Origin of the sequence: Pseudomonas sp. IT-P4, from assembly GCF_949767755.1 — a bacterium.
GTDB classification, from domain to species: domain Bacteria; phylum Pseudomonadota; class Gammaproteobacteria; order Pseudomonadales; family Pseudomonadaceae; genus Aquipseudomonas; species Aquipseudomonas monachiensis.
The window spans coordinates 1-57,671 of the sequence record NZ_CATKPX010000026.1; the positions used below are offsets into that span (position 1 = coordinate 1).

Genomic DNA, 57,671 nt, shown 5'->3' on the forward strand with positions numbered 1-57,671 from the left:
TCCTTTCGGCTTCGATGAACTGAAGCAGCCTGCTGTCGAAAACTGCGTAACTCTTTGTTTATCAAGGAGTTTTCCGTTTCGACTGCGCCGGAAGTGGGGCGAATTATAGACTTCTAAAACTCGCCGTCAACCCCCTATTTCAGCTTTATTCGGATTTGAGCGTAATACGCGCAAATGCCTTCTTGCCTGCCTGACAAACATGGGTCGCGCCCAGTGCATATATAAAGGTGCGATCGACAACCTCGCCATCTATACGTACACCACCAGAACCAAGCAGATCTCGAGCCACAGCCGAGTTCTTGACCAGCCCCGCCTTATTAAGGACGGCAGCGATCGGCATATCCTCGGCAGCAGTCAATTCGATTTCCGGCAAATCATCCGGCAGCTCGCCATCCTTCATGCGGTTACCGGCGGCACGGTGGGCATTGGCCGCAGCCTCCTCACCATGGAAGCGCGCAACGATCTCTTCAGCCAGCTTGATCTTGATGTCGCGCGGGTTGGCACCCGCCTCCACATCAGCGCGGAACGCATTGATCTCATCCATGGAGCGGAAGCTGAGCAACTCGAAGTAGCGCCACATCAGCGCATCCGGAATGGAGACCAGCTTGCCGTACATCACTCCCGGCGCTTCCTGGATACCGACGTAGTTGCCCAGGGACTTGGACATCTTCTTCACGCCATCCAGACCTTCAAGCAGCGGCATGGTCAAAATGCACTGGGCTTCCTGACCATAACCACGCTGCAGCTCACGCCCCATCAGCAAGTTGAACTTCTGATCGGTGCCGCCGAGCTCCACGTCCGCACGCAGAGCTACCGAGTCGTACCCCTGAACCAGCGGATAAAGGAACTCATGGATGGCGATTGGCTGATTGGTTGTGTAGCGCTTGTCGAAGTCATCGCGCTCGAGCATGCGAGCCACGGTGTACTGCGAAGTCAGGCGAATGAAGTCGGCCGGCCCCATCTGATCCATCCAGGTGGAGTTGAATGCCACTTCGGTTTTTGCCGGATCGAGAATCTTGAACACTTGAGTCTTGTAGGTCTCGGCATTCTCTAGGACCTGCTCGCGAGTGAGCGGCGGGCGCGTGGCACTCTTGCCACTCGGATCGCCGATCATCCCGGTGAAGTCACCAATCAGGAAGATCACCTGATGCCCCAGATCCTGGAACTGGCGCAGCTTATTAATAAGCACGGTGTGACCCAGGTGCAGGTCCGGAGCCGTTGGATCGAAGCCCGCCTTAATACGTAGCGGCTGGCCACGCTTGAGCTTTTCAATCAGCTCGGACTCGACCAACAGTTCTTCCGCACCACGTTTGATCAGCGCTAGCTGCTCTTCAACCGACTTCATAACAGACCCGCAAGGCTCAGATTCAAAGGGAACCAACCATACAAGATCGCGCGTCAAATACAAGGTTTGCCCGGCGCACGGAAGCCAATCCATAGACAGAACGTCTGCGGACTTGCTTCAGAGATGATTTGGTTATATTTTATACAGTTATTTCATCTTCATCATGTCATTCATCTTTTCCAATTCATCTTTTTCAAAGTCAAAACCACTTATGACCACAGAATCGTCTAAAGCGCCGCCGCTTTACCCGAAGACCCACTTGCTTGCCGCAAGTGGCATCGCCGCCCTTCTCAGTCTGGCGCTCCTGGTATTCCCTTCCAGCGATGTCGAAGCCAAAAAGACAACCCTGAGTCTTGAACTGGAAAGCCCTGCTGAACAACTGACACAAGATCAAGACGCTGCTGACGCCGTTCAAGCCACAAATGAACCAGCAACCTCCCCCTTCGCGCAGATCGACAACAGCGCCGAAGACACTCAGGAAACCGCTCAGGCCGAACCTGCACCTGCACCTGCACCTGCGCCAGTCGTCGAAGAAAAGAAGCCGGCAAGCCACAGGGAAGTGATCGTCACCAAGGGTGACACCCTCTCTACACTGTTCGAGAAGGTCGGCCTCCCGGCCACTTCAGTGCATGACGTGCTGGCCAGCGACAAGCAGGCCAAGCAGTTCAGCCAGCTCAAGCACGGGCAAAAACTCGAGTTCGAACTGAGCCCTGACGGCCAGTTGACCAACCTGCACAGCAAGCTCAACGACCTCGAAAGCATCAGCCTGACCAAGAACGACAAGGGCTACACCTTCAACCGCATTACCGCGAAACCGACCGTGCGCTCTGCCTATGTACACGGCGTGATCAACAGCTCGCTGTCGCAGTCCGCAGCCCGGGCCGGCCTGTCTCACAGCCTGACCATGGACATGGCCAGTGTGTTTGGCTACGACGTGGACTTCGCCCAGGATATTCGCCAGGGCGACGAGTTCGACGTGATCTACGAACAAAAAGTCGTCAACGGCAAGGCCGTCGGCACTGGCCCGATCCTGTCGGCGCGCTTCACCAACCGCGGCAAGACCTACACCGCCGTGCGCTACACCAACAAACAAGGCAACAGCAGCTACTACACCGCTGACGGTAACAGCATGCGCAAGGCGTTCATCCGCACACCGGTGGACTTCGCCCGCATCAGCTCGAAATTTTCCATGGGCCGCAAACACCCGATCCTGAACAAGATCCGCGCCCACAAAGGCGTTGACTACGCAGCACCGCGCGGTACCCCGATCAAAGCTGCCGGTGATGGCAAGGTCCTGCTGGCCGGCCGCCGTGGTGGCTACGGCAATACCGTGGTCCTCCAGCACGGCAACACCTACACCACGCTCTACGGCCACATGCAAGGCTTCGCCAAAGGCGTGAAGACTGGCGGCACGGTGAAACAGGGCCAGGTGATTGGCTATATCGGCACCACCGGTCTCTCCACCGGGCCACACCTGCACTACGAGTTCCAGGTCAACGGTGTACACGTCGATCCGCTGGGCCAGAAACTGCCAATGGCCGATCCGATTGCCAAGGCTGAACGCGCACGCTTCCTCGCCCAAAGCCAGCCACTGATGGCGCGCATGGAACAGGAAAAAGCCACTCTGCTGGCTTCGAGCAAGCGCTAGGCCATGGCGCTCTATATAGGTGTGATGTCCGGTACCAGCCTTGATGGCCTGGATATCGCACTGATCGAGCAAGCCCCGGCGATCAGACTGATCGCCTCCCACTACATCCCGATGCCCGACTCCCTGCGCGCCGAGCTGCTCGGTTTGTGCGCCAGCGGCCCGGACGAAATCGCTCGCTCCGCCATCGCCCAGCAGAACTGGGTGAAACTGGCAGCCCAAGGGATTCATGCCGTACTCGCCCAACAGCAACTGAAGCCTGACGACATTCGTGCGATTGGCAGTCATGGCCAGACCATCCGCCATGAACCGGCACGCGGCTTCACTGTGCAGATCGGCAACCCGGCCCTGCTGACCGAGCTGACCGGTATCACCGTGGTCAGCGACTTTCGCAGCCGCGATGTCGCTGCCGGCGGACAAGGCGCACCACTGGTTCCCGCTTTTCACGAAGCCTTGTTTGAAGAGCAGACCGGCAATCGCGCAGTGCTGAACGTTGGCGGCTTCAGCAACCTCAGCCTTATCGAGCCCGGCAAGCCGGTCGCCGGTTTCGACTGTGGCCCGGGCAATGTGCTGCTGGATGCCTGGATTCACCAACAACGCGGCGACCACTTTGACCGTGACGGCCAATGGGCTGCCAGCGGCAAGGTAGAACCGGTGCTATTGAATGCCCTGCTCAGCGATCCGTTCTTTTTGACCAAAGGCCCGAAGAGTACCGGCCGGGAAGTGTTCAACCTGCCATGGCTGACACGGCATCTGGCACAACTGCCAGCCTTCGCCACCGAAGATGTTCAGGCGACGCTGCTTGAGCTGACCGCGCTGACCATCATCGAATCACTGCAAAGCGCCCAGCAAGACACGCAAGAACTGCTGGTCTGCGGCGGAGGCGCTCACAACACCACTTTGATGACGCGCCTGGCCAGCCTGCTGCCAAACGCCAGCGTCAGCAGCACCGCCACTTACGGCGTGGACCCCGACTGGGTCGAAGCCATGGCCTTCGCATGGCTGGCTCATTGCTGTCTCGAAGGCATCGCAGCCAACCGTCCGAGCGTCACCGGTGCCCGCGGCTTGCGCGTACTGGGTGCCATCTATCCCGCATAAATCCTCCACACAGCAAAACGCCGCAAGGCCCTGAGGCCGTGCGGCGTTCTGTGAAACTGGTGCGCTGATCAGATCGAGAACGAAGAACCGCAGCCACAGGTGGTGGTCGCATTCGGGTTCTTGATGACGAAACGCGAACCTTCCAGACCTTCCTGGTAGTCCACCTCGGCACCTGCCAGGTACTGGAAACTCATCGGATCGACAACCAGACTCACACCTTCGCGCTCGACGATGGTGTCGTCATCGGCCACTTCTTCATCGAAGGTGAAGCCGTACTGAAAACCTGAACAACCGCCGCCCGTAACGAATACGCGCAGCTTCAAGCGATCATTCCCCTCTTCATCGACCAGGCTCTTCACCTTGTGCGCGGCACCGTGGGTGAATTGCAAAGCCGTGGGGGTGAAGGATTCGACGCTCATGCTGACTATCTCCCGGCGTTACGCCGTCATATTGCGTGATGACGCGCATTATCCGCTTCTCCTAGAAAAGCGGTCAACTATTGTTATGGTATATCAACCAATCCAATCGCCGGCCCGGAATGCAAAAAGGCCCGTCTGACGGGCCTTTTGCTGTACGCCATAAAGCTTATGGCAGCATGCCGGCGTGGGACAGGCCCAGACGCTCATCCAGCCCGAACAGAATGTTCATGTTCTGCACCGCCTGACCCGAAGCGCCTTTGACCAGGTTGTCGATCACCGACAGCACAACCACCAGATCGCCATCCTGCGGGCGATGCACCGCGATACGGCAGACGTTGGCACCCCGTACGCTACGAGTCTCCGGATGGCTGCCGGCCGGCATCACATCGACGAACGGTTCGTTGGCATAACGCTTTTCAAACAACGCCTGCAGGTCCACCGAGCGATCAACAACGGTTGCGTAGAGCGTGGAGTGAATGCCACGAATCATCGGGGTCAGGTGCGGAACGAAGGTCAGGCCGACGTCCTTGCCTGCTGCGCGACGCAGCCCCTGGCGAATCTCCGGCAGGTGGCGGTGACCCTTGACCGCATAAGCCTTCATGCTTTCCGACGTTTCGGAGTACAGCGAGCCTACGGAAGCACCACGACCGGCACCGCTGACGCCGGACTTGCAGTCAGCAATCAGATGCGCGGCATCGGCCAGACCGGCTTCGAGCAATGGCAGGAAACCCAATTGCGTTGCAGTCGGGTAGCAGCCCGGCACGGCAATCAGGCGCGCCTTCTTGATCTGCTCGCGATTGACTTCCGGCAAGCCGTAGACCGCCTCGTCCAGCAACTCCGGTGCACCGTGCGGCTGGCCGTACCACTTGGCCCATTCATCCGCGTCTTGCAGACGGAAGTCGGCCGACAGGTCGATGACCTTGGTCCCGGCCGCCAGCAGTTCACCCGCCAAGGCATGGGCAACACCGTGCGGCGTGGCGAAGAACACCACATCGCAGGCACCCAGGGTCTTGATGTCCGGAACGCTGAACGCCAGGCCGTCGTAATGGCCTCGCAGGTTCGGGTACATGTCGGCCACGGCCAGGCCAGCCTCGGATCGGGAAGTGATGACAACCACCTCAGCTTGCGGATGTTGCGCCAACAGACGCAGCAGTTCGACACCGGTGTAACCCGTGCCGCCGACGATACCGACCTTGACCATAAACCTGCCCTCAACGAACCCACTGGAAAGCCGTCGATAATAGGGGCCGCGCGCCCCTGCGACAACCGTCAAGGTGACGTGCGGACGCTCACGAGTCCCGTCTCGGGCATACGTTCAAGTTTTGGCGAGTGGATTTTGTTGCCAGACAAGGCGCCGCGACGAGTCATAGCCCGCTATGGCGAGGAGCGGCAACGCAGTATGGCGACAAAAGACACCGTCAAAATTGAACAGTTATGTCCGAGACAGGACTCTTTCTCTACTATTCGGGTTACCGTGAATTGGGGAATAACTAAAAATGCTCTATCTGTGGCTCAAAGCGTTTCATATCGTCAGCGTCGTGTGCTGGTTTGCCGGCCTGTTCTACCTGCCACGGCTGTTCGTTTATCACGCACAAAGTGAAGACACGATCAGCAAGGAACGCTTCAGCATCATGGAGCGCAAGCTGTACCGGGGCATCATGGGCCCGGCGATGATCGCCACGCTGATTTTCGGCGGCTGGCTCATCTACCTCAACCCAGGCATCTTCAGCCAGGGTGGCTGGATACACGCCAAACTGACCCTGGTCGTATTGCTGATCGGCTACCACCACATGTGCGGCGCCCAGGTAAAACGTTTTGCCCGTGGCGAGAACACCCGCAGCCATGTCTTTTATCGCTGGTTCAATGAAGTGCCGGTTCTGATATTGCTGGCTATCGTAATTCTGGTCGTCGTTCGGCCGTTCTAAATCCACCAGGCACAACTTACCGGGGTACTTCCAATGTCGCTGCCCGCTCTGCTCGAAGAACGTTTGCGTCTGCCCGTGGTGGCGGCGCCGATGTTCCTGATTTCCAATCCGCAATTGGTACTCGCCTGCTGTCGCCAGGGCGTGGTCGGCAGCTTCCCGGCGCTGAACCAGCGCGAAAGCAGCGGTTTCAAAGCCTGGCTGGAAGAAATCGAAGCCGGGCTGGCGACAATGGAAAACCCCGCGCCTTATGCCGTGAACCTGATCGTCCATAACAGCAATCCTCGTTTACAGGCGGATCTTGAGATCTGCGTCGAACACAAAGTGCCGATCGTGATCACCAGTCTCGGTGCCGTGAAAGAACTGGTCGACGCGGTGCACAGCTACGGCGGCCTGGTGTTCCATGATGTGACAACTCGTCGTCATGCCGAGAAAGCGGCCGAAGCCGGCGTGGATGGCTTGATCGCCGTGGCTGCCGGCGCCGGTGGACACGCCGGGACCTGGAGCCCGTTCTCGCTGATTGCCGAAATCCGCCAGTTCTTCGACAAGACCTTGTTGCTGGCCGGTTGCTTGAACCACGGCCACGAAATTCTTGCCGCTCAATTGCTCGGCGCGGATTTGGCCTACTTTGGCACACGATTTATCGGCACGACCGAAAGTCACGCGCCTGACGCCTACAAAGAAATGCTGCTGACATCCAAAGCGGCAGACATCATCCATACTCCAGCCGTGTCAGGTGTACCCGCGAGTTTCATGCGCCAGAGCCTGGAGGCCGCCGGTTTTGACATGGCCGCCTTGCAAGGCAAGGGCGAGATCAACTTCGGTTCCAAGCTCAAACCCGTGAGCGATGAGGCCAAGGCCTGGAAGACCGTTTGGTCTGCAGGCCAGGGTGTGGGAGAAATCGAAGACTTGCCGAGTGTCGAGCAGTTGATTGCACGTCTCGACGCGGAGTACCGCCAGGCCCTGGAGCATGCCGCTCAGTTGCCAAAACGCTGGCCGCGCTGACAGCAAATCTTGGCCAGTCTTGCCCGGCTGGCCCTACACTCACCCGGGCACAAGCTTCTTCTTTCAACCTCTCGCGACAAGGATGCCTCGCACATGGGCGAAAATCGTTTCAAGATCGTATTCGAAGGCGCCTTGCTACCCGGTGTCGACATCACCACGGCAAAGCTCAATCTCGCCGACTTGTTCAAAAGCGATGTCACAGCCATCGAGCGCTTGTTCGCCGGGCGTCCGGTAGCGCTCAAACGCAACCTGTCGCAAGCCGACGCCAATACCTATCTCCAGGCGCTGAGCAAAACCGGTATCGACGCCCGCATCGAAGCCGAAACGCCGATCGAACTGAACCTCGCCGACGTGCATGAGCATGCTCCGGCCAACAGCCAGGAGCCATTGGCAGACCCGCAATCCCCTTACGCGCCGCCTCGCGCGCCCGTCGGCGAAGCCGTGGCGGAATTCGCTACGCTCAAGCCATTCAGTTTCGATGGCCGTATCGGCCGCTTGCGTTACCTCGCCTGGACGCTGGTGCTGTCAACTGTGCTCTTGGCCGTTTGCGGGGTGTTTGCCTTGGTCGCCCTGGCTCTCATCGGCGCGGATTCGACCGGCGGCCTGATATTGGGCAGCTTGCTGGCCTTGATCCTGTTCGTCGGCTTTATATTCGTCAGCATCCAGATCACTGTTCAGCGCTTGCACGATGTCGGTTGGTCCGGCTGGTTGTGGCTGCTGAACCTGGTGCCGTTCGTTGGCAGTTTCTTTCCGTTCGTGATCATGGTTGTGCCGGGCAACGACACCGCGAACCGCTACGGCCCGCCGCCTCCGCCGAACAGTACTGCGGTCAAGGTATTGTCTTCGCTGTGGCTGGTGGTTATCGCGCTGGTTCTGTTCGGCTCGCTGGCCGGTGGTCTCACGGCGATACGGGAAGAATACAAAAGCGCCGCCCAGAGCAGCTACGAAAGCAGTTCGGTCACCACCGATGAAATCGAAGTCGAGGTCGAACCGGTGCCAAATTCCACCGACGATGCAGCCGAAGAGGCCCAGCCCCCTGTAGACTCTGCGAAAGAATGAACAGCGCTCCTGGCCCGTGACACCTGCGTCGCGGCGCGGAGCTGTTGCGATGGAGAACTGCATGACCCGTTACGCTCTGATCACTGGCGCCTCCAGCGGCATCGGCCTGGCAATGGCCGAAGCGCTGGCCCGGCGTGGCCGCAGCCTGATTCTGGTGGCCCGACAACGTGATCAGCTGGAAAGTATTGCGATTGAACTGACCCAGAGGTTCGGCGTGGAGGTGTTGTTCCGTGCCTGTGACCTGGGCGAACCGCTGCGCCTGTCCGGGTTCCTGCTGGAGCTGGAAGAAGGCGATCGGCAGATCGATCTGTTGGTCAATTGTGCCGGTATCGGTACATGCGGCCCGTTTCTGGCCCAGGACTGGATGACCGAGCAAGACCTGATCGAAGTGAACATCCTCGCCCTCACCCGCCTGTGCCATGCCATCGGCAACAGCATGGCCCTGCAAGGCGGCGGACAGATTCTGAATGTGGCCTCGGTGGCGGCGTTTCAACCCGGGCCGTGGATGAGCACCTATTACGCCAGCAAGGCGTATGTGCTGCACTTTTCCGAAGGATTGCGCGTCGAGCTGAAAAAATGTGCGATCAAGGTTTCGGTGCTCTGCCCCGGGCCGACCCGAACGGCATTTTTCCGTACCGCGCAACTCGACAGCGAAAAACTGACCAACAGCAAACTGCTGATGAGCCCTGAGGAAGTGGCGCTCTACACCGTGCGCGCACTGGAAAAGAACAAGGCGATCATCATTCCCGGGCGGCGCAACCGCTGGTTCGCCTTCCTGCCGCGACTCGGCTCGCGGTGGCTGACTCGCACAATCGCCGGCATGATCAACAAGGCCTACTGCCCGCGCTGATCCAACCCAAGGTAAAAGGCTGGGCGCTGGCATACACCATGAGTACACTCAGGCCAGCCAAAACAACGGAGAAAACAGCTGTGGATACTCTGTTCACCAAGATCATCAACCGGGAAATCCCGGCGAAGATCATTTACGAGGACGACCAGGTACTGGCCTTCCACGACATTGCCCCACAGGCGCCAGTACATTTCCTGGTGATCCCGAAAAAACCGGTTCGCACCTTGAACGACCTGACCGAGGACGACAAGACATTGGCCGGGCACATACTGTTCACCGCCCAGCGCCTGGCACTGGAACTGGGCTGCGAAAAAGGTTTCCGCGTCGTCATGAACTGCAATGAAGAAGGCGGGCAAACCGTCTACCACATTCATATGCACGTGCTGGGTCAGCGCCAGATGCACTGGCCGCCGGGCTGATTGCGCCAAATCCTGTGGAAGCGGTGCACTGCCGCCTCCACACAAGGCATCACAACAATGTCACAGCACCTGCATCACAATGACCCAGCGCAAACCTTCCCCGGCCGATTGGGTTAAACTGGCCGCCGAAATTCCCCCCGGAGGTCAGCATGACTACCCAACGTCACTACTCGCCGATTGACCGCCTGCTGCTGCAAGCCGATGCCGCGATGCGCACCTTGCTGCCCTTCAGCGGCCAGCCGTACCGTCCGTCGCCTGCCATCGTGCAGCCGGATGCGAAAATGAGCGACGAAGATACGCGCCACGTTGCCGGCCTGATGCGCATCAACCATACCGGCGAAGTCTGCGCCCAGGCGCTGTACCAGGGGCAGGCGCTGACCGCCAGGCTGCCGCAAGTGCGCGCTGCGATGGAGCATGCCGCCGAAGAAGAAATCGACCACCTGGTCTGGTGCGAACAACGCATCCATCAACTGGGTAGCCACACCAGCATCCTCAATCCGCTGTTCTATGGCATGTCGTTCGGGATTGGCGCAGTGGCCGGCCTGATCAGCGACAAAGTCAGCCTCGGTTTTGTTGCGGCAACGGAAGACCAGGTGTGCAAACACCTGAACGAGCATCTGGAACAATTGCCGGCCGAGGACGAAAAATCCCGGGCAATTCTTCAGCAGATGCGCATCGATGAAGAACAGCACGCCGAAAGCGCGCTGGAGGCTGGCGGCTTCCGCTTTCCGGCACCGGTGAAGTTCGGGATGAGTCTGATGGCCAAGGTGATGACAAAGAGTACTTATCGGATCTGACTCCGTTTTTTTGTAGGAGCCAGCGCCAAAATAAAAAAAGGCGACTGCCGTGAGGGAGTCGCCTTTTTGTGTTCGAAAATCTTACGCCATATTGCGCGCGTAGAAGATTTCGAGCATTTCGTGTTTCACCCGTTCGGTCACCTGGGCGCGTTGCTCAGAGGACAGGTTGCTGGTGGCGTCGCCGAACAGGTAGTTATCCAGTTCGAAGTTCTTCAGCAGCATCTTGGTGTGGAACAGGTTTTCCTGGTACACGTTCACGTCGGTCATCTGGTACGCGTCGTAAGTGTCGTCGGAGAGGTAGTTCTGGATCGAATTGATCTCGTGGTCGATGAAGTGCTTTTTGCCTTCAACGTCACGGGTGAAGCCGCGCACTCGGTAATCCACGGTCACAATGTCCGAATCGAACTGGTGAATCAGGAAGTTGAGCGCTTTAAGCGGTGAAATGACCCCGCAAGTCGACACGTCGATGTCCACACGGAAGGTTGCAATACCGCTGACCGGATGGATTTCCGGGTAGGTGTGCACCGTGATGTGGCTCTTGTCGAGGTGGGCCAGAATGATTTCGGGCAGCGGGCCCGGGGACTCTTCGATCTGACTGTCGGTCGGGGTTACCGGCTCCTCCGAGATCAGGATCGTGACGCTGGCGCCCTGCGGCTCATAGTCCTGACTGGCAATGTTCAGGATGTTGGCACCAATGATATCGACAACTTCCGTGAGGATCTGCGTCAGGCGTTTCGCGTTGTACTCTTTATTGATGTACTCGACGTAAGCCTGCTGGTCTTGCGGGGTTTCCGCGTAGCAGATGTCATAGATGTTGAAGCTCAAGGTCTTTGTCAGGTTATTGAACCCGTGGAGCTTGAGTTTGCTTTTCACCGTTAAAAACTCTCTATGTGTTTGCGGCCCGGCCGCGTGATCAAGCATGCCCGTCAGATGCGAACAACGCACCTGCGTAGGACGGTTAACACCTCTTCGCGATGGCGATTTTGGTTGTCTGTTTCGGGTTTGAGGCCTGTCGGCTGACGGGCCACTACCCTGAAAAAAGTGGCGCATTATGCAGACGTCAGCTTGTGTTCGCCAGAGTCTGCACTGCTTTTATGATAGTTGAATGTCGATTCAGCCGAGCTCGATGATCTCGTAGTCGTGGGTAATTGCCACGCCAGCCGCGCCGAGCATGATCGAGGCCGAGCAATACTTCTCGGCAGACAGTTCGATGGCACGTTTGACCTGGGCTTCTTTCAGCCCGCGGCCCTTGACCACAAAGTGCATGTGGATCTTGGTGAACACCTTTGGATCTTCGGTCGCACGCTCGGCTTCGAGGAAGGCTTCACAGCTTTCCACTGCCTGGCGGGACTTCTTGAGGATGCTGACCACATCGAAATTGCTGCAACCGCCAACACCCAGCAGCAGCATTTCCATCGGCCGGACACCCAGGTTACGTCCGCCGGCATCGGGCGGACCGTCCATGACCACGACATGACCGCTACCGGATTCGCCGAGGAACATGGCTTCGCCAGCCCATTGGATGCGTGCCTTCATCGCCAAGACTCCACTGTATAAAAAAGGGTCGCCAGCTTAGCACAGGCCCCGTGATTGACAGCGCCCGGCGTCCTGGGACATATCCCACTGCCTTGTAGGTAAATGCTCGAATATTGCAGGAAGTGTCTGTTAAGCTGACGCCAATTCTATGGCGCATAGCCAGCCTTACTCCAGCGTTCACTATTTATAAAAACCAAACATACCGTGCAGTTTTTTCGGGATACAACCATGGTTGCTATTGCCCCCAACTCCAAGATCAAGAACCTCGACAAGCTGTTGATGCATTGCCAGCGCCGCCGTTATCAGGCCAAGAGCAACATCATTTGTGCCGGCGACCGCTCGGAAACGCTGTTCTTCATCATCAAAGGCTCAGTCACCATCCTGATCGAAGATGATGACGGCCGGGAAATGATCATTTCCTACCTGAATGCCGGGGACTTTTTCGGCGAGCTGGGTCTGTTTGAGCAAGCCGGCCTGGAGCAGGAGCGCAGCGCCTGGGTGCGGGCCAAGGTTGAATGCGATGTCGCGGAAATCAGCTACGCGAAATTCCGCGAATTGTCCCTGCAGGACCCGGACATTCTTTACGTCCTTAGCGGACAAATCGCACAGCGCCTGCGCAACACCACGCGCAAGGTCGGTGACCTGGCATTCTTTGATGTAACCGGTCGAGTCGCCCGCTGCCTGCTGGAGCTGTGCAAACAGCCAGACGCCATGACGCACCCCGATGGCATGCAAATCAAGGTAACCCGTCAGGAAATCGGTCGAATTGTCGGTTGTTCACGGGAGATGGTCGGTCGCGTGCTCAAGGATCTGGAGGAACGCAACCTGGTGGACGTCAAAGGCAAGACCATGGTGGTCTTCGGTACGCGATAAGCTCGAAAACCTAGCCGCTGAACATCTGCACGAGCATCAACCGGTAGAGTTCGTCGAGGCGTGCCAGTGCATTGGGTGCCGTGAACTTCTCATGCAGCGCGATGTGGCTTTCGGCGCGCACTCGTTGCTCCAGACCGCAAGCCTCGTTGAAACGATTGACCGCGGCGACCATAGACTCTCGCTCGCTATCGATCAGCATCGCTCCGTGCACCAGTCCTACCGGACGCTGCCCACCCAGGCTCTGACGCCAGCGCTGGGCGGTGCCAACCATCTTGCGACCATCGAGGTTGACGTTGAAGCGACCATCACAGAACGCCCCCTCGATTTCGCCAAGGGACGACGTGCCGCCCAACTCATCCAGCAGCTGACAAATGGGATCGCACAAACGGTGGTAACCGGTTTCGATGCGATTCAGATCCCCTTCGCTGCGCGGCGGTGCGTAAACCAGCGCGATGTTGATCGTTGAGGCCGATTGCGGCACCGGCTCGCCACCGGTTTCACGCAACAGTACTGGCCAACCGGCCACCGCCGACACTTCACATGCAGCCTCGAAACCCGGCAAGCGGCTCAAACGGCGTGGCATGACCAGCGCCCGATCGCTCGGCTGCCAGAACAGCAGGCCGAACTCCGCGTCGCCGGAACAGACCGATGCCAGCAAGTCCTGTTCGGCTTGCAGGCCGGCTTCGATGGTGAGGGAGGTTGGCAGCGACATGGGAGGCTCCGACAGACCAGAGGTCTTCAGGGGATTTGCGGGCCTCTTCGCGGGCAAGCCCGCTCCCACAGTGGAAGCGGATTGCCTGTGAAGATGTATTCAGTCGAGGGTCGAGCCGCTGACGGGAATACCGCGCTCAGGGAAGAACAGACGCTGCAACTCGGTACCCGGGCTTTCGGCGCGCATGAACGCCTCGCCGACCAGGAATGCGTAGACGTCGCTGATTTCCATCAGTTCGACATCGGCGCGATTGAGAATGCCACTCTCGGTGATGACCAGACGATCTCGCGGAATACGCGGCAACAGGTCGAGGGTGGTTTCCAGGCTGACATCGAAGGTGTGCAGGTTGCGGTTGTTCACGCCAACCAGCGGAGTATCGAGGGTTTTCAACGCTCGCTCCAGCTCATCGCCGTCATGGACTTCCACCAGCACATCGAGGTTGACGCTTTTGGCCACGGCTGCCAGTTCAGCCATTTTCACGTCATCCAGCGCGGAGACGATCAACAGCACGCAGTCGGCACCCAAGGCCCGGGCTTCGACGATCTGGTATGGATCGATCATGAAGTCCTTGCGGATCACCGGCAGCTGGCACGCCGCACGGGCCTGCTGCAGGTACGCATCCGCGCCCTGGAAGTAGTCGATGTCGGTGAGTACCGACAGGCAGGTCGCGCCGCCCTTCTCATAGCTTCTGGCGATGTCGGCGGGAATAAAGTTCTCGCGGATCACGCCCTTGCTCGGCGAGGCTTTCTTGATTTCGGCAATGACTGCCGGCTGCTTCAGCTTGGCCTGAGCCAGCAAGGCCCTGGCAAAACCACGGGGCGCATCGGCCGCCTTGGCCAGGTTTTCCAGCTCGCAGAGGCTGACGCGAGCGCTACGCTCGGCGACTTCCTCGACCTTGCGCGCCAGAATCTTTTCCAGAACCGTCGGTACACTCATCCCTCATTCTCCACTCTGAATACCGCGGTAAACGCACCCAGCTCCTCGAGCTTTTCCCGAGCGAGGCCGGTGTGCAGCGCATCGTGCGCAAGTGCAACTCCCTCTTTCAAACTGCTGGCATGATCGGCGGCGTACAGCGCGGCACCGGCATTGAGCATGATCATCTCGGCCGCTTTCTGACCGTTCTCGGTCTTGCGCTTGCCCAGGGCATCGCGAATCAGCTCAAGTGAAGCCGCCGGGCTTTCCACCGCCAGGCCATGCAGACTCTGGCTCTTCATGCCCAGGTCTTCCGGCTCGACCCAATACTCGGTGATCTGGTCGTTTTTCAGCTCTGCCACGAAGGTCGGTGCTGCCAGGCTGAACTCGTCCAGGCCATCCTTCGAATGCACTACCAGCACATGCTTGCTGCCCAGACGCTGCAACACTTCCGCCAGCGGCCGGCACAAGGCCTGGGTGAATACGCCTACCACCTGATGCTTCACGCCGGCCGGATTCGTAAGCGGGCCGAGCATGTTGAACAAGGTCCGCAGACCCAGTTCGCGGCGCGGGCTTGCAGCGTATTTCATCGCAGAGTGATGGGTCTGGGCAAACATGAAACCAATACCAACGTTGTCAATGCAGCGCGCCACTTGCACGGGTGTCAGGTTCAGGTAGATACCGGCCGCCTCCAGCAGATCGGCACTGCCGCTCTTGCCCGAGACTGCACGGTTGCCGTGCTTGGCCACGGTGCAGCCAGCAGCGGAAACCACGAACGCAGCAGCGGTCGACACGTTGAAGATATTGGCGCCGTCGCCGCCGGTGCCCACTACATCGACCACACCGTCGAGGGTCTTGAGTTCGACCTTGTCCGCCAGTTCACGCATCACCGACACGGCACCGACGATTTCGTCGATGCTTTCGCTCTTCATGCGCATGGCCATCATGAACGCGCCAATCTGTGCGTCCGAGCATTGCCCGGTCATGATTTCGCGCATCACATCGCGCATTTCATCGGTGCTGAGGTCAAGGTGATCGACGATACGGCTCAGGGCTGTCTTGATGTTCATGAAAAGTCCTTAGCGCGTGCCGCCGGTTTGTTTGAGGAAGTTGGCGAACAGTTCATGGCCCTGTTCGGTGAGGATCGACTCAGGGTGGAACTGCACGCCTTCGATGTTCAGAGTCTTGTGACGCAGGCCCATGATCTCGTCGACCGAGCCGTCTTCGAGCTGAGTCCAGGCGGTCAGCTCCAGGCAATCTGGCAGGGTTTCGCGCTTGACGATCAAAGAATGATAGCGGGTCACCGTCAGCGGACGATTCAGGCCTTCGAATACACCCTTGTCCTCGTGAAATACCGGGCTAGTCTTACCGTGCATCACTTGACGGGCGCGCACCACATCACCGCCAAAGGCTTGGCCGATGGACTGGTGGCCGAGGCAGACGCCAAGAATCGGCAGTTTGCCGGCGAAATGCTTGATCGCTTCAATCGAGATGCCGGCTTCGGTCGGGGTGCAAGGACCGGGGGACACAACGATGCGCTCAGGGTTGAGGGCTTCGATTTCAGCGATGGTCAGTTCATCGTTGCGCACGACCTTGACCTGGGAGCCGAGCTCGCCCAGGTACTGCACAACGTTGTAGGTAAAGGAGTCGTAGTTATCGATCATCAGCAACATGGCGTATAGAACCTCTTGAACTCACTGACTTTAAAGATGGCCTTCGAATGTTTTACCCGCAGGGCGCTGCGCTTTGTCAGGTGCCGACGTAGCGCCAGCAAAGCGGCATTTCAAACAGGTAAAGAAGGCAAAGCGGTACAGGTCCGGCGAAGCCGGCAAAAGAATTCAGGCGCGCCAACGCCAGCGGGCGTGTGCCTTGATGACTTGATCCAGGAGTTTACTGATGATCAACACGGGGAAGGTCTCGTTCGTACGTCCCGGCACAGTAACTTAGCTGGGCAGAGCGCGCAATATCGCCGGAGGCACTGCCCGCGAATCTATCAAAGGCTTCGCGACAGATGGCAAAAGGCCGAAAGTTTTTGGTACTGTCGTTTTGTTCACTAAAACAATAAATAAACGGACTTGCTCATGATCAAACAGTCGTTGTTTGTACCGCTCGCAGGATGCTTGCTCGCGATCGCATGCGCCCAGGCGAACGCCGCACCCAATCCTTATACAAATTTCGTTGTCTTCGGGGACAGTCTCAACGATGCAGGGACCTTTGCCGACACAGGCGGGCCTGCCGGAGCGACACAGCGCTTCACCAACCGGACGGGACCGGTGTACCTGGATGGCAGCGGCGAAGTCCGCTCGCTCAACTCCACACAGATCCTGGGTGGGAAACTGGGGTTTTCACCGGACCAGACGGCATCTTCTACTTCAGCAGTTCGCGCCAACGAAGGCCTGCCTGATGGTAACAACTGGGCTGTAGGCGGCTACCGTACCGACCAGATTCTTGATTCGATTACCAGCATCTCCGCCACCGGCGAACGCACCCGGTCCGGCTATCTTCCATCCAATAACTTCCGTGCCGACCCGAACGCACTGTATTACCTGTCGGGCGGCGGTAACGACTTCCTGCAAGGACGCGTCACCAGCCTGCCCCAAGCCAGTGCCGCCGCCGACCGCCTGGCCGACAGCGTGCAGACCCTGCAAACCGCTGGCGCCAGATACGTCATGGTCTGGTTGCTGCCCGATATCGGCTTTACCCCGGCGTTCAACGGCACCCCGCTGCAAGCGTTCACATCTCAACTCAGCGCCCAGTTCAACACTGAACTGGTAAGCCGACTGCAAAATATCAATGCCGAAGTCATCCCGCTGAACATTCCGGTACTGCTCAAAGAGACGTTCGCCAACCCGGCACAGTTTGGCCTGGCCACCGACCAGAACCTCATCACCACCTGCTTCAGCGGCAACGGTTGTACCGAGAATGCCCGCTACGGCATCAACAGCGCCACGCCGGACCCGACCAAGCTGATCTACAACGACTCGGTGCACCCCACCGAAGCCGGGCAACGCCTGATCGCCGATTACGCCTATTCCCTGCTGGCCGCACCATGGGAGCTGACCCTGCTGCCGGAAATGGCCCAGGGCACCGTGCGCGCGCATCAGGATGAGTTGCGCAACCAGTGGCTGGCCGATTGGGAAAACTGGCAAGGCGTCGGCCAATGGCGAGCCATTGTTTCCGCCGGCGGACAGCATCAGGACTTTGACGGTCAGGACAGCGTGGCAAGCGCCGACGGCAACGGAGCCAACCTGAACATCGGCGGCAGCTATCGTCTCGACGATGCCTGGCGTGTTGGTCTGGTGGCCGGTTTCTATAACCAGGAACTCGAAGCCGGCAACAACGACTCCGACTACAAGCTCAACACTTACCTGGGCACGGCATTCGCCCAGTACCAGCAAAACCGTGTGTGGGCCGACGTGGCGCTGACGGCCGGGCATCTGGATTACGACAGCCTCAAGCGCAAATTCCAGCTGGGCGTCAACGAACGCGGCGAAAAAGGCGATACCAGCGGCTACGTCGAAGCCTTCAGCGCACGCGTGGGCTACGACATTGCGCAACAAGCCAGCAGTCCTTGGCACCTGTCGCCGTTTGTCAGCGCCGACTTCGCCAAGGTACAAGTCGATGGTTACTCGGAGGACGGAAACAATTCCACGGCGCTGACCTTCGCCGATCAGGAGCGTATTTCCCGGCGCCTGGGCGCTGGCCTGCAGGGTAAATACCAGATCACCCCGCAAACCCAGGTGTTCGGCGAAGCGGCAATCGAGCGTGAGTACAACGACGATACCCAGGACGTGGACATCAACCTCAACAGCCTGCCAAACAACCAGTTCACGCTGGAAGGCTACACCCCGCAAAGTCACTTGCAACATGTGAACCTGGGGGTGAGCCACAACCTCACCAAGGACCTGGCACTGCGCGCCAGCTACAACATCCGCAAGGACGACGACTTCACCCAACAGGGCATCAATGTAGGTGTTGCGCTGGACTTCTGATGTGCAACCAATAAAAAACGCGGAGCCCTCACAGGCGCCGCGTTTTTTTGGCGATGAAATCATTGTGGGTTTTTTCGCAAACTCAGGCGTTCGGTGTTTGTTCCGCCAGGGCAACGGCGCGGAACATCGCGCGGCGCTTGTTCAGGGTTTCTTCCCATTCCAGCGCCGGCACCGAGTCGGCAACGATGCCGCCACCGGCCTGCACATGCAGCTCGCCGTTCTTGATCACCGCCGTGCGGATCGCAATGGCGGTGTCCATGTTGCCGTTCCAGGCGAAGTAACCGACCGCACCGCCGTAGACGCCACGTTTGACCGGCTCGAGTTCGTCGATGATTTCCATCGCGCGAATCTTCGGTGCGCCGGACAAGGTGCCCGCCGGCAGAATCGCCCGCAGTGCATCCATGGCCGTCAGCCCGGCTTTCAGTTGCCCGGTGACATTGGACACGATATGCATCACGTTGGAGTAACGCTCGATGACCATCTTCTCAGTCAGTTTCACCGAGCCGATTTCCGAAACGCGACCGGTGTCGTTACGCCCCAGGTCGATCAGCATCAAATGCTCGGCGATTTCCTTGTCGTCCGACAGCAGGTCTTTTTCCAGCGCCAGGTCAGCCTCTTCGTTGGCGCCCCGCGGACGGGTGCCGGCAATCGGGCGCACGGTGATCAGGTTGTCTTCGACCCGCACCAGCACTTCCGGCGAACTGCCAACGACGTGGAAGTCGCCGAAGTTGAAGAAGTACATGTAAGGCGTCGGGTTGAAGCAGCGCAGTGCGCGATACAGATCGATGGGGGCGGCCTTGAAGTCGATCGACATGCGCTGGGACGGCACGACCTGCATGCAGTCACCGGCCAGGATGTATTCCTTGATGGTGTCGACGGCTTTTTCGTAATCGTTCTGGGTGAAGCTGGAGCGAAACACCGGGTCAGCCGATTGTTGCTTGCTGAAGTCCAGGCCACGGCGCGGGGTGATCGGCTGGCGGAGTTTTTCCAGCAGTTCTTCCAGGCGCGCGCGACCTTGTTCAAAGGCGTCTTCCTGCGCAGGGTCGGCCAGGACGATAGCGTGCATCTTGCCGGCCAGGTTGTCGAACACCACCACGGCGTCGGACACCATCAGCAGAATGTCCGGTACGCCCAGCGGGTCCGGGTTCGGGCATTTGCCCAAGCGCTTCTCCACATAACGCACGCAGTCATAACCGAAGTAACCCACCAGGCCACCGTTGAAACGCGGCAGGCCGGCAATGGTCGGCACGTTGTAGCGCGCCTTGAAGGCTTCGACGAAGGCCAGCGGATCTTCCACGTCGTGGCTTTCGGTCTCGACGCCATCGACGGTCACGCTGACGTGATGATCATGAACCCGCAGCACGGTTCGGCACGGCAGGCCGATGATCGAGTAACGCCCCCATTTCTCGCCGCCCTGTACGGACTCCAGCAAGTAGGAATTGGGCTCGTCGGCCAGCTTCAGGTAGATCGACAGCGGCGTATCGAAGTCGGCCAGGGTTTCGCAGGCAAGCGGGATGCGGTTGTAGCCGGCAGCGGCCAAGCGCAGGAATTCTTCGCGGATCATGAGGTGCCTCGTGGCTTGAGGGTCGAACAGTCAGGTATGCAAACGCGCCGGAAACCGGCCAGGATAAAGTCAGGCGCGCCAACGCCAGCGGGCCAGGGCCTTCATGACTTTCATCCAGAGTTTGCGAGTGACCACCACGATGGCGTTTCCAGAAGGGGGTTTGACAGCGTCGGCCAACGTTATCTCAGCGGCCGGATCCAGGCAACCGGGAATTAGCTTGCGCAGGTCGTCGATCACCAGTGCCGGCGATTCTTCCGCGATCGTCCGACCGTGGTTATAGCCGTAGCTCAGGGCCACGCACTTGACCCCCGCCGCTTTCGCCGCCAGCACATCGCTGCGCGAATCGCCGACGAACAAAGACTGCGAAGCCGGAATGTTGGCCATTTTCATCACGAAAAACAGTGCGGCCGGATCGGGCTTTTTTTGTGGCAGGGTGTCGCCGCCGATAATCCAGCGGAAATAACGGCCGATTTTCATCTGATCCAGCAGCGGCGCGACGAAACGCTCCGGCTTGTTGGTGATCAGCGCCATCTCGACGCCCTGCTTTTGCAGCCATTTGAGGGTGTCGCGCACGCCGGGGTAAACCACGGTCAACTCATGGCTCTCGCCATAAGCCTGCATGAAATGCTCCAGCGCCCGTTCGGCTTCGTGGTCATCGACCGCCGAATGATCGATAGCGCCAGCCAGCGCACGACGCACCAGTACCGGCGCGCCGTTGCCGACCCATTCGCGTACCGCTTCCAGACCGGCGGGCTTGCGACCGAGTTTGAGCAGCATCTTGTCCACAGCCACTGCCAGGTCCGGGACCGAGTCGATCAAGGTACCGTCCAGATCGAACATCACCAGCCGCGGCAGTTGCCCCGGGAACAACTGCTCAAATCCACTCATGGGCGAGCCAGCGCCAGTTCGGAACGCATCTTCTCGATGACTTCCTGATAGTTCGGCGCATTGAAGATGGCCGAGCCGGCGACGAAGGTGTCAGCGCCAGCCGCGGCGATTTCGCGAATGTTGTTCACGTTCACGCCGCCGTCGATTTCCAGGCGGATGTCACGGCCCGACGCATCGATCAGTGCCCGCGCTTCGCGCAGTTTGTCGAGGGTGCCGGGGATGAACTTCTGCCCGCCGAAGCCCGGGTTGACGCTCATCAGCAGGATCATGTCGACCTTGTCCATCACGTACTTGAGCACGTCCAGCGGGGTCGCCGGGTTGAACACCAGGCCCGACTTGCAGCCGCCTTCGCGGATCAGTTGCAGGGAGCGGTCGACGTGCTGGCTCGCTTCCGGGTGGAAGGTGATGTAGGTCGCGCCGGCTTCGATGAAGTCGCCCACGATGCGGTCCACCGGGCTGACCATCAGGTGCGCGTCGATCGGCGCGGTCACGCCGTACTTGCGCAGTGCCGCGCAGACCATCGGGCCGATGGTCAGGTTCGGTACGTAATGATTGTCCATGACATCGAAGTGCACGAAGTCGGCGCCGGCGGCCAGGACGTTGTCCACTTCTTCACCCAGGCGGGCGAAGTCGGCGGAGAGAATCGACGGAGCAATTACGAAGGGCTGCATGACGCACCTTTTCTGAGCAGAATCACGATGGCGCGCATTGTATACCTCATGCTTTGAAGCGCGCACCGTGAGCGCGATGATTGGACCTTGCCATCATCCATCGACGGCTGGGGTCCTAGTACGCCGCGCGATAGATCTTTTCGATATCGACGGCACTCAACTTACGCGGATTGTTGCGCATCAAGCGCTCGATCCCCGCTGCTTCCACGGCCATGGAAGGAATGGCGTCCTCGGGCACACCGAAACTACGCAGGCCCTGGGGAATTTCCACCGCGGCACACAGTTCGGTCATGGCTTGCACGGCTTTGTCAGCCGCTTCGTTGATGCTCAAGCGAGCGGTCTTCACGCCCATGGCCTCGGCGATATCCTGCATGCGTTCGATACAGGCCATCTTGTTCCAGGTCATGACATGGGGCAGTAGCAAGGCATTACTGACCCCATGGGCAATGTTGAAGCGCCCGCCCAGCGGATACGCCAGCGCGTGCACCGCGCCAACCCCGGCATTGCCGAACGCCATGCCGGCCATCAGGCTGGCAGTGGCCATGTCTTCCCGGGCTTGCAGGTTCGACGGATTGGCATACGCCTTGGGCAAAGCCTTGGCGATCAACTTGATGGCGCCGATGGCCAGGGCATCGGTAATCGGCGAGGCGTTGACCGACAGATAGGACTCGATGGCATGCACCAGCGCATCGACGCCGCTGGCCGCCGTGACGCTGCGCGGACAGGTCAGGGTCATTTGCGGACTGACCAGCGCCACATCCGGCAACAGATAGTCGCTGACAATGCCCTTCTTCAGTTGCGCGACCTTGTCGGAAAGGATGGCGACGTTGGTCACCTCCGAGCCGGTGCCGGCGGTGGTCGGGATGGCGATCAGCGGCGGGCCTTTGCGCGGGACCTGATCGATGCCGAACAGATCCGCCAGCGCACCGTGGTACCCGGCGTAGGCCGCCACGCTCTTGGCAATGTCGATGGCACTACCACCACCGAGGCCGATCAAGCCGTCATGCCCACCGTCGCGATAGGCCTGCATGCAATCTTCGACGATGGCTATTTCCGGGTCCGGCAGCACCCGGTCGAAAATCTCGTAACTGCGTTCGCCCAGCTGCGCCAGTGCCAGCTCTACCGTGCCGGACTTGACCAGGGCGGCGTCGGTGACGATCAGCGGGTTGTCGATGTCCAGACGCGTAAGCTCGGCAGACAGCTGCTCGATGGCACCTGCGCCGGTGATCAATTTGTGAGCGATTTTGAAAGAGGAAAGACTCATGTGCGCAGCCTCTTATAGGTAAGGGAGCTGGGCACAATAGTAGCTGGGGATTGCGGGTTGTCTTCTATTCAGGCGGTGAATGACCCAGGTTTCCGGGAACACCAAAAATCACTGTGGGAGCGGGCTTGCTCGCGAAGGCGGTGTGTCATTCAACCAATACATCAGCTGACACTCCGCTTTCGCGAGCAAGTCGGATCGCCGCACCGCCGCTCCCACATTTTTACCGGGTTCGGCTTCAGACCTGCGCAGTACGCAGTTTCTCGCTACGCCCTCGCAGCCATTCCAGGGTCAGCAGCAGGATCACCGAGAAAGCAATCAGCAGCGTCGCGGCGGCGGCGATGGTCGGGCTGAGGTTTTCGCGGATGCCGCTGAACATCTGCCGTGGCAGGGTCGCTTGTTCGGGGCCGGCGAGGAACAGCGTCACCACCACCTCATCGAACGACGTCGCAAAGGCAAACAGCGCCCCGGAGATCACGCCCGGCGCAATCAGCGGCAAGGTCACCCGGCGGAACGTGGTCAGCGGCGAAGCACCCAGGCTCGCGGCGGCCCGCACCAGGTTATGGTTGAACCCCTGCAAGGTCGCCGACACGGTAATGATCACGAACGGCACACCCAACACCGCATGCACCACGATCAGCGAGAAGAAGCTGTTACCCAATCCCAACGGAGCAAAGAACAGGTAACTGGCCACACCGATGATCACCACCGGCACCACCATCGGTGAAATCACCAGAGCCATTACCAGCGCCTTGCCGGGGAAGTCGCCCCGGGTCAGGCCGATCGCCGCCAGCGTACCGAAGACCATGGCCAGCACCGTGGCTGCCGGGGCGACGATGATGCTGTTCTTCAGGGCGCGCATCCATTCCGCCGAGGCGAAGAAATCGTGATACCACTGCAATGAGAAGCCCTGCAGCGGGTACACCAGGAAGCTGCCGGAGTTGAACGACAGTGGAATGATCACCAGCACCGGCAGGATCAGGAACAACAGAATCAAGCCGCAGAGAATCCGCAAGCTGTAGAACCACACCCGTTCGATGGGCGACATATAAGGACTCAGCATTTCGTTCTCCCCTTAGCTCAGGCGCAGGCGGCTTGCGCCTACCAGCCAGCTGTAAATCAGATAAAGCACGACCGTCGCGAGCAACAGCAGCCCACCGAGTGCGGTCGCCATGCCCCAGTTGATGCTGGTGTTGGTGTAGAAGGCGACGAAGTAGCTGACCATCTGGTCGTTCGGGCTGCCCAACAATGCCGGGGTGATGTAGTAGCCGATGGCGAGGATGAACACCAACAGGCAACCGGCGCCGACACCGGCATAGGTCTGCGGGAAATACACCCGCCAGAAGCTGGCGAACGGATGGCAGCCGAGGGAAATCGCGGCGCGCATGTAGGTCGGCGAGATCCCTTTCATCACGCTGTAGATCGGCAGGATCATGAACGGCAGCAGGATGTGCACCATGGAGATGTAGACACCGACGCGGTTGAACACCAGCTCGATCGGCTTATCGATAATGCCCATGGCCATCAGGCCGCTGTTGATCAGGCCACCCGATTGCAGCAACACGATCCACGCCGCGACCCGTACCAGGATCGAAGTCCAGAATGGCAGCAGCACCAGGATCATCAGCAGGTTGCTCTGACGCGACGGCAGGTTCGCCAGCAGGTAAGCCAGTGGATACGCCAGCACCAGGCAGATCACGGTGATGACCAGGCCCATCCAGAAGGTACGGGCGAAGATGTCGAGGTAGATCGCCTGATCCGGGGTGGCCGGGGCGATTTCGCCGAGGTCGTCGATGCGGTGATCGACGGCCGCCAGCAGATAATACGGGGTGATGCTGCTGGTGTTGCGACGTACCGCTTGCCAGTAGGCCGGGTCGCCCCAACGCTCATCGAGACCTTCCAGCGCTTCTTTATAAGAAGCCGGCTCGGTTGCGAGCGGCAAGGCGCGGGCGGTTTTGGTCAGCAGGCTGCGGTAGCCGGCCAGTTCCATGTTCAGGCGTTTGGACAGATCACCCAGGGTCTGATTCTTGCGAGCCTCGGCGAGGTCTTCGGCCGCTGCTTTGTAAACCGGTTCAGCGGGCAGGCCGCGGCCGTCCCAACTGGCGATGGCGGTCACGGTGCGCGGCATGCCGCCGACCACTTCCGGGTTGCCAACGCTTTTGTAGAGCAGCGCCACGATCGGCACCAGGAACACCAGCAACAGAAACAGCACCAGTGGCGCGATCAACGCCTGGGCCTTCCAGCGATTGACCCGCTCGGCGTGCTTGAGCCGCTGCTTCAAGGTGGGGCTGGTGCCCTCGTTCAGGGGAACGGCGATAGCCATGACGTACTCCGGGAATCTTTGAATGGGCGGCACCACCCACGGTGATGCCGCATTACATCAACACTCATGAAACACGCCAGTCCCTGTAGGAGCTGGCGCAGCCTGCGATCTTTTGGCGTATTCAAGACCGCTGAAGAGCAAGATCAAAAGATCGCAGCCTTCGGCAGCTCCTACTTGGCAGCCCAGGCGTTGAAGCGCTGTTCCAGTTGCTCGCCGTTGTCAGCCCAGAAACTGACGTCGATCTGCACCTGGTTGGCGATGTTTTCCGGGGTGGTCGGCATGTCTTTCAGGACATCCTTGGCCAGCAGCGGTACGGCCTGGGTGTTGGCCGGGCCGTAGGCGATGTTTTCCGAGTAGGTCTTCTGCTGCTGCGGCATTACCGAGAAGGCGATGAACTTCTTCGCCGCTTCAGCGCGCTTGGCATCCAGACCTTTTGGAATGGCCCATGCGTCGAAGTCGTAGATGCCGCCGTTCCACACGACTTTCAGGTTGCTTTCTTTCTGCACGGCAGCGATACGGCCGTTGTAGGCCGAGCTCATGACCACGTCACCCGAGGCGAGGTATTGCGGCGGTTGTGCGCCGGCTTCCCACCACTGGATGTTTGGCTTGAGCTCATCGAGCTTCTTGAACGCGCGGTCCTGACCGTCCTTGCCGGCCAGCACTTTGTAGACGTCTTTGGGCGCAACGCCGTCGGCCATCAGTGCGAATTCCAGGGTGTACTTGGCGCCTTTACGCAGGCCACGCTTGCCCGGGAACTGCTTGGTGTCCCAGAAATCCACCCAACTGGTCGGTGCGGTTTTCAGCTTGTCGGCGTTGTACGCCAGCACGGTCGACCACACGAAGAAACCTACGCCGCAAGGCTGGATGGCGCCCTTGACGTAGTCTTCGGTCTTGCCGAACAACTTCGGATCAAGCTGCTCGAACATGTCTTCGTCGCAACCACGGGACAGCTCCGGCGACTCAACCTCTACCAGATCCCAGGACACGCTCTTGGTGTCGACCATGGCCTTGACCTTGGCCATTTCGCCGTTGTACTCGCCGGCCACGATCTTGCCGTTGCCTGCCGCTTCCCACGGTGCGTAGAAGGCTTTGACCTGAGCCGCCTTGTTCGCGCCGCCAAAGGACACCACGGTCAGGTCCGGGCCGGCCGCCATTGCGTGTGCCGCGCCCATCATGCCCAGTGCCAAAGCGGTGAATTTCAGGGATCTCAACATTTATTGTTCTCTCCACGTGCAGGGTTGGTGTTGGTGTTGCCGGGGCGATCAATGCGCCTCTAGAAGTGGGTCGAGCGCGCGAACGTGTTCGACCTGCCAGCCAAGCGGTACCACGTCGCCGACGGCGAGCGAGGGATCTAGCTCGGCAATCGGCTGTTTCACGAAGAAGTCGGTCTTGCCGCAGACTTCCATGCGAACCCGGACGTGGTCGCCCAGATAGATGAATTCCTCGACTCGCCCGGAGAAGCGGTTGACGCATTGGTCGCTGGAGCCATTGAGGCTCACTCGCTCCGGACGAATGGACAGGGTCACCGGCTCGCCGGTCTGGCCGACGTTGACCGCCAAGGCCTCTACCTTCTCACCCCGCCCGAGCTCGACAATGCAACGGTCGCCGGTCTGGCTGTGCAGGCGGCCATTGAGACGGTTGTTCTCGCCGATGAAGTTGGCGACGAAGGTGTTCTTCGGCTCTTCATAGAGGGTGCGCGGCGGCGCGATCTGCTGGATTTCACCCTGGTGGAACACCGCCACACGGTCGGACATGGTCAAGGCTTCGCCCTGATCGTGGGTCACGTAGACCACGGTGACACCCAGGCGCTGGTGCAGGTGCTTGATCTCCATCTGCATGTGTTCACGCAGTTGTTTATCGAGTGCGCCGAGGGGTTCGTCCATCAGCACCAGTTGCGGCTCGAACACCAGCGCGCGGGCCAATGCCACACGCTGTTGCTGACCACCGGAAAGCTGCGCCGGGTAGCGCTGGGCGAAGGCATCGAGCTGGACCATGCTCAGCACGCGCTTGACCCGGGCACTGACGTCGCTCTTGTTCATGCCGCGTACGGTCAGCGGGAACGCCAGGTTCTCGGCCACCGTCATGTGCGGGAACAATGCGTAGTTCTGGAACACCATGCCGATGTCGCGCTTGTGCGGCGGCACGTTATTGATGGCGCGCCCGCCCAACAGGATTTCGCCCGCGGTCGGCGTTTCGAAGCCGGCGAGCATCATCAGGCTGGTGGTCTTGCCGGAACCGGACGGTCCGAGCAATGTGAGGAATTCGCCTTTGCGAATGTCCAGGTTGAGGTCCTTGACGATCAGGTTCTCGCCGTCGTAGCTCTTCTGCACTCCACGAAAGCTGACCAGAACATCATTGGCCCCTGCGCTTGAATCGACCTGGCTCATACCCACACCTTTGTTATTGATGACTGCTGTGGGACTAAGCCTAGTGGACGCTGGGGACCGCGCAAATCGGGGGGCAAGAGAGATTGGCCTCAGCCGGATGGAAGGTTGGGGGTAGGGATTGCCCTACAAGGATGGCGCGTTTGGGCAAATGTAGTGGCAAGGGGTCAGCTATAAGCCACAAGAACAAGCCCATGCGATATCTGGAGCTGTCGTAAATGGATATGCCACCACTGGACCACACTGAATTTCGGTGTGTTTTAGAGGAGCTTGTGTTCCATCGCGTACTTCACCAGTTCCGCCAGCGAGGTGATGTTGAGCTTCTGCATCAGCCGCGCCTTGTGGGTGCTGATGGTCTTGCTGCTCAGCGCCAGTTGCTGGGCGATGTCATTGACGTTGGCGCCCTGGGCCAGGCGTTCGAACACGGAGAATTCGCGCTCGGAGAGCAACGAGTGCAATGGACGCGAGTCGGTAAGACCGACTTCGAAAACCATGCGATCGGCCAGTTCCGGGTCGATATAACGCCCGCCTGACGCCACTTTACGAATGGCCGTCAGCAAGAGCGCCGGGTCGCTGTCCTTGGTCGCATAACCCGCAGCGCCCACCTTCAACGCCCGGGCGGCCATTTGCGCTTCGTCATGCATCGACAGCACCAGGATCGCGGGTGGATTGTTCAGGGCGCGAATCCGCGGAATCGCTTCCAGGCCGTTGACGCCCGGCATGGAGATATCCAGCAACACCACTTCGCAGGGCACATGACGCAAGGTGTCGAGCAACTGCTCACCATTGCTCGCCTCCCCCACTACCAGCAAGTCCTTGGCCAGGCCGATCAACTGCTTGATGCCTTCGCGGACAATGGTGTGGTCTTCGGCTACCAGTACACGGATCACGTTCTTCTCCAGGGTCAAGATCTATCGCGAGCGTTCCGACGATGACGTCAGAGCAAACAATAGATAAACATCAGGCTGCATCCAGCGGCACTCGCACACTCAGAGTCGTGCCTTCACCCGGCTCACTCTCAAGCGACAACTCACCGCCCATGATCAACACCCGCTCGCGCATGCCGACCACCCCAAAGGATGTCGGCCTGCCAGCTGCGGCGACAAATCCTACGCCATCATCGCTGACCGTCAGACACAACTCGTCGCCTTCCAGCGCCAGTGTCAATTCAACAGTATGCGCCTGGGCGTGCCGCATGACATTGGTCAGCGCTTCCTGAAGGATCCTGAACAAACCGATTGCCTTCGCATCGCTGAGCACCGGCAAGTTGTCCGGCACCTGCACCAGACACGGGATCTGCGTGCGCGCCTCGAATCGACGGGCCTGCCACTCAATGGCCGAGGCGATGCCCGCGTCGAGAATCGGCGGTCGCAATGCCGTGGCCACATCACGAACCAGCTGAAACAACTGAGCGATCAAGCGCTTCATGCTGTTCAAGCGCTCGTTCAGACCCGGATCAAGCTGCGCGTAAGCCAGTTCGCACATGGACGTTTCCAGCTTCAACACGGTGAGCATCTGACCCAACTCGTCGTGAACTTCCCGGGCAATGCGCGCCTTTTCTTCTTCGCGCACGCTTTCCAGGTGTGCGGACAACTCACGCAACTGCTCCCGGGAGCTGGCCAGCTCAAGCTCGATGCGCTTGCTTTCGCTGATGTCCCAGACGATTCCGTCCCAGACATAGGCACCGTCATCCAGCCGGCGGGTGATGGCCTTGATTTCCGCCCAGCGCTGCTCGCCCTGACGCGTGAGGATTCGCCCCTGCCACGACCAGTCGCTGTCGGTATCCAGCGCATGATCCTGGGTCTGGTGATAGCTGGCCTTGTCATCCGGATGCACCAGGCTGCGCAGGCCTTTATCGCGATGCGCCAGCGTGGCCGGCGAGTAACCCACCAGGCTTTCGCTGCCTTCACTGATGTAGGCAAAGTCGATCTGACCGGTCACCGGCGCCCGCTCCAGGCGGAAAACCAGCCCCGGAACGTTGGCGGCGATGCCTTGCAGGCGCGCCTCGCTTTCCTGCAAGGCCGCCAGGGCGCGACGCCTCTCGGTGACATCGTTGAGGTAAACCACCAGGTATTCGCCATCGCGAAAGCGCAGAAAACTCAACGAGACATCGGCCGGCAGGATGCTGCCATCGGCCCGCACGCAATTGGATTCAAAGCTTTGCGGGCCGTCTTCACTGGCCCGGGCGCGCTTCCACAGGTTCAGCCAACGGTCCATGTGCAGGCCAGGCTCGAAATCGATCAGGGGCCGATCGATGATCCCGCCGGCCGGATAGCCCAGCATGCTCTCCGCCGCGCGGTTGGCGTAGCGCACATGGCTGTCCCAGTTGACCCAGAGGATACCGACGGTGCTCTGATCGATGGAAAACTGGGTGAGCCGCAGGGCCTCTTCGCTGGCGGCGCGCAAGGCAATGTCTTCCTGCGCGGCCAGCAGACGCTGCTCCAGGTGGTGCTGCTGGCGACGCTGCCAGACCACAATGGCCATGCAACTGGACGCCAGCACGGCCAGCAGAAGGCAGAGGTTTTGCCAAAATCCCGGCGACTCGGTGAGCCGCGGATACTTGGGTTGCAGCCATTGATTGTGCAGTTGCTCCAGATCCTTGGCCGGGATCGCCCGCAATGCACTTTCGACGATGCCCGCCAGTTCCGGTTTGTCGCGCCGCGTGGCCACCCGCAGCAGTTGCGGCAGGCCGACATCCCCCACCACCACCAACCCGGCGAACTCCGTCTCGACCGACAAGCGTCCCAGTTGCGCCTCATCGATCACCGCATAAGTTGCCTGCTGGCCAACCAGTAATTGCAATGCCTGGCGCTCCATCGGTACACCTTGCAGATTCAGGTGCGGGTAGTTGCCACGCAGGTAATCGGCGATGGCACTGGGCATGCGCACGGCGACGCGGGTCTGGCTGTCGAGTTTTTCCAACTCGACCGCGCCAGCGCTTTTCTGGTCGCTGACCACCAATTGCGGCACCCGCATGTAGGGGTCGGAAAACTGCCAGAGACGCAGCCCGCCAGGGGTCTGGGTCAGGCCCGGAGCAATGTCGATTTCGCCCTCGCGGGCCGCGGCTTCCAATTGTTCAAGGTCGGGAAAATTGCGCCAGCTCAGTTCGACATTGAGGTTTTTAGCCAACCACTTCATCAACTCGATGTTCACCCCGGACAAGCGCTGCAAGCGGCGGTCGTATTGCGCATAGGGCGCCTGCAACACCACGCCGACCCGCAACTCGCCCTGCTGCGCCAGCCAGTGCTGCTGTTTCGGGGACAGTTGGGCAACGGGCGCCGGAGGCGCGGCGGCCGCCCAGCCCATCAAGGGAAGCCACAAACAGCCGATAACCCACAGGCAGCGAAAACGCATCATTGAACTCTCACACCCTGACAAATACAGACCAACCCATTAGGCTGCCGGAACATCTTCTGGCCTGGAATATCCGATGCCCCCTGTCTACCGCCTGGCACTGCCAGCATTGTGCCTGTCGCTGATCCTGCCTTGCGCTTTTTCCGTCAAGGCGGCCGACCCGGCGCCCGCCGCGGAGGAAAAAACCGCCGAAGAAAAACCACTCGAACGTCAGCCGCTGCCTGAGCGTAGTCAGGAAGAAGCGACTGCACTTGAGCGAAAGATCCCGGCTCAGGAACAGCAACAACTGCAAGCAGGCACCGACACGTTTCTGGCCTTGTGGAAACCGGCCAATACCGCCGAACCCAAAGGCGCGGTGATTATCATCCCCGGCGCCGGCGAAACCGTTGACTGGCCGCAAGCAGTAGGCCCTTTGCGGCGCAAATTGCCGGATGCCGAGTGGAGCAGCCTGAGTATCACCTTGCCAGACCTGCAAAGCGATGCCATTGCGCCACGAATCGTCGAAGCAGCGCCGACACCCAAACCCGCCGAAACCGGCAGTAAAGACTCGACCACCGCGGCCCCTATCGAACAGGTGGCCGGTGGCGAGGCCGATGTGGCCGACAAGCCCTTCGCCGAAACCACCGAGGAACAGTCCAAGGCAGATGCCGAGCGGATCTTTGCCCGAATCGATGCCGCGATCGCTTTCGCCGAACAGCAAAGCGCCCGCAGCATCGTGGTGTTGGGGCATGGTTCGGGCGCCTATTGGGCCGCGCGCTACCTGAGCGAAAAGCAGCCATCGCAGGTCGAAAAACTGCTGATGGTTGCCGCCCGGACACCTGTGGCGGCCACGCCCGGGCTGGCCGAGCTGACCCCGACCCTGAAACTGCCGACCGCAGATATTTTCTACAAGGACAAAGCGCTGGATCGCGATGCAGCATTGGAGCGCCTGCAGGCCAGCAAACGCCAGAAATCATCGGCATTCAGCCAGGTCGCACTCAAGGCGTTGCCGGATACCAAGGCCGAACAGGAGCAACTGTTCCGTCGGGTGCGAGGTTGGTTGAATCCGCAGAGCCCGGCGGGCTGACAGACCGAGGCGCGATCATCGCGGGCAAGCCACGCTCCCACAGGTTTTGTGCCGATCAGAAAATTGCGAACGACACAAAACCTGTGGGAGCGAGCTTGCTCGCGATAGCGGTATCACTGGCTAGCGAAAATCCCGTCGCTCCCGAATCAGCGTGTAGGCGTTATGCAGTTCACGCGTTCGTTCGGTGGCCTCACGCACCTGCGTGGCCGTCGCGCCAGTGCCGGCAATCTTGTCCGGATGATGGCGACTGAGCAGGCGCCGATAAGCACGTTTGATCTGCGCCGGCTCAGTGGTGGCCGACACCCCCAAAAGCCTCAGCGCGTCCTGATAACTGGGCACACTTTTGCCCAAGGGCCGTTTCTGCGGTTCATAATCGTGGGCCAACGCCTGCACCTGATGGGATGTCCAGCCCAACCACTTGCCCCATTGGCCGATCAATTGACGTTCACTGCTGCCGGCACGACCATCGGCCCAGACCATTCGCCAACAGGCGCGCAACACACCTTCCGCCGCATGGGGCTGGGCACTCAGGCGACGCAAATAACCGCGCAGGCGGTCGTTGCCCGACTTGCCGCGATTGAACGCGGCAATCGCACGACGCTGGGCCGACTCGGACATCTCCAGCGAGCGCATTTCCGCCCGGGCCTGTTCGATGTGCCCGGCCATCACCTGGCCGTCACACTTGGCCAGTCGCCCCAACAGGACAAACAGCAATTCATCGTTACGCAGCACTGGGCGACCGCCCAGTTTTTCCCGCAAGTGCCCCCAGCTCTGCAGGTGCAAGCGCCGGTCCAGCGCCTGCCCCAACAACGCACCGAGAATGGCCCCCGGAATACTGGCTATGGCATAGCCTGCTCCGGCTCCGATCAGAGTCCCTGGCCACAACATGTCAGCGCCTCGCTTCTATTAATGTTTCAACTTCGGCCAGACGCTCGTGAGTACCGACATCGACCCAGTCCCCCTTCAACTGCTCGCCAGTCACCTGACCGTCAGCCATGGCTTTGCGTAACAGCGGCGCGAGCTTGAAGGCCCCGGCGGTGCAACCGTCGAACAACTGCGGATGCAACACGGCGATACCGCTGTAGGTCAGGGTGCCAATCTCTGGCTGACCGTCGCGGACCTGCGTTTCGACCAGGCTGAAGTCCCCGGCCGGATGATGGGCCGGGTTACTGGCCAGCACCAGGTGCGCCAGGCCGTTGATGGGTTGATGCAGCACGCTGAAATCGTAATCGGTCCAGATGTCTCCATTGACCACGACAAACGCTTCATCCCCCAGCAACGGCAACGCGCGGAAAATCCCGCCGCCGGTTTCCAGGGGCTCACCTTCGGCCGAGTACTGAATGCTCACGCCATAACGCGAACCATCGCCCAGATAGTCTTCGATCTGCTGACCGAGCCAGGCGTGATTGATCACGATGTCGGTGAACCCGGCGGCTGCCAGCGCTCGCAGGTGATACTCGATCAGCGGCACGCCGCCTGCACGCACCAGCGGTTTTGGCGTGGTCAGGGTCAGCGGGCGCATGCGCTCGCCTTTACCCGCGGCCAGAATCATTGCCTTCATGCTTTCACTCCGGCACGCAGACTGGCCAGCAGCACATCCAGTTCGGCCAGCTCAGGGCGACGAGCGATCACTGCTTCTATGTACGCAAAGAAACGTGGCACGTCACCCAGATAGCGCGGTTTACCGTCGCGATGACAGATGCGCGCGAAAATGCCGATGACTTTCAGGTGACGTTGCACGCCCATCAAGTCGCTGGCACGCAGGAAGTCCTCGAAGTCGGGCTGAACCGCAATCCCGAGGGCGCCCGCCTGCTGCCAGTAGCTTTCGAGCCAGCCGTGCACGCGCTCCTCGGGCCAGCTGAGGAATGCATCCTTGAACAGGCAGGTCACGTCGTAGGTCACCGGGCCATACACCGCATCCTGGAAATCCAGCACGCCGGGATTGGGTTCGCTGAGCATCAGGTTGCGCGGCATGTAGTCGCGATGCACCAGGACTTTCGGTTGAGCCAGGGCGCTGTCGATCAACAGTTCGCTGACCTGCTGCCAGAGCACTTGTTGTGCCGCGTCAAATTCGATGCCCAGTTCGCGCTTCACGTACCACTCGGGGAACAGTTCCAGCTCGCGACGCAGCAAGGCCACGTCATAGCTCGGCAAAGGCGCAACCATTGGCAACTGCTGGAAAGCCAGCAACGCCTGCAGGGCATCCTTGAACAAATTGTCGGCGTTTTCGCTGTCGATGACGTCCAGATAGGTCTTGTTGCCCAGGTCATTGAGCAAAAGAAAACCGCGCTCGAGGTCTTCGGCATAAATTTTCGGCACATTTATTCCGGATTTCGCCAGCAAAAAAGCGATATCCACGAAGGGTTTGCAGTTTTCCTGGGGCGGCGGCGCGTCCATCACAATGAAACTTTTGCCATCGCCTTGCCAACGGAAATACCGCCGAAAACTCGCGTCACTGCTGGCTGCAGTCAACGTGGCCGGGGGTACGACGCCCCAGCCCTGCTCGGCAAAAAGGGTCGCCAATTGTTCATCGAGCCAAACTTTCAGGTGTTGCAAGCGTACATCTTGATCAGGCATTGCAAGGGTCTCCGACGGCGCTAGCCGTCAAGCGGGTCATGCTTTATTATCCAGCATCTTTTTCAGACCATCGAGAGGCGTGCGGCCCACACCGCGGGCAGATGGCACGCAGGAAGCCCGGACTAATAAGATGGCATTGAAATCCCCCGCGTTTCGTAAAAAATTTCCGTTGTTGGTTACCGGCAGTTTGCTGGCGCTGCAACCCCTTGCCACTTCCTACGTGGTCGCCGCGGAACAGTATGACTGCTCAGTCTCTGCTTCGGGTTCCTGGGACTGTGCGCCAAAGACGCCGGCGGCTGCATTGCCACCGCGTCCCGTCCATGACGGCAGCGCAGTTTCGGCCACCGGCGGAGCTCCGGCCGAGAACGGTTCCAGCGAAGACGCCGGCGCCAAGCCGGTGCTGGTCACCGAATCCAAAGGCCGTGGCCTGAAGTCGCGTAGCGCAGACTACAGTCACCTCGACTGGGTTCCCCGCGAGCAGCTCACCGCCGCACAATTGGCCGAAACCGGTCCTTATTGCTCTGGTTCCTATATCGAACCGATTCGTCCTGGCATGGATGACAAGACCAATAAAAGTGACGCTCCAACCTTTATCGGCGCAAAAGCCTCCCGCTATAAGCAGGATGAGCAAGTCGCGACCCTGGCCGGCGACGTTGTCATGCGCCAGGGCAGCATGCAGGTCGAAGCAGACGAAGCCAACCTTTACCAGGCCGAGAGCCGTGGCGACCTGAACGGCAACGTGCGCATTCGCGACAACGGCGCCCTGATCGTCGGCGACCACGCCGACGTACAGCTCGACACTGGCGAAGCCAAGGTCGACAACGCCGAATACGTGATGCACAAATCCCGCATCCGCGGTAATGCGCTGTACGCCAAACGTGCCGAGAACGCGATCATCCGCCTCAAGGATGGTACGTACACCACGTGCGAACCGAACAGCAACGCCTGGCAGCTCAAGGGCAACAACATCACCCTGAACCCGGCCACCGGCTTCGGTACCGCGACCAACGTGACGCTGCGGGTCAAGGACATTCCGATCCTGTACACGCCGTACATCTATTTCCCGATCGACGACCGTCGCCAGTCCGGCTTCCTGCCGCCGACCATCGGCACCGGCAGCGATACCGGCTTCATGCTGGTCACCCCGTATTACTTCAACCTGGCGCCGAACTACGATGCCACGTTGTACCCGCGCTACATGGAAAAGCACGGCTTGTTGATGGAAGGCGAATTCCGCTACCTGACCAAGTCCAGCGAAGGCCAGTTCGGTGCGGCGTACCTCAACGACGAAAGCAACGAACGCGACAAGCAGAGCGACGCCGAAAAAACCCGCTACATGTACAACTGGCAGCACAAGGGCGGTCTCGACTCGCGAGTGCTCACGCAAGTCGACTACACCAAGATCAGCGATCCGTATTACTTCCAGGATCTGCAGACCGACCAGATTGGCATCAAAAGCAACGACTACGTGAACCAGCAAGGCTCCGTCACCTATCGTGGCGACAGCTATTCCGCTCGCGTGAACGCCCAGGCCTACGAACTGGCGAGCGTGTCGAACATTACGCCGTACGACCGCCTGCCGCAGCTCACCCTCGACGGCATGCTGCCTTATCATCCGGAAGGCCTGGACTTCACGTACAACACCGAACTCGTGCGGTTTGACCGGGATCTGCAGAGCGGAACATACTTTGACGAAGACGGTGTCGGCTCTCCCCGCCTCGATAACAACGTTCAAGGCCTGGCTCGTGCCAATGGCGACCGCCTGAACCTGGCGCCCGCCATCAGCTTGCCGATGAATACGACGTACGGCTTCCTGACACCGAAGCTCAAGTACCAGTACACCCAGTACCAACTGGACCTGGACAGCACTGGCAAAGGTCAGATTGCGAATCAGACCGCAGAACAGGACAAGCTCCTGGGAACGTTCGACAGCAACCAGAACCGCGGCGTACCAATCGCCAGCATCGACAGCGGCCTGTACTTCGATCGCAATACCCAGTATTTCGGCAAGAACTACCGCCAGACCCTCGAGCCGCGCCTGTTCTACCTGTACGTGCCTGAGGTCGACCAGGAAGACATCCCGGTATTCGACACCAGCGAATACACCTTCAACTATGCATCGCTGTTCCGTGACAACCGCTTCTCCGGCTCCGACCGTGTCGGCGACGAGAACAAACTGTCCCTGGGCGTGACCAGCCGCTGGATCGAAGACGACGGTTTCGAGCGTCAGCGCATCAGTGTCGGCCAGGCCTTGTACTTCAAGGACCGCGAAGTTCAGTTGCCGGGTATCGATGCAAAAACCCGTGCCGATGCCCAAGCCAGCGTTTCGCCGTACGCACTGGAATACGAATATCGCTGGAACCGCGACTGGCGTACCACCGCCGACTACAACTGGGACCCGGACAGCCGCAGCCCTCGCTCGGGCAGCGCGATGTTCCACTACCAGCCTGAAGACAATCCGAACAAGATCGTCAACTTCGGCTACCGCTATCGTAATGACCAGGTCCGTTACGACCAGAACACCGGTAAATGGACTGTGGGCGGCGGTGACTACGGCACCCCTGGCCAGCCTGGCTACGTGAAGGATTACTACAAGATCGAACAGCACGACTTCTCGGTGATCTGGCCAATCGTGCCGCAATGGAGCGTTATCAGCCGTTGGCAGTATGACTACAACCGCAACCGTACCCTGGATGCATTCGGTGGTTTCGAGTACGACAACTGCTGCTGGAAACTGCGCCTGATCAACCGTTACTTCGTTGATTACGACGAGTTCAGCCAGGAAGCACCGCAAAACGAAAAAGGCGACCATGGCGTCTTCCTCCAAATTGTTCTGAAGGGACTCGGCGGCCTTACCGGCTCCAAGGCCGAGAGCTTCCTCGACAAAGGCATTCAAGGTTATCGTGAACGTGAAGACCAAGCTTTCTGATTGTCTGCGCCCGCTGATGCTGGGCGCGCTGTTCCTGAGTACGGCGGCCAGCGCCGCCGTGCAGTCCATCGATAAAGTGGTGGCCATCGTCGACAACGACGTGGTCATGCAGAGCCAACTGGACCAACGGGTTCATGAAGTTCAAAAAACCATTGCCAAGCGCGGTTCTGCCGTGCCGCCGGCCAGCGTGCTGGAACAGCAGGTACTTGAGCGCCTGATCGTCGAAAACCTGCAATTGCAGATCGGCGAGCGCTCCGGCATCCGCATTACCGACGAAGAGTTGAACCAGGCTGTCGGCACCATTGCCCAGCGCAACAACATGTCGGTCGAGCAGTTCCGCACCGCCCTGACTCGCGACGGTCTGTCCTACGACGACGCACGCGAGCAGATTCGCCGCGAAATGGTCATCAGCCGTGTACGCCAGCGTCGGGTCGCCGAACGCATCCAGATCTCCGAGCAGGAAGTGAAGAATTTCCTGGCGTCCGACCTGGGCAAAATGCAGCTGTCTGAAGAGTTCCACCTGGCCAACATCCTGATTCCTACGCCGGAAAGCGCCAACTCCGATGCGATTCAGAGTGCAGCCAAGCAGGCCGATGCGATTTACCAGCAGCTCAAGCAAGGCGCTGACTTCGGTCAGTTGGCAATCGCCAAGTCCGCCAGCGAAACCGCACTGGAGGGTGGTGACATGGGCTGGCGTAAAGCCGCTCAATTGCCTCCGCCGTTCGATCGCCTGCTGAGCACCATGCCGGTGGGTGATGTCACCCAGCCAATGCGCACCCCGGGCGGCTTCATCATCCTGAAGGTCCTCGAAAAGCGTGGCGGCCAGACCCAGATGCGCGACGAAGTGCATGTGCGCCACATCCTGGTCAAACCGAGCCCGATCCGCGACGAAGCAAAAACCAAGGCCCTGGTTGAGTCGCTCTACAGCCGTATCGAGTCTGGCGAAGACTTCGGCGAGCTGGCGAAAAGCTACTCGGAAGACCCGGGTTCAGCCCTTAACGGCGGCGACCTGAACTGGATCGACCCGAACGCACTGGTGCCGGAATTCCGCGAAGTGATGGCCAAGACCCCGCAAGGTCAGCTGTCCAGGCCGTTCCAGACTCAGTACGGCTGGCACGTCCTGGAAGTCCTTGGCCGTCGCGCCACCGACAGCACCTCACAGGCTCGCGAGCAGCAAGCAATGACCGTTTTGCGTAACCGCAAATACGATGAAGAGCTGCAAACCTGGCTGCGTCAGATCCGTGACGAAGCGTACGTGGAAATCAAACTCCCTGGCGCCGACCAGGCAGCGCAGTGAAACCCCAACGTTTCGCGCTGACACCCGGCGAACCAGCCGGCATAGGTCCCGACCTGTGCCTGCTGCTCGCCTCGCAAGCCCAGCCTCATCCCCTGATTGCCATTACCAGCCGCGACCTGCTCATTGAGCGGGCCGCGCAGCTGGGTGTGGCTGTCGATTTGCTACCGGTCACACCGGACAACTGGCCGGATGCACCCGCGCCAGCCAACAGCCTGTATGTCTGGGATACACCGCTCAATGCCAAGGTCGTCGCCGGGCAACTGGACAAGGCCAACGCTGCCTTCGTACTGGAAACCCTGACCCGCGCCGGCCAGGGCTGCCTGGACGGACATTTCGCCGGCATGATTACCGCGCCGGTGCACAAAGGCGTCATCAACGAATCCGGCATCGCCTTTTCCGGGCACACGGAATTCCTCGCCGACCTGACCCACACCGCGCAAGTGGTGATGATGCTGGCTACACGCGGCTTGCGCGTGGCCCTGGTGACCACTCACCTGCCCCTTCGCGAGATTGCCGATGCAATCACGCCAGAGCGTCTGGAACGCGTCACGCGAATCCTGCACGCCGACCTGAAAAGCAAGTTCGGCATCGCCCGGCCACGCATCCTGGTCTGCGGGCTCAACCCCCATGCCGGCGAAGGCGGACACCTGGGCCATGAAGAAATCGATATCATCGAACCCACATTAGAGCGCCTGCGCGGCGAGGGCATGGACCTTCGTGGCCCCCTGCCCGCCGACACTCTGTTTACCCCCAAATATCTGGAGCACTGCGATGCGGTGCTGGCGATGTACCACGACCAGGGCCTGCCGGTGCTGAAGTACAAAGGCTTCGGCGCGGCAGTCAACGTGACCCTCGGCTTGCCGATCATCCGCACCTCGGTCGACCACGGCACAGCCCTGGACCTGGCCGGCAGCGGCAGGATCGACACCGGCAGCCTGCAAGTCGCCCTGGAAACCGCCTACCAGATGGCCGAGACCCGTTTATGACCGAGCACTACCAACACAAGGCGCGCAAACGCTTTGGCCAGAACTTCCTGCACGATGCCGGCGTTATCGACCGCATCCTGCGCTCCATTCATGCCAAGGCAGAAGACCGCCTGCTGGAAATCGGCCCGGGCCAGGGTGCACTGACCCAAGGCCTGCTCAGCAGCGGCGCGCAACTTGATGTGGTGGAACTGGACAAGGACCTGATCCCGATCCTCAACCAGCAGTTTGCCGGCAAGAGCAACTTCAACCTGCATCAGGGCGATGCGCTGAAGTTCGACTTCAACAGCCTGAATGCCGCGCCTGGCAGCCTGCGAGTGGTCGGCAACCTGCCGTACAACATCTCCACCCCGCTGATTTTTCACCTGCTGCACAACTCGCACCTGATTCGCGACATGCACTTCATGCTGCAAAAGGAAGTGGTCGAGCGCCTGGCTGCCGGCCCTGGTGGTGGTGACTGGGGTCGCTTGTCGATCATGGTTCAGTACCACTGCAGGGTCGAGCACCTGTTCAACGTCGGCCCTGGCGCGTTCAACCCGCCACCGAAAGTCGACTCGGCCATCGTGCGCCTGGTGCCCCACGCGGTACTGCCACACCCGGCCAAGGATCACCGCCTGCTGGAACGCGTCGTGCGCGAAGCGTTCAACCAGCGCCGCAAAACCCTGCGCAACACCCTCAAGCTGTTGCTGAGCAATGCTGAAATCGAAGCCGCCGGTGTCGATGGCAGCCTGCGTCCCGAGCAACTCGACCTGGCCGCGTTCGTGCGCCTGGCTGACAAGCTCAGCGAACAAAAGCCTGCCGCAGACTGACAAGCGATGAGCGCTATCGGGTAGGACGCCACTCTGGTCTACTACCCGATACTTGGCCTAGACTGAACCCCAACAGCTACGCCCCGCGTCCCGCTTCGTTTTTAAGGCCCCTTGCATGTCCGATCCTCGCTATCAGGTCGACGTCAGCGTCGTCACTCGCTATCTGGCAGAACAATCGCAACCCGAGCACGACCGCTTTGCCTTCGCCTACACCATCACCGTGCAAAACAATGGTGAAATGCCCGCCAAACTGCTTTCACGGCACTGGGTCATCACCGATGGTGACGGGCATGTCGAAGAAGTGCGCGGCGCAGGCGTCGTCGGCCAGCAACCGTTGATCGACCCCGGCAAGAGCCACACCTACAGCAGCGGCACGGTCATGACCACCAAGGTCGGCACCATGCAAGGCACCTATCAGATGTTGTCCGACGACGGCAAACACTTCGATGCCATCATCGCGCCCTTCCGCCTGGCGGTGCCCGGAGCCTTGCACTGATGGCAACGTACGCTGTCGGTGACCTGCAAGGCTGTCTTCAAGCCCTGCAATGCCTGCTCAAACAAGTGGCGTTCGACCCACAACGGGATCGCCTGTGGCTGGTGGGCGACCTGGTCAACCGCGGCCCGCAGTCGCTGGAAACCTTGCGCTTCCTCTACAGCATTCGCGAATCGCTGGTGTGCGTGCTCGGCAACCATGACCTGCACCTGCTGGCGGCCGGACGCAATATCGAGCGACTGAAAAAGGCCGATACCCTGCGCGAGATCATTGAAGCGCCCGATAGCGCCGAACTGCTGGAATGGCTGCGCCAGCAAAAGCTCATGCACTACGACGAACAGCGCAACCTTGCACTGGTCCATGCCGGCATTCCACCGCAGTGGTCGCTGCGCAAAGCCTTGAAGTGTGCCGCCGAGGTCGAGACCGCCTTGCGCGACGACAACCTGTTGCCGCCCTACCTCGATGGCATGTACGGCAACGATCCGGCGAAATGGGACAACGACCTCAAAGGCGTGACGCGCCTGCGGGTGATCACCAACTATTTCACGCGCATGCGCTTTTGCACCGCCGAAGGCAAACTCGACCTCAAGAGCAAGGAAGGCCTCGATACCGCACCGCCTGGCTACAAGCCCTGGTTCCAGCACAAGGAACGCAAGACCAAGGACCTGAAGATCATCTTCGGTCACTGGGCAGCGCTGGAAGGCAACGTCGAAGAGCCGGGTATTTCGGCACTCGATACAGGCTGTGTCTGGGGCGGCGCCCTGACCCTGATGAACGTCGACAGCTTTGAGCGCCTGTCCTGCAAATGCGACGAACACGGTCATGCCGTGCCGCCAGTCGCCTCATCCATTCCCCAAACATCGCCAGCCAGCGCCCCGCGCTAGACTGCCCATTCAGCCGAGCCACAGGAGCCCGCCATGAGCGAATTCAAACGTATCCCCCCGGAACAGGCCCAGGCCCTGCGCGAACAAGGCGCAGTGGTGGTCGACGTCCGCGACCCGGCCACTTTTGCCGCCCTGCACATCGCAGGCTCCAAGCACCTGGATAACCATTCCCTGCACGCTTTCATCCAGGGTGCCGACCTCGATGCACCGACCGTGGTGGTCTGCTATCACGGCAATTCCAGCCAGGGCGCAGCCGCCTACCTGATCAGCCAGGGCTTCTCCGACGTCTACAGCATGGATGGCGGATTTGAGTTGTGGCGTACGACGTATCCTGCGGAAACGGCGCAAGGCACCACTGAATAATTTTTTTGTAACGTTGCAGGCCCCGGCTCCCGCGGGCTGGCGCGGTGGCAGACGAACGGTCTGCCACAACTAATTACGTATCTCGCCTTTACCTCCCGAATTCCCAACTATCCTTAAGCCCAGGCCATCCAAAACAGGGGAGAGCCGGTACACCGGCGCACGGGTCATCGGGAGTAGCTTTCGGAGTAGTCAGCTCCGGGAGAGTTCTGGGGGGTAAACAGCAATCGCCTGTTCGGTTGCTGCCAGCATCGACTGAGTGATCCGGCGTCGGCTCCACGTATCGAGCGAGGTGACGTCATGAGTATCTTTAGCCACTTCCAACAACGCTTCGAGTCCACACGCCAGGAAGAACTCTCTCTGCAAGAGTATCTGGAACTGTGCAAAAAAGACCGTAGCGCCTACGTTTCCGCCGCCGAGCGTCTACTGCTGGCCATCGGTGAACCGGAACTGCTCGACACCTCGACCAACTCGAGACTGTCGCGCATCTTCTCCAACAAGGTCATCCGTCGCTATCCGGCCTTTGAAGACTTCCACGGGATGGAAGAATGCATCGACCAGATCGTGTCGTATTTCCGCCATGCCGCGCAGGGCCTGGAAGAGAAGAAACAGATCCTTTACCTGCTCGGCCCAGTCGGTGGCGGTAAATCGTCCCTGGCCGAGAAGCTCAAGCAACTGATGGAAAAAGTGCCCTTCTATGCCATCAAGGGCTCGCCGGTTTTCGAGTCGCCCCTGGGTCTGTTCAACTCCACTGAAGATGGAGCGATCCTGGAAGAAGACTTCGGCATTCCACGGCGCTACCTCAACACCATCATGTCGCCATGGGCGACCAAGCGCCTGGCCGAATTCGGCGGCGACATCAGCCAGTTCCGCGTGGTGAAACTCTACCCGTCGATCCTCAACCAGATCGCCGTGGCCAAGACCGAACCTGGCGACGAAAACAACCAGGACATCTCGGCGCTGGTGGGCAAGGTCGATATCCGCAAACTGGAGGAGTTCCCGCAGAATGACGCCGACGCCTACAGCTACTCGGGCGCCCTGTGCCGGGCCAACCAGGGCCTGATGGAATTCGTCGAAATGTTCAAGGCACCCATCAAGGTGCTGCACCCACTGCTGACCGCCACCCAGGAGGGCAACTACAACAGTACCGAAGGCCTCGGCGCGATTCCGTTCACCGGGATCCTGTTGGCCCACTCCAACGAATCGGAGTGGCATACCTTCCGCAATAACAAGAACAACGAAGCCTTCATCGACCGGATCTACATCGTCAAAGTGCCGTACTGCCTGCGGGTCAGTGACGAAGTCAAGATCTACGACAAGCTGCTGTTCAACAGTTCGCTGGCCAAGGCGCATTGCGCGCCGGATACCCTGAAGATGCTGGCCCAGTTCACCGTGCTCTCGCGCCTCAAGGAGCCGGAAAACTCCAACATCTACTCGAAGATGCGCGTGTACGACGGCGAGAACCTCAAGGATACCGATCCGAAAGCCAAATCGATCCAGGAATACCGCGACAATGCGGGCGTCGACGAAGGCATGAACGGTCTTTCGACCCGCTTCGCATTCAAGATCCTGTCTAAGGTGTTCAACTTCGATCCGCACGAAATCGCCGCCAACCCGGTACACCTGCTCTACGTGCTTGAACAACAGATCGAGCAGGAACAGTTCCAGGCCGAGACCCGCGAACGCTATCTGCGCTTCCTCAAGGAGTACCTGGCACCGCGCTACATCGAGTTCATCGGCAAGGAGATCCAGACCGCCTACCTCGAGTCTTACAGCGAGTACGGTCAGAACATCTTCGATCGTTATGTGCTGTACGCCGACTTCTGGATCCAGGACCAGGAGTACCGCGACCCGGAAACCGGCGAGATCCTCAACCGCGTAGCGTTGAACGAAGAACTGGAGAAAATCGAAAAACCGGCCGGCATCAGCAATCCGAAGGATTTCCGCAACGAAATCGTCAACTTCGTACTGCGCGCCCGGGCCAACAACAACGGCAAGAACCCGACCTGGCTCAGCTACGAAAAACTGCGGGTGGTCATCGAGAAGAAAATGTTCTCCAACACCGAGGACCTGCTGCCAGTCATCAGCTTCAATGCCAAGGCCAGCAAAGAGGACCAGCAGAAACACAACGACTTCGTCACACGGATGGTCGAGCGGGGCTACACCGACAAACAGGTACGACTGCTCTCCGAGTGGTACCTGCGGGTCAGAAAATCACAATAACCCGCTGCCGGTCAGACCGGTTGTCGTCAGCCAGAGACCTGTGTGCGCTTTTTCTGTTACACAGGCCTCTGGAAGGTGTTCGAAAGTCGGTAGCGAGTTCAGGCAGCATCCAAAGCGCTTGGGGGAGCGTTCAACATCCCTCGGCTCTCGGTTCGATGCTGTATCACCGCTCGCCCCTTTCAGGACAGCTTCTAAGGAGCAGTCATGAGCTATGTGATCGACCGACGTCTCAATGGCAAGAACAAGAGCACGGTGAACCGCCAGCGGTTTCTGCGGCGTTACCGTGATCACATCAAGAAGGCTGTCGAAGAGGCGGTCAGCCGGCGCTCCATTACCGATATGGAACACGGCGAACAAATCAGCATTCCCGGCCGCGACATCGACGAGCCGGTGCTTCATCACGGTCGCGGTGGCAAGCAGACGGTCGTGCACCCGGGCAACAAGGAATTCACCAGCGGCGAACATATCGCCCGCCCACCGGGAGGCGGTGGTGGCCGTGGCCCCGGCAAGGCCGGCAATTCCGGCGAAGGAATGGACGAATTCGTCTTCCAGATCACCCAGGAAGAGTTCCTCGAGTTCATGTTCGAGGACCTCGAACTACCCAATCTGGTCAAGCGTAACCTGACCGGCACCGACACCTTCAAGACCGTGCGCGCCGGGATCAGCAACGAGGGTAACCCGTCGCGGATCAACATCATTCGCACCCTGCGTTCGGCTCACGCCCGGCGTATCGCCCTGTCCGGCAGCAGCCGGGCAAAGCTGCGCGAAGCCAAGGAAGAACTTCTGCGACTCAAGCAGGAAGAACCGGACAACTTCGGCGATATTCAGAAAATCGAAGAAGAAATCGAAAAACTCAGTGCGCGCATTCATCGCATCCCGTTCCTCGACACGTTCGACCTCAAGTACAACCTGCTCATCAAGCAACCCAACCCCAGTTCCAAGGCCGTGATGTTCTGCCTGATGGACGTGTCCGGCTCGATGACCCAGGCGACCAAGGATATCGCCAAGCGCTTCTTTATCCTGCTGTACCTGTTTCTCAAGCGTAACTACGACAAGATTGACGTCGTGTTCATCCGCCACCACACCAGCGCCCGCGAAGTGGATGAAGAGGAGTTTTTCTACTCCCGTGAAACCGGCGGCACCATCGTCTCCAGCGCCTTGAAACTGATGCAGGAGATCATGGCCGAGCGTTATCCGAGCAACGAGTGGAACATCTACGCCGCCCAGGCCTCCGACGGTGACAACTGGAACGACGACTCCCCTATCTGTCGCGACATCCTGATCAACCAGATCATGCCTTTCGTGCAGTACTACACTTACGTTGAGATCACCCCGCGCGAACACCAGGCCCTGTGGTTCGAGTACGAGCGCATCGCCGAAGCCTTTTCCGACACATTTGCCCAGCAACAACTGGTCTCGGCCGGGGATATCTATCCGGTCTTCCGTGAACTCTTCCAGCGCAGGTTAGTGACATGACCGCCAAAGAGCAGAAACGCCAACCCATTTCCACCGGCTCCGAATGGACGTTCGAGCTGATTCAGGCCTACGACCGCGAAATCAGTCGTATTGCGGCCGGTTACGCACTCGATACGTATCCCAACCAGATCGAAGTGATCACCGCCGAACAGATGATGGACGCCTACGCCTCGGTCGGTATGCCGCTGGGTTATCACCACTGGTCCTACGGCAAGCACTTCCTCAGCACCGAAAAGTCCTACACCCGCGGCCAGATGGGGCTGGCCTACGAAATCGTGATCAACTCCGATCCATGCATCGCCTACCTGATGGAAGAAAACACAATCTGCATGCAGGCGCTGGTGGTGGCCCATGCCTGCTACGGGCACAACAGCTTTTTCAAAGGCAATTACCTGTTCCGCACCTGGACCGACGCCAGCTCGATCATCGATTACCTGGTGTTTGCCAAGCAGTACATCATGCAGTGCGAAGAACGCCACGGCATCGACGCGGTCGAGGACCTGCTCGACTCCTGCCATGCCCTGATGAACTATGGTGTCGACCGCTACAAACGCCCTTATCCGATCTCCGCGGAGGAAGAACGTCGCCGGCAAAAGGACCGGGAAGAACATCTACAGAAACAGATCAACGATCTGTGGCGCACCATTCCCAAGGGCGCGGACAAGTACAGCGACAAGGACAACGCGCGCTTCCCCGCCGAACCTCAGGAAAATATCCTGTACTTCATCGAAAAACACGCACCACTGCTGGAGCCATGGCAGCGGGAAATCGTGCGCATCGTGCGCAAGATCGCCCAGTATTTTTATCCACAGCGTCAGACCCAGGTGATGAACGAGGGCTGGGCCACGTTCTGGCACTACACCCTGATGAACGACCTCTACGACGAGGGCCTGGTCACCGACGGCTTCATGATGGAGTTCCTGACGTCCCACACCAGCGTGGTGTTCCAGCCTGGTTTCGACAGCCCTTACTACAGCGGCATCAACCCCTACGCCCTGGGGTTTGCCATGTACCGCGACATCCGTCGCATGTGCGAAGAACCTACGGAAGAAGATTACCGCTGGTTCCCGGACATCGCCGGTACCGACTGGCTGGCAGCCATCAAATTCGCCATGAGCAGCTTCAAGGACGAGAGCTTCATCCTGCAGTACCTGTCGCCCAAGGTGATCCGCGACCTGAAGCTGTTCAGCATTCTCGATGACGACCAGAAGGACGACCTGCTGGTGCCCGCCATTCACGACGAAGGAGGCTACCGCATCATCCGTGAAACCCTCGCGGCACAGTACAACCTGGGTAATCGCGAGCCCAACGTGCAGATCTACAGCATCGACCGGCGTGGCGACCGATCCCTGACCCTGCGTCACCAGCAGCACGACCGCAAACCACTCGGGGACTCGACTGAAGAAGTACTCAAACACCTGCACCGCCTCTGGGGCTTCGATATTCACCTGGAAACCCTGCAAGGCGATCAGGTCATGAAAACCCACCATGTGCCGCCCAGAAGCGAGCACAGCGAAGGTGATTACGGCCGCCTGGACCTGGCCGTCATCCATCTTTGATCCGGTTTGCGCCTCCGAAAGCTCGATGCAACGGTTATCCTGTCGAGCTAACGGAGGTTTTTTATGCGTATTTATAAAGTCGGCGGCGCGGTACGCGATCGCCTGCTGGGCAAACCGGTAACCGATATCGACTGGGTCGTGGTCGGCGCCACCACCGAAGAAATGCTCGCCAAGGGCTTTCGCCCGGTGGGTGCGGACTTCCCGGTGTTTCTTCACCCAAAAAGCGGTGAGGAATACGCCCTGGCCCGCACCGAGCGCAAAAGCGGGCGCGGTTACGGCGGGTTCACTTTTCACGCAAGCCCTGAAGTCACCCTCGAAGAAGACTTGATCCGTCGCGACCTGACCATCAATGCCATGGCCGAAGACGACCAGCAGAACCTGACCGACCCGTACCACGGCCAGCGCGATCTCGAAGCGCGCCTGCTTCGCCATGTTTCCCCGGCATTTGCCGAAGATCCGCTCCGGGTCCTGCGTGTTGCCCGCTTCGCGGCACGCTACGCGACGCTGGGTTTTACCGTTGCCCCGGAAACCCTGGCACTGATGCGCCAACTCAGCGAGTCAGGCGAACTTGAAGCACTGACCCCGGAACGCAGCTGGAAGGAAATTTCCCGCGCCCTGATGGAAGATCAGCCACAGGTGTTTGTGGAGGTTTTGCGCGCATGCGGCGCACTCCAGGTCCTGATGCCCGAGGTCGACGCGCTGTTTGGCGTACCGCAACCACCCGCCCATCACCCGGAAATCGATACAGGCATACATACCCTGAGCGTGTTGCAGCAAGCGGCGCGGCACAAACAGCCGTTGACCGTGCGCTGGGCCTGCCTGCTGCACGACCTGGGCAAGGGCCTGACGCCCGAGGAAGAATGGCCGCGACACATTGCCCACGAGTTCAAAGGCCTGAAGCTGATCAAAGCGATCAATGAACGCTTCAAGGTACCGAGGGACTGCCAGGAACTGGCACTGCTGGTGGGCGAGTATCACACCCATGGGCATCGCGCCCTTGAGCTGAAGCCATCAACGTTGCTGGAGGTGCTGCAAAGCTTCGACATTTACCGCCGGCCACAGCGGTTCGAGGAGTTCATCGCGGCATGTGAGATGGATGCGCGTGGGCGCGAAGGGCTGGAAGAAAGAAGTTATCCACAGGCGGATTATTTGCGCGGCGCGGCAACCGCGGCTCGTAGCGTGGCGGTTCAGCCGCTGCTGGAGAAAGGCTTCAAGGGGCCGGAACTGGGGGAGGCGATCAAGCGTGAGCGACTCAAGGCGCTGAAGGCCTACAAAGAAAAAGCCTGAACAGGATAAAAGATCGCAGCCTTCGGCAGCTCCTACAGGACGCATCAATCCTTGTAGGAGCTGCCGAAGGCTGCGATCTTTTTGCTTTACAGTAAATCAGAGGGTGTCAGCTGCCCACCACGCCATTCGAAAGCCACTGGCGCCAACACCTGATCAATCTGCGCTTCAGCCCACAAGGTCGCAAAGCCCTTGCCTGCGCCCGGGTGCACGCGATCCGGTGCTATCAACGACAACGGCCACAGAACGAACGCATTCTTCAGAATTTCTGCCCGCGGCAAGATCAGGCCGTCGAAGTTGCCCACCAGGTCACCGAACAACAACACGTCGATATCCAGTGGCAAACCTCGGCGATCCGGTGCGTAACGACCGTTATCCGCCTCGATGAATTTCAATCGTCGATCAAGTTCAATAAGCGGCAGATCGGTATACGCCGACACCACGAAATTGAAGAATGGCCCACTCTTGATGCCCACCGGCTGACTTTCGAACACCGCCGAACAGCGGATATCGACAAGAAACGCCGCCAAAGCATCGAGCCCCGCCCGCAAATGGGCTTCACGCTCGATATTGCTACCGAGCCCGAGGTACACCTGTGTCAGCGACATCCGCGCTCGATCTCCACGCCCACACCGCCGATGGCAGCCGGGACAGCGCCGGGCTTGGTCAGCTTCAGGCGCATCCAGGTGATCTTGAATTCGCTCATCAGTACTTCAACCAGCCGCTCGGCAAAGGTTTCCACCAGCTGGAATTGCGCCTGCTCGGCAAACGCCTGGATACGCGAGGAAACACTGGCGTAGTCGAGCGCCAGGGTCAGGTCATCACCGGCTGCGGCCGGGCGATTATCCCAGGCGAAGCTCAGATCAAGACGCAAGCACTGTCGGATGCCTCGTTCCCAGTCGTAGGCACCAATCACCGTGTCGACTTCCAGGCCCTCGATAAACACTCTGTCCAAGCACTTCTCTCCGCTACACGACAAGGGCGCAATGCGCCGTTAGAATCAGGGCTTCCTCGCCCGGAATAGTTAGCATGTTTTGGTTATTGGCGATCCTCGCCTACCTGCTCGGCTCTCTGTCCTTTGCCATTTTGCTCAGCCGCCTGACCGGTAACCCCGATCCGCGAATGAGTGGCTCGGGTAATGCCGGCGCCACCAACATGTTGCGCCTGGCCGGCAAGAAACTCGCCATCCTGACCCTGCTCGGCGACCTTTGCAAAGGCCTGCTGCCCGTGCTGATCGCCGGTATCGCGGGCCTTTCACTACAGGATCAGGCCTGGATCGGCGTCTATGCCGTGATCGGCCATCTGTTTCCGTTGTACTTCCGCTTTCGTGGCGGCAAGGGTGTCGCCACCGCAGCCGGCATGTTGCTGGGACTATACCCGCCCGCAGCCTTTCTGGCGGTCTGCGCCTGGCTCTTGACGTTCTACCTGACCCGCACCAGCTCCCTGGCCGCCCTCATCGCCACACCACTGACCCTGCCGCTGCTGGCCTGGCAGGAACCGGCCGCCCTGTTGCCCATGAGCGTACTCACAGGCCTGATCGTCTGGCGCCATCGCGGCAATCTACGTGACCTGTTTGCCGGGCGCGAACGGCACTTCTAGCGGCCGGACATAAGCACCGTTCATCACAATGCGGTCAACTGCTCCATCGGCCAGCGTGCCTGCACGCTGATAGCCAGGCTTTCCTGCTGACCGGCCTGCAAGCGCTGGCAACCGGCGAACGCAATCATTGCGCCATTATCGGTGCAGAACTCAGGGCGTGCATAAAACACATCGCCTTTCATGTCGCCGAGCATTTTTTCCAGGGAAGTGCGCAACGCCTTGTTGGCACTGACGCCCCCTGCTATCACCAGACGCTTCATTCCTGCCTGCTTGAGGGCACGCTTGCACTTGATGGTCAAAGTCTCCACCACGGCCTGCTGGAACGCCAGCGAGATGTCGCAACGGGCTTGCTCGCTGTCGTCCCCGGCGCTGACGCACTGCTGCCAGGTATTCAAGGCGAAGGTTTTCAAGCCGCTGAAACTGAAATCCAGGCCCGGGCGGTCGCACATAGGCCGCGGGAACACGAAACGTCCTGCAACGCCCTGCCCTGCAAGGCGAGCGATCTCCGGCCCGCCCGGATAATTGAGGCCCATCATCTTGGCTGTCTTGTCGAAAGCTTCGCCGGCGGCGTCATCCAGGGTCTCGCCCAGGAGCGTGTACTGACCGATTCCGTCGACCTGAACCAGTTGCGTATGACCACCCGACACCAACAAAGCGACGAACGGAAATTCCGGCGGTTGCGACTCCAGCATCGGCGCCAGCAAATGGCCTTCCATGTGATGCACCCCGAGGGCCGGGATGCCCCAGGCAAAGGCCAGCGCCTGGGCGCAGGAAGCCCCTACCAGCAGGGCACCGACCAGGCCAGGACCCGCGGTGTAGGCGATCGCATCGATCTCGGTCGGCACGCAGCCGGCCTCGGCCAACACCTGACGAATCAAGGGCAGCATGCGTTTGACGTGATCGCGCGAAGCCAGCTCCGGCACCACGCCACCATAAGCGCGGTGCAGGTCGATCTGACTGAACAGCGCGTCGGCCAGCAGGCCGCGCTCACTGTCATATAATGCGACACCGGTTTCGTCGCAGGAGGTTTCTAATCCCAGTACTAGCATGGGTTTGCGCCTTGTTTAGGCTGAATTCGAAGGCGCGCATAATAGTCGTCGCGTGATGCCCCGACCAGCGGTTTTCGATCAGAGGCTTTGCATTCCGAGCGATGAGGGGTTAACATCCGCAACCCTTAAAAACCGACGTCTTCAAGTGCTCTTTTGCCGCGAGGATGTTGACCCCGGTAATGAATGAAGGTAGCTCTGGATGCCAGCCGTCAAAGTAAAAGAGAACGAACCCTTCGACGTAGCTCTGCGTCGTTTCAAGCGCTCCTGCGAAAAAGCCGGTGTACTGGCTGAAGTTCGTAGCCGCGAATTTTACGAGAAGCCAACTTCTGAGCGTAAGCGCAAAGCAGCAGCCGCTGTTAAGCGTCACGCCAAGAAAGTTCAGCGCGAACAGCGCCGCGCCGTTCGTCTGTACTAATACACAGACGATCGTAGCAAGCTTCTGCCAAGCCCGGCCCTCAGCCGGGCTTATGGCATTTGCGTAAAACGCTTGATGCTTCACTGTCAAAGCCGCAGACGCGACCGAGACAAATCTGCTTCACCGCGTCAGACCTGGCTCTTTTGCCAGCGGTGCACGTCTTTTCTGACGAGCCTTTCAAGGCTACTGACGAGCACACCCACTGATTCCTCTCACGACGATCAGCCCAAGGCACCTGCTTGCGTGCCAGATGATGAGCTATCCGGGGCCTATGATTGGCCGTAGCGGATTCAGCGCAACACATTCAAACAGTCGAATACTGATTGGCATTAACGTCAGTGGATTTTCGGCAGATACACTTCCCGACAACGAATACGCAGACGACACTGATCGAGCCGCACACTTTGCGCGCCTCAAACAATGGCCGCCGTTCGGTCGCCGTACGTTACGGGATCCTTTCAGCGCAGATGACGAGAACGCCATGGCCGGGCTAATCCCCCAGAGCTTCATTGACGACCTTCTGAACCGCACCGACATCGTCGATGTGGTCAGCTCGCGCCTGCAATTGAAAAAGGCCGGCAAAAACCACACCGCCTGCTGCCCGTTCCACAAGGAAAAGACTCCGTCGTTCAGCGTCAGCCCCGACAAGCAGTTCTATTACTGCTTCGGCTGCGGCGCTGGCGGCAACGCCCTCGGCTTCATCATGGACCACGACAACCTGGATTTCGTCCAGGCCGTCGAAGAACTGGCCAAAGCCGCCGGCATGGAAATCCCCCGCGAAGAAAGCGGCCGACCGCACAAACCGCGACAGCCGACCGATTCGCCGCTGTATCCGCTACTGAGTGCAGCTGCCGATTTTTATCGCCAGGCCCTGAAAAGCCACCCATCGCGTAAAGCCGCCGTGGAATACCTGAAAGGTCGCGGGCTGACCGGCGAAATCGCCCGGGACTTCGGCCTGGGCTTTGCTCCGCCCGGCTGGGACAACCTGTTCAAGCACTTGAGCAGCGATACCCTGCAACAAAAAGCCATGATCGATGCCGGCCTGTTGATCGAAAACGCCGAAAGCGGCAAACGCTACGACCGCTTCCGCGACCGCGTGATGTTTCCGATCCGCGACAGTCGTGGGCGCGTCATCGCCTTCGGCGGCCGGGTATTGGGCGACGACAAGCCGAAGTACCTGAACTCCCCGGAAACCCCGGTTTTCCATAAAGGCCAGGAACTCTACGGCCTGTACGAAGCGCGCAAGACCAACCGCAACCTCGACGAGATCATCGTCGTCGAGGGCTACATGGACGTCATTGCCCTGGCCCAGCAAGGCCTGCGCAATGCCGTCGCAACCCTGGGCACAGCCACCAGCGAGGAACACCTCAAGCGGTTGTTTCGCGTCGTACCCAACGTGCTGTTCTGCTTCGACGGCGACCAGGCCGGCCGCAATGCAGCATGGCGGGCGCTGGAGGCGACACTTTCGAGCCTGCAGGACGGTCGTCGCGCACGCTTTCTGTTCCTGCCCGAAGGCGAGGACCCGGACACCCTGGTCCGCTCCGAAGGCACCGATGCCTTCCGCGCGCGCATCAACCAGCACGCGCAGCCACTGGCCGATTACTTCTTCCAGCAACTGACGGAGGAAGCCGACCCGCGCTCGCTTGAGGGCAAGGCTCACATGGCCACCCTCGCCGCGCCGTTGATCGACAAAGTCCCGGGCGCCAACCTGCGCATATTGATGCGTCAACGCCTGAGCGAAATCACCGGCCTGAGCGGTGAAGCGGTGAGCCAGTTGGCACAAAGCGCCCCGCAAGAAGCACCGCCCGCCTACGACCCGGGCATCGATTACGACGCGATGCCCGATTACAGCGACTATCATCAGCCGCAGGCACAGGAAATGTATGTGCCGCAGCAGGAATGGACGCCGAAGAAACCCGGTGCAGGAGGCAAGAAATGGGACAAGAAACCGTGGGACAAGAATGGCAAACGGGGCGGTGATCGTGATCAACCCCGCGCGCCACGGGTGCCCGCCGCCGTAGAACCGCCGACTCTCGCCGCCTTGCGCACGTTGCTGCATCACCCGCAACTGGCCGAAAAAGTCGAGGATGCCGGGCACTTCGCCGCCGAGGATCACACCAACACGCAATTGCTGGTGGCGCTGCTCGAAGCTGTGCAGAAGAATCCCAAGCTAAACTCAATTCAATTGATTGCGCGTTGGCACGGCACAGAACAAGGCCGCTTGCTCAAAGCCCTGGCGGAAAAGGAATGGCTGATTGATGGAGATAACCTTGAACAACAGTTTTTCGACACCATTACTAGCTTGTCAGCCCGCCAACGCGAGCGAAACCTGGAACAACTTCTGCGAAAAGCGCGTCAAAGCGAATTGACCAGCGAAGAGAAAAATCAACTGCGCGACCTCTTGAGTCGCAATGTTTCCGCATCAAACCCGACCTCAACTGGCGCGTGAGGTCATAGCTCAGGTATAATCCTCGGCTTGTTTTTTGCCCGCCAAGACCTTCAGTGGATAGGGTGTTATGTCCGGAAAAGCGCAACAGCAGTCTCGTATCAAAGAGTTGATCACACTTGGTCGTGAGCAGGGCTACCTGACTTACGCGGAGGTCAACGACCACCTGCCGGAGGATATTTCAGATCCGGAACAGGTGGAAGACATCATCCGCATGATCAATGACATGGGGATCAACGTATTCGAGGTTGCGCCAGATAAGGATTCCCTTATGCTGGCCGACGCCGATACCGACGAAGCCGCAGCCGAAGAGGCCGCTGCAGCGTTGGCTGCGGTCGAGACCGACATTGGTCGCACTACCGACCCGGTGCGCATGTACATGCGCGAAATGGGTACGGTGGAGCTCCTCACGCGTGAAGGCGAAATCGAAATCGCCAAGCGTATTGAAGAGGGCATCCGTGAGGTGATGAGCGCAATCGCGCACTTCCCCGGCACGGTTGATCATATTCTCTCCGAGTACACCCGCGTCACCACCGAAGGTGGCCGCCTGTCCGACGTCCTGAGCGGTTATATCGACCCGGACGACGGCATCGCACCGCCTGCGGCAGAAGTGCCGCCGCCGATCGACGCGAAAGCCGTTAAAGCGGATGACGACGCCGAGGACGATGACGCCGAAGCCTCCGATGACGAGGAAGAAGCCGAAAGCGGTCCGGATCCGGTCATCGCTGCACAGCGCTTCGGTGCTGTGGCCGATCAGATGGAAATCACCCGCAAGGCGCTGAAAAAGCACGGCCGCAACAACAAGGCAACGATTGCCGAGCTGTTGGCCCTGGCCGAGCTGTTCATGCCGATCAAACTGGTTCCGAAGCAATTCGAAGGCCTGGTCGAGCGTGTTCGCAGTGCCCTGGATCGCCTGCGTCAGCAAGAGCGCGCAATCATGCAGCTCTGCGTTCGTGATGCACGCATGCCGCGTGCCGACTTCCTGCGCCAGTTCCCGGGCAACGAAGTCGACGAAAGCTGGAGTGACGCCCTGGCCAAAGGCAAAGGCAAATACGCTGAAGCCATTGGTCGTCTGCAGCCGGACATCATCCGTTGCCAGCAGAAGCTGACCGCGCTGGAAACCGAAACCGGCTTGACCATCGCTGAAATCAAGGACATCAACCGTCGCATGTCGATCGGTGAGGCCAAGGCCCGCCGCGCGAAGAAAGAGATGGTTGAAGCCAACTTGCGTCTGGTGATCTCGATCGCCAAGAAGTACACCAACCGTGGTCTGCAATTCCTCGATCTGATCCAGGAAGGCAACATCGGCTTGATGAAAGCGGTGGACAAGTTCGAATACCGTCGCGGCTACAAGTTCTCGACTTATGCCACCTGGTGGATCCGTCAGGCGATCACTCGCTCGATCGCCGACCAGGCCCGCACCATCCGTATTCCGGTGCACATGATCGAGACGATCAACAAGCTCAACCGCATTTCCCGCCAGATGCTGCAGGAAATGGGTCGCGAACCGACCCCGGAAGAGCTGGGCGAACGCATGGAAATGCCTGAGGACAAGATCCGCAAGGTATTGAAGATCGCTAAAGAGCCGATCTCCATGGAAACCCCGATCGGTGATGACGAAGACTCCCATCTGGGTGACTTCATCGAAGACTCGACCATGCAGTCGCCAATCGATGTTGCAACCGTTGAGAGCCTTAAAGAAGCGACTCGCGAAGTGCTGTCCGGCCTCACTGCCCGTGAAGCCAAGGTACTGCGCATGCGCTTCGGTATCGACATGAATACCGACCACACCCTCGAAGAGGTTGGTAAGCAGTTCGACGTGACCCGTGAGCGGATTCGTCAGATCGAAGCCAAGGCGCTGCGCAAGCTGCGCCACCCGACGAGAAGCGAGCATCTGCGCTCCTTCCTCGACGAGTGATCACAAAACCCCCGGCCCAGGCCGGGGGTTTTGCTTTGTACAGATTAAATCCCCCCGCCTCCCCCCACCGCCCTGTAGCCGTCTACACTCGAAACATTCCCCCGAGCCATAACGAGACCGTTATGCCCAGACTGCCGACCGTGCTTTTTTTGCTGTCGCTGATGACCTGGACCGCAACGGCTGGCGCGCTGACTCTCACTGACGAAGAACGTAGCTGGCTGGCGGCTCACCCGGAATTGCGCCTGGGTGTCGATGCGTCGTGGCCGCCTTTCGAGTTTCGTGACGATGAGGGCCGCTACCAGGGCCTTGCCGCCGATTACATCGAGGTCATCCGCAAAAGGCTGGCAACCCGACTCACGCCCATCGAGCCGGTGAGCTGGACCGCCGTCCTGGAGCAGGCCAAGAAGGGCAAGCTAGACCTGCTGCCGGGCATCATGTCGACCCCGGAACGCCAGCAATACCTGTCGTTCACCCGCCCCTACCTGGACTTTCCGATTGTCATCCTGGCCCATGTCGGGGGCCCCCAACCACACAACCTGAAAGACCTGTACGGCCTGAAAATCGCCGTAGTGGAAAACTACGCCCCTCACGAACTGCTGCGCACCCACCATCCCGACTTGAATCTGGTAGCGATGCCCAACGTCAGTTCGGCGCTACAGGCACTGGCCACCGACGAAGTGGACGCCGTGGTAGGCGATCTGGCTTCCAGCGTCTGGAGCCTGCGCCAACTCAAGCTCGACGGGTTGTATGTCAGCGGTGAAACGCCCTATCGCTATCAACTGGCCATGGGTGTACCCCGCAACAACAAGATGCTGGTTGGCATTCTCGACAAAGTCCTGGCGGACATGAGCCCCGCTGAAATCAGCGCCATTCAGGAGCATTGGGTCGGCAACGTCCTCGATCATCGAACGTTCTGGAGCGACCTGCTGGTGTATGGCCTGCCCGGACTGCTGCTGCTGACTGTCGTACTGGCGGTGGTCATCCGCATCAACCGCCGTTTGAGCTCGGAAATCGCCCGCCGGGTCGACCTTGAACAGGAACTGCGCAGCAGCGAATACCACTACCGCGGCTTGGTGGAGAGCCTGTCGGCCATCGCTTGGGAAGCAAAAGTCACCGACTTCACCTACAGCTATGTATCGCCCCACGCCGAAGACCTTCTCGGATATCCCCTGTCCCATTGGCTGATCCCGGGCTTCTGGCGCAACATCATTCACCCCGCCGACCTGACCCGCGCCCAGACCTTCTGCGACCACGAAGTGCTGGCCGGGCGCGACC

At 59.7% G+C, this 57,671-nt stretch carries 52 protein-coding genes (1 of these 52 running past the window's edge); 27 read left to right on the forward strand and 25 right to left on the reverse strand.

Going from position 1 to position 57,671, the window contains the following annotated elements; all coding sequences use genetic code 11:
- Positions 1-145: 145 nt before the first annotated feature.
- On the reverse strand, positions 146-1,345 hold the full coding sequence (gene tyrS / locus ACM6IT_RS10375; RefSeq protein WP_056726670.1) for a tyrosine--tRNA ligase: 1,200 nt from the start codon (positions 1,343-1,345) through the stop codon (positions 146-148).
- Positions 1,346-1,556: 211 nt separating this feature from the next.
- On the opposite strand from tyrS, the gene ACM6IT_RS10380 reads away from it, so the two are divergent.
- Both ACM6IT_RS10380 and ACM6IT_RS10385 read left to right on the forward strand, forming a co-directional pair.
- Positions 1,557-2,993, forward strand: coding sequence for a peptidoglycan DD-metalloendopeptidase family protein (locus ACM6IT_RS10380; protein ID WP_056726669.1), 1,437 nt, complete (start codon positions 1,557-1,559; stop codon positions 2,991-2,993).
- 3 nt (positions 2,994-2,996) lie between these two features.
- Positions 2,997-4,088, forward strand: a complete 1,092-nt coding sequence (locus ACM6IT_RS10385; protein WP_414913376.1) for an anhydro-N-acetylmuramic acid kinase — start codon at positions 2,997-2,999, stop codon at positions 4,086-4,088.
- A 68-nt stretch (positions 4,089-4,156) separates the two neighbouring features.
- Here ACM6IT_RS10385 and erpA read toward each other — a convergent pair whose 3' ends face one another.
- Positions 4,157-4,507 (reverse strand): iron-sulfur cluster insertion protein ErpA, encoded by a 351-nt coding sequence (erpA, locus tag ACM6IT_RS10390; protein ID WP_007906865.1) that lies wholly within the window; start codon positions 4,505-4,507, stop codon positions 4,157-4,159.
- Between the two features lie 166 nt (positions 4,508-4,673).
- Positions 4,674-5,708, reverse strand: a complete 1,035-nt coding sequence (gene argC, locus ACM6IT_RS10395) for an N-acetyl-gamma-glutamyl-phosphate reductase (RefSeq protein WP_007980174.1) — start codon at positions 5,706-5,708, stop codon at positions 4,674-4,676.
- Positions 5,709-6,003: 295 nt separating this feature from the next.
- Between argC and hemJ the strand changes: the two genes are divergently transcribed.
- From hemJ to coq7, 6 genes are all read left to right on the forward strand, one after another.
- Positions 6,004-6,432 carry a protoporphyrinogen oxidase HemJ gene (hemJ, locus tag ACM6IT_RS10400; RefSeq protein WP_056726667.1) on the forward strand — a complete coding sequence of 143 codons (429 nt, stop codon included), beginning with the start codon at positions 6,004-6,006 and terminating at the stop codon, positions 6,430-6,432.
- Positions 6,433-6,465: 33 nt separating this feature from the next.
- A complete protein-coding gene (locus tag ACM6IT_RS10405; protein ID WP_056726666.1) occupies positions 6,466-7,434 on the forward strand; it encodes an NAD(P)H-dependent flavin oxidoreductase in 969 nt (322 codons plus the stop codon).
- A gap of 93 nt (positions 7,435-7,527) precedes the next feature.
- A complete protein-coding gene (locus ACM6IT_RS10410; protein ID WP_414917932.1) occupies positions 7,528-8,493 on the forward strand; it encodes a DUF805 domain-containing protein in 966 nt (321 codons plus the stop codon).
- Between the two features lie 61 nt (positions 8,494-8,554).
- Positions 8,555-9,343, forward strand: a complete 789-nt coding sequence (locus ACM6IT_RS10415) for an SDR family NAD(P)-dependent oxidoreductase (RefSeq protein ID WP_056726664.1) — start codon at positions 8,555-8,557, stop codon at positions 9,341-9,343.
- A gap of 80 nt (positions 9,344-9,423) precedes the next feature.
- Positions 9,424-9,762, forward strand: a complete 339-nt coding sequence (locus tag ACM6IT_RS10420) for a histidine triad nucleotide-binding protein (RefSeq protein WP_056726663.1) — start codon at positions 9,424-9,426, stop codon at positions 9,760-9,762.
- Positions 9,763-9,911: 149 nt separating this feature from the next.
- Positions 9,912-10,559 (forward strand): 2-polyprenyl-3-methyl-6-methoxy-1,4-benzoquinone monooxygenase, encoded by a 648-nt coding sequence (gene coq7, locus ACM6IT_RS10425; RefSeq protein WP_056726662.1) that lies wholly within the window; start codon positions 9,912-9,914, stop codon positions 10,557-10,559.
- An 81-nt stretch (positions 10,560-10,640) separates the two neighbouring features.
- Here coq7 and speD read toward each other — a convergent pair whose 3' ends face one another.
- Both speD and ACM6IT_RS10435 read right to left on the reverse strand, forming a co-directional pair.
- Entirely contained in the window at positions 10,641-11,432 is a 792-nt protein-coding gene (gene speD / locus ACM6IT_RS10430) for an adenosylmethionine decarboxylase (RefSeq protein WP_007986012.1), read from the reverse strand.
- Between the two features lie 240 nt (positions 11,433-11,672).
- Positions 11,673-12,095: an OsmC family protein gene (locus ACM6IT_RS10435; protein WP_007941657.1), complete on the reverse strand. Its 423-nt coding sequence runs from the start codon at positions 12,093-12,095 to the stop codon at positions 11,673-11,675.
- A gap of 228 nt (positions 12,096-12,323) precedes the next feature.
- Between ACM6IT_RS10435 and crp the strand changes: the two genes are divergently transcribed.
- Positions 12,324-12,968, forward strand: coding sequence for a cAMP-activated global transcriptional regulator CRP (gene crp, locus ACM6IT_RS10440; RefSeq protein ID WP_056726661.1), 645 nt, complete (start codon positions 12,324-12,326; stop codon positions 12,966-12,968).
- A 10-nt stretch (positions 12,969-12,978) separates the two neighbouring features.
- Here the strand turns inward: crp and ACM6IT_RS10445 are convergent, their stop codons facing one another.
- The 4 genes from ACM6IT_RS10445 to ACM6IT_RS10460 form a co-directional block, all read right to left on the reverse strand.
- Positions 12,979-13,680, reverse strand: coding sequence for a biotin/lipoate A/B protein ligase family protein (locus tag ACM6IT_RS10445; RefSeq protein WP_414917933.1), 702 nt, complete (start codon positions 13,678-13,680; stop codon positions 12,979-12,981).
- A gap of 99 nt (positions 13,681-13,779) precedes the next feature.
- Positions 13,780-14,616: an indole-3-glycerol phosphate synthase TrpC gene (trpC, locus tag ACM6IT_RS10450; protein WP_414917934.1), complete on the reverse strand. Its 837-nt coding sequence runs from the start codon at positions 14,614-14,616 to the stop codon at positions 13,780-13,782.
- Positions 14,613-15,662, reverse strand: a complete 1,050-nt coding sequence (gene trpD / locus ACM6IT_RS10455; protein ID WP_056726658.1) for an anthranilate phosphoribosyltransferase — start codon at positions 15,660-15,662, stop codon at positions 14,613-14,615. Before trpD ends, trpC begins: the two co-directional genes overlap by 4 nt.
- Before the next feature lie 9 nt (positions 15,663-15,671).
- Positions 15,672-16,265, reverse strand: coding sequence for an aminodeoxychorismate/anthranilate synthase component II (locus tag ACM6IT_RS10460; RefSeq protein WP_007906885.1), 594 nt, complete (start codon positions 16,263-16,265; stop codon positions 15,672-15,674).
- A gap of 408 nt (positions 16,266-16,673) precedes the next feature.
- Here ACM6IT_RS10460 and estP point away from each other — a divergent pair, with 408 nt between their 5' ends.
- Positions 16,674-18,584 (forward strand): esterase EstP, encoded by a 1,911-nt coding sequence (estP, locus tag ACM6IT_RS10465; protein ID WP_414917935.1) that lies wholly within the window; start codon positions 16,674-16,676, stop codon positions 18,582-18,584.
- An 82-nt stretch (positions 18,585-18,666) separates the two neighbouring features.
- Here the strand turns inward: estP and trpE are convergent, their stop codons facing one another.
- From trpE to ACM6IT_RS10515, 10 genes are all read right to left on the reverse strand, one after another.
- Positions 18,667-20,148: an anthranilate synthase component I gene (gene trpE / locus ACM6IT_RS10470; protein ID WP_056726656.1), complete on the reverse strand. Its 1,482-nt coding sequence runs from the start codon at positions 20,146-20,148 to the stop codon at positions 18,667-18,669.
- 69 nt (positions 20,149-20,217) lie between these two features.
- Positions 20,218-21,036 carry a phosphoglycolate phosphatase gene (locus tag ACM6IT_RS10475; protein WP_414917936.1) on the reverse strand — a complete coding sequence of 273 codons (819 nt, stop codon included), beginning with the start codon at positions 21,034-21,036 and terminating at the stop codon, positions 20,218-20,220.
- The gene (gene rpe, locus ACM6IT_RS10480; protein ID WP_008027088.1) at positions 21,033-21,707 is read right to left on the reverse strand and encodes a ribulose-phosphate 3-epimerase; all 675 of its coding nucleotides are present in this window, start codon (positions 21,705-21,707) and stop codon (positions 21,033-21,035) included. The genes ACM6IT_RS10475 and rpe overlap by 4 nt, the downstream gene beginning before the upstream one ends.
- Before the next feature lie 115 nt (positions 21,708-21,822).
- Positions 21,823-22,971, reverse strand: coding sequence for an iron-containing alcohol dehydrogenase (locus tag ACM6IT_RS10485; protein ID WP_414917937.1), 1,149 nt, complete (start codon positions 22,969-22,971; stop codon positions 21,823-21,825).
- A 235-nt stretch (positions 22,972-23,206) separates the two neighbouring features.
- Positions 23,207-24,031, reverse strand: coding sequence for an ABC transporter permease (locus ACM6IT_RS10490; protein WP_007980200.1), 825 nt, complete (start codon positions 24,029-24,031; stop codon positions 23,207-23,209).
- A 12-nt stretch (positions 24,032-24,043) separates the two neighbouring features.
- Positions 24,044-25,291 (reverse strand): ABC transporter permease, encoded by a 1,248-nt coding sequence (locus tag ACM6IT_RS10495; protein WP_095964075.1) that lies wholly within the window; start codon positions 25,289-25,291, stop codon positions 24,044-24,046.
- 170 nt (positions 25,292-25,461) lie between these two features.
- Complete coding sequence (locus tag ACM6IT_RS10500) at positions 25,462-26,505, reverse strand: ABC transporter substrate-binding protein (RefSeq protein WP_056726652.1); 1,044 nt, start codon at positions 26,503-26,505, stop codon at positions 25,462-25,464.
- Between the two features lie 48 nt (positions 26,506-26,553).
- Positions 26,554-27,678: an ABC transporter ATP-binding protein gene (locus tag ACM6IT_RS10505; RefSeq protein WP_056726651.1), complete on the reverse strand. Its 1,125-nt coding sequence runs from the start codon at positions 27,676-27,678 to the stop codon at positions 26,554-26,556.
- A 257-nt stretch (positions 27,679-27,935) separates the two neighbouring features.
- The gene (locus ACM6IT_RS10510; RefSeq protein ID WP_008051638.1) at positions 27,936-28,565 is read right to left on the reverse strand and encodes a response regulator transcription factor; all 630 of its coding nucleotides are present in this window, start codon (positions 28,563-28,565) and stop codon (positions 27,936-27,938) included.
- Positions 28,566-28,635: 70 nt separating this feature from the next.
- Positions 28,636-31,032: a PAS domain S-box protein gene (locus tag ACM6IT_RS10515; protein WP_414917938.1), complete on the reverse strand. Its 2,397-nt coding sequence runs from the start codon at positions 31,030-31,032 to the stop codon at positions 28,636-28,638.
- A 73-nt stretch (positions 31,033-31,105) separates the two neighbouring features.
- Here ACM6IT_RS10515 and ACM6IT_RS10520 point away from each other — a divergent pair, with 73 nt between their 5' ends.
- Positions 31,106-32,095, forward strand: coding sequence for an alpha/beta hydrolase family protein (locus tag ACM6IT_RS10520; protein ID WP_414917939.1), 990 nt, complete (start codon positions 31,106-31,108; stop codon positions 32,093-32,095).
- A gap of 120 nt (positions 32,096-32,215) precedes the next feature.
- Here the strand turns inward: ACM6IT_RS10520 and ACM6IT_RS10525 are convergent, their stop codons facing one another.
- From ACM6IT_RS10525 to ACM6IT_RS10535, 3 genes are read right to left on the reverse strand one after another with little or no spacing between them, the layout of a single operon-like run.
- Positions 32,216-32,983, reverse strand: coding sequence for a TerB family tellurite resistance protein (locus tag ACM6IT_RS10525; RefSeq protein ID WP_056726648.1), 768 nt, complete (start codon positions 32,981-32,983; stop codon positions 32,216-32,218).
- 1 nt (position 32,984) lies between these two features.
- Complete coding sequence (murU, locus tag ACM6IT_RS10530) at positions 32,985-33,656, reverse strand: N-acetylmuramate alpha-1-phosphate uridylyltransferase MurU (RefSeq protein WP_223541850.1); 672 nt, start codon at positions 33,654-33,656, stop codon at positions 32,985-32,987.
- Complete coding sequence (locus ACM6IT_RS10535) at positions 33,653-34,672, reverse strand: aminoglycoside phosphotransferase family protein (RefSeq protein WP_056726646.1); 1,020 nt, start codon at positions 34,670-34,672, stop codon at positions 33,653-33,655. The genes murU and ACM6IT_RS10535 overlap by 4 nt, the downstream gene beginning before the upstream one ends.
- A 130-nt stretch (positions 34,673-34,802) precedes the next feature.
- Here ACM6IT_RS10535 and ACM6IT_RS10540 point away from each other — a divergent pair, with 130 nt between their 5' ends.
- The 11 genes from ACM6IT_RS10540 (at position 34,803) to ACM6IT_RS10590 (ending at position 48,972) form a co-directional block, all read left to right on the forward strand.
- On the forward strand, positions 34,803-37,601 hold the full coding sequence (locus ACM6IT_RS10540) for an LPS-assembly protein LptD (RefSeq protein ID WP_414917940.1): 2,799 nt from the start codon (positions 34,803-34,805) through the stop codon (positions 37,599-37,601).
- Complete coding sequence (surA, locus tag ACM6IT_RS10545) at positions 37,582-38,898, forward strand: peptidylprolyl isomerase SurA (protein WP_156385820.1); 1,317 nt, start codon at positions 37,582-37,584, stop codon at positions 38,896-38,898. The genes ACM6IT_RS10540 and surA overlap by 20 nt, the downstream gene beginning before the upstream one ends.
- A complete protein-coding gene (pdxA, locus tag ACM6IT_RS10550; RefSeq protein ID WP_056726643.1) occupies positions 38,895-39,884 on the forward strand; it encodes a 4-hydroxythreonine-4-phosphate dehydrogenase PdxA in 990 nt (329 codons plus the stop codon). Before surA ends, pdxA begins: the two co-directional genes overlap by 4 nt.
- Positions 39,881-40,690: a 16S rRNA (adenine(1518)-N(6)/adenine(1519)-N(6))-dimethyltransferase RsmA gene (rsmA, locus tag ACM6IT_RS10555; protein ID WP_046039480.1), complete on the forward strand. Its 810-nt coding sequence runs from the start codon at positions 39,881-39,883 to the stop codon at positions 40,688-40,690. The genes pdxA and rsmA overlap by 4 nt, the downstream gene beginning before the upstream one ends.
- A 115-nt stretch (positions 40,691-40,805) precedes the next feature.
- Complete coding sequence (gene apaG, locus ACM6IT_RS10560) at positions 40,806-41,186, forward strand: Co2+/Mg2+ efflux protein ApaG (protein WP_007980214.1); 381 nt, start codon at positions 40,806-40,808, stop codon at positions 41,184-41,186.
- Positions 41,186-42,067 (forward strand): symmetrical bis(5'-nucleosyl)-tetraphosphatase, encoded by an 882-nt coding sequence (locus tag ACM6IT_RS10565; protein ID WP_414917941.1) that lies wholly within the window; start codon positions 41,186-41,188, stop codon positions 42,065-42,067. Before apaG ends, ACM6IT_RS10565 begins: the two co-directional genes overlap by 1 nt.
- 33 nt (positions 42,068-42,100) lie before the next feature.
- Positions 42,101-42,430 carry a thiosulfate sulfurtransferase GlpE gene (glpE, locus tag ACM6IT_RS10570; protein WP_008051614.1) on the forward strand — a complete coding sequence of 110 codons (330 nt, stop codon included), beginning with the start codon at positions 42,101-42,103 and terminating at the stop codon, positions 42,428-42,430.
- Between the two features lie 297 nt (positions 42,431-42,727).
- Complete coding sequence (locus ACM6IT_RS10575) at positions 42,728-44,650, forward strand: PrkA family serine protein kinase (protein ID WP_007980217.1); 1,923 nt, start codon at positions 42,728-42,730, stop codon at positions 44,648-44,650.
- A gap of 204 nt (positions 44,651-44,854) precedes the next feature.
- Positions 44,855-46,126: a YeaH/YhbH family protein gene (locus tag ACM6IT_RS10580; RefSeq protein WP_056726641.1), complete on the forward strand. Its 1,272-nt coding sequence runs from the start codon at positions 44,855-44,857 to the stop codon at positions 46,124-46,126.
- A complete protein-coding gene (locus ACM6IT_RS10585) occupies positions 46,123-47,685 on the forward strand; it encodes a SpoVR family protein (protein ID WP_056726640.1) in 1,563 nt (520 codons plus the stop codon). The genes ACM6IT_RS10580 and ACM6IT_RS10585 overlap by 4 nt, the downstream gene beginning before the upstream one ends.
- Before the next feature lie 63 nt (positions 47,686-47,748).
- The gene (locus ACM6IT_RS10590) at positions 47,749-48,972 is read left to right on the forward strand and encodes a multifunctional CCA addition/repair protein (RefSeq protein ID WP_414917942.1); all 1,224 of its coding nucleotides are present in this window, start codon (positions 47,749-47,751) and stop codon (positions 48,970-48,972) included.
- Positions 48,973-49,058: 86 nt separating this feature from the next.
- Here ACM6IT_RS10590 and folK read toward each other — a convergent pair whose 3' ends face one another.
- A complete protein-coding gene (gene folK / locus ACM6IT_RS10595; protein WP_414917943.1) occupies positions 49,059-49,577 on the reverse strand; it encodes a 2-amino-4-hydroxy-6-hydroxymethyldihydropteridine diphosphokinase in 519 nt (172 codons plus the stop codon).
- Positions 49,568-49,924, reverse strand: coding sequence for a dihydroneopterin aldolase (gene folB / locus ACM6IT_RS10600; protein WP_056726637.1), 357 nt, complete (start codon positions 49,922-49,924; stop codon positions 49,568-49,570). Before folB ends, folK begins: the two co-directional genes overlap by 10 nt.
- Before the next feature lie 74 nt (positions 49,925-49,998).
- On the opposite strand from folB, the gene plsY reads away from it, so the two are divergent.
- On the forward strand, positions 49,999-50,568 hold the full coding sequence (gene plsY, locus ACM6IT_RS10605) for a glycerol-3-phosphate 1-O-acyltransferase PlsY (protein WP_056726636.1): 570 nt from the start codon (positions 49,999-50,001) through the stop codon (positions 50,566-50,568).
- 23 nt (positions 50,569-50,591) lie between these two features.
- Here plsY and tsaD read toward each other — a convergent pair whose 3' ends face one another.
- Positions 50,592-51,617 (reverse strand): tRNA (adenosine(37)-N6)-threonylcarbamoyltransferase complex transferase subunit TsaD, encoded by a 1,026-nt coding sequence (gene tsaD / locus ACM6IT_RS10610; RefSeq protein WP_056726635.1) that lies wholly within the window; start codon positions 51,615-51,617, stop codon positions 50,592-50,594.
- A gap of 199 nt (positions 51,618-51,816) precedes the next feature.
- On the opposite strand from tsaD, the gene rpsU reads away from it, so the two are divergent.
- From rpsU to ACM6IT_RS10630, 4 genes are all read left to right on the forward strand, one after another.
- Entirely contained in the window at positions 51,817-52,032 is a 216-nt protein-coding gene (gene rpsU / locus ACM6IT_RS10615; RefSeq protein ID WP_002551877.1) for a 30S ribosomal protein S21, read from the forward strand.
- A 481-nt stretch (positions 52,033-52,513) separates the two neighbouring features.
- Entirely contained in the window at positions 52,514-54,481 is a 1,968-nt protein-coding gene (dnaG, locus tag ACM6IT_RS10620; protein ID WP_223541848.1) for a DNA primase, read from the forward strand.
- Between the two features lie 67 nt (positions 54,482-54,548).
- Positions 54,549-56,396 (forward strand): RNA polymerase sigma factor RpoD, encoded by a 1,848-nt coding sequence (gene rpoD, locus ACM6IT_RS10625; protein WP_414913391.1) that lies wholly within the window; start codon positions 54,549-54,551, stop codon positions 56,394-56,396.
- Between the two features lie 122 nt (positions 56,397-56,518).
- Positions 56,519-57,671, forward strand: the start of a protein-coding gene (locus ACM6IT_RS10630; protein WP_056726631.1) for a bifunctional diguanylate cyclase/phosphodiesterase. The gene runs 2,594 nt beyond the window's last position; only the first 1,153 of its 3,747 coding nucleotides appear in the window; the start codon lies at positions 56,519-56,521; its stop codon lies beyond the right edge, outside the window.

Bases quoted from the DNA above. Each gene is read 5' to 3' on its own strand.
- tyrS (WP_056726670.1), bottom strand. From the start codon at position 1,345: ATGAAGTCGGTTGAAGAGCAGCTAGCGCTGATCAAACGTGGTGCGGAA.
- ACM6IT_RS10380 (WP_056726669.1), top strand. From the start codon at position 1,557: ATGACCACAGAATCGTCTAAAGCGCCGCCGCTTTACCCGAAGACCCAC.
- ACM6IT_RS10385 (WP_414913376.1), top strand. From the start codon at position 2,997: ATGGCGCTCTATATAGGTGTGATGTCCGGTACCAGCCTTGATGGCCTG.
- erpA (WP_007906865.1), bottom strand. From the start codon at position 4,507: ATGAGCGTCGAATCCTTCACCCCCACGGCTTTGCAATTCACCCACGGT.
- argC (WP_007980174.1), bottom strand. From the start codon at position 5,708: ATGGTCAAGGTCGGTATCGTCGGCGGCACGGGTTACACCGGTGTCGAA.
- hemJ (WP_056726667.1), top strand. From the start codon at position 6,004: ATGCTCTATCTGTGGCTCAAAGCGTTTCATATCGTCAGCGTCGTGTGC.
- ACM6IT_RS10405 (WP_056726666.1), top strand. From the start codon at position 6,466: ATGTCGCTGCCCGCTCTGCTCGAAGAACGTTTGCGTCTGCCCGTGGTG.
- ACM6IT_RS10410 (WP_414917932.1), top strand. From the start codon at position 7,528: ATGGGCGAAAATCGTTTCAAGATCGTATTCGAAGGCGCCTTGCTACCC.
- ACM6IT_RS10415 (WP_056726664.1), top strand. From the start codon at position 8,555: ATGACCCGTTACGCTCTGATCACTGGCGCCTCCAGCGGCATCGGCCTG.
- coq7 (WP_056726662.1), top strand. From the start codon at position 9,912: ATGACTACCCAACGTCACTACTCGCCGATTGACCGCCTGCTGCTGCAA.
- ACM6IT_RS10435 (WP_007941657.1), bottom strand. From the start codon at position 12,095: ATGAAGGCACGCATCCAATGGGCTGGCGAAGCCATGTTCCTCGGCGAA.
- crp (WP_056726661.1), top strand. From the start codon at position 12,324: ATGGTTGCTATTGCCCCCAACTCCAAGATCAAGAACCTCGACAAGCTG.
- ACM6IT_RS10445 (WP_414917933.1), bottom strand. From the start codon at position 13,680: ATGTCGCTGCCAACCTCCCTCACCATCGAAGCCGGCCTGCAAGCCGAA.
- trpC (WP_414917934.1), bottom strand. From the start codon at position 14,616: ATGAGTGTACCGACGGTTCTGGAAAAGATTCTGGCGCGCAAGGTCGAG.
- trpD (WP_056726658.1), bottom strand. From the start codon at position 15,662: ATGAACATCAAGACAGCCCTGAGCCGTATCGTCGATCACCTTGACCTC.
- ACM6IT_RS10460 (WP_007906885.1), bottom strand. From the start codon at position 16,265: ATGTTGCTGATGATCGATAACTACGACTCCTTTACCTACAACGTTGTG.
- estP (WP_414917935.1), top strand. From the start codon at position 16,674: ATGATCAAACAGTCGTTGTTTGTACCGCTCGCAGGATGCTTGCTCGCG.
- trpE (WP_056726656.1), bottom strand. From the start codon at position 20,148: ATGATCCGCGAAGAATTCCTGCGCTTGGCCGCTGCCGGCTACAACCGC.
- ACM6IT_RS10475 (WP_414917936.1), bottom strand. From the start codon at position 21,036: ATGAGTGGATTTGAGCAGTTGTTCCCGGGGCAACTGCCGCGGCTGGTG.
- rpe (WP_008027088.1), bottom strand. From the start codon at position 21,707: ATGCAGCCCTTCGTAATTGCTCCGTCGATTCTCTCCGCCGACTTCGCC.
- ACM6IT_RS10485 (WP_414917937.1), bottom strand. From the start codon at position 22,971: ATGAGTCTTTCCTCTTTCAAAATCGCTCACAAATTGATCACCGGCGCA.
- ACM6IT_RS10490 (WP_007980200.1), bottom strand. From the start codon at position 24,031: ATGCTGAGTCCTTATATGTCGCCCATCGAACGGGTGTGGTTCTACAGC.
- ACM6IT_RS10495 (WP_095964075.1), bottom strand. From the start codon at position 25,291: ATGGCTATCGCCGTTCCCCTGAACGAGGGCACCAGCCCCACCTTGAAG.
- ACM6IT_RS10500 (WP_056726652.1), bottom strand. From the start codon at position 26,505: ATGTTGAGATCCCTGAAATTCACCGCTTTGGCACTGGGCATGATGGGC.
- ACM6IT_RS10505 (WP_056726651.1), bottom strand. From the start codon at position 27,678: ATGAGCCAGGTCGATTCAAGCGCAGGGGCCAATGATGTTCTGGTCAGC.
- ACM6IT_RS10515 (WP_414917938.1), bottom strand. From the start codon at position 31,032: ATGATGCGTTTTCGCTGCCTGTGGGTTATCGGCTGTTTGTGGCTTCCC.
- ACM6IT_RS10520 (WP_414917939.1), top strand. From the start codon at position 31,106: ATGCCCCCTGTCTACCGCCTGGCACTGCCAGCATTGTGCCTGTCGCTG.
- ACM6IT_RS10525 (WP_056726648.1), bottom strand. From the start codon at position 32,983: ATGTTGTGGCCAGGGACTCTGATCGGAGCCGGAGCAGGCTATGCCATA.
- murU (WP_223541850.1), bottom strand. From the start codon at position 33,656: ATGAAGGCAATGATTCTGGCCGCGGGTAAAGGCGAGCGCATGCGCCCG.
- ACM6IT_RS10535 (WP_056726646.1), bottom strand. From the start codon at position 34,672: ATGCCTGATCAAGATGTACGCTTGCAACACCTGAAAGTTTGGCTCGAT.
- ACM6IT_RS10540 (WP_414917940.1), top strand. From the start codon at position 34,803: ATGGCATTGAAATCCCCCGCGTTTCGTAAAAAATTTCCGTTGTTGGTT.
- rsmA (WP_046039480.1), top strand. From the start codon at position 39,881: ATGACCGAGCACTACCAACACAAGGCGCGCAAACGCTTTGGCCAGAAC.
- apaG (WP_007980214.1), top strand. From the start codon at position 40,806: ATGTCCGATCCTCGCTATCAGGTCGACGTCAGCGTCGTCACTCGCTAT.
- ACM6IT_RS10565 (WP_414917941.1), top strand. From the start codon at position 41,186: ATGGCAACGTACGCTGTCGGTGACCTGCAAGGCTGTCTTCAAGCCCTG.
- glpE (WP_008051614.1), top strand. From the start codon at position 42,101: ATGAGCGAATTCAAACGTATCCCCCCGGAACAGGCCCAGGCCCTGCGC.
- ACM6IT_RS10575 (WP_007980217.1), top strand. From the start codon at position 42,728: ATGAGTATCTTTAGCCACTTCCAACAACGCTTCGAGTCCACACGCCAG.
- ACM6IT_RS10580 (WP_056726641.1), top strand. From the start codon at position 44,855: ATGAGCTATGTGATCGACCGACGTCTCAATGGCAAGAACAAGAGCACG.
- ACM6IT_RS10585 (WP_056726640.1), top strand. From the start codon at position 46,123: ATGACCGCCAAAGAGCAGAAACGCCAACCCATTTCCACCGGCTCCGAA.
- ACM6IT_RS10590 (WP_414917942.1), top strand. From the start codon at position 47,749: ATGCGTATTTATAAAGTCGGCGGCGCGGTACGCGATCGCCTGCTGGGC.
- folK (WP_414917943.1), bottom strand. From the start codon at position 49,577: ATGTCGCTGACACAGGTGTACCTCGGGCTCGGTAGCAATATCGAGCGT.
- plsY (WP_056726636.1), top strand. From the start codon at position 49,999: ATGTTTTGGTTATTGGCGATCCTCGCCTACCTGCTCGGCTCTCTGTCC.
- tsaD (WP_056726635.1), bottom strand. From the start codon at position 51,617: ATGCTAGTACTGGGATTAGAAACCTCCTGCGACGAAACCGGTGTCGCA.
- rpsU (WP_002551877.1), top strand. From the start codon at position 51,817: ATGCCAGCCGTCAAAGTAAAAGAGAACGAACCCTTCGACGTAGCTCTG.
- dnaG (WP_223541848.1), top strand. From the start codon at position 52,514: ATGGCCGGGCTAATCCCCCAGAGCTTCATTGACGACCTTCTGAACCGC.
- rpoD (WP_414913391.1), top strand. From the start codon at position 54,549: ATGTCCGGAAAAGCGCAACAGCAGTCTCGTATCAAAGAGTTGATCACA.